The following is a 55,306-nucleotide window of genomic DNA, read 5'->3' on the forward strand; positions in this document are numbered from 1 at the left end:
TTCTGTCCTGCATAGGACAAGGTTACAAACTGGGTACGTTCCTGTTCTGTTTTTCCAATCACCAGATTTTCCGGTGCTTTCTGTTCTACAACCTTATATTTTCCAAGATACAATTCTTTGGAAACAGCACTTCCATCTTCCCCGGTTGTCAGACTTTCTACCAGATCCCCTGCTTTATGCACCTTCGTCACTTTATCCTGGCTGTAAATATCCTCTGCCGCATAAATGTTATATTCTGCCCCTGCAAAGTCCGCATTTCCATATACAAAAGTCAGGTTCCCCTCTTCTCCGGTTACTCCAGTCAGAACCTCACCTTTTTTACGGATTGTGATTTTTCCTTTCTGTTCCTCATTCGTCACTGCAACAGAAGTTGTTTTTCCTGTTTCCAGCTTCACATTAAAAGACTCTGTATTCAGCTTATATCCTTCTGGAACAGAAATTTCTTTTAAATATACCGTATCCTGGGTTTTCGGAAGCTCCACCTCAGAAGTACCGTTGCTGTCTGTGGCCGGCATCTGCACAAGAAGATTTTTACATGCACTGTCTGAATAAATACCAAAAACAGCGCCGGACAGATTTACTTTACTGTTCTTATCTTTTTTTGTTACCTTTACCCTTGCCAGGTCCAGCCACTTCACCGTAAATTCCACAGAAGCACTTTCTTCTTCAAAAAATGCCCCATACCCAATGTCCTGGGAACCAGAACCCGTAGACAATACTAAGGTCTTCCACTGGGTTCCCATTTGTCCTTTCAGCTTACCGCTGTTCCATGTACCCGTTACAGTTTTGGGAGCGCTGAAATAGAATGTGGTATTCCCATTGATCTTTACGGTTCCTGTCTGTTTTGTACTTCCACTGTGATAAGTCACATTCTCTGGCATTTTTAAAGTAATATAGTTTCTATGGTCACCTTTTAAAGTAAATTCTCCGGTACGCTGTTCCTTTCCACTTTCATAAGCCTTTGCCTCCTTTGGGGACAATGTGATTGCTGCTGTCGGAGGTGCTTCCAGGCTGTAAATATGCTGGATATATCCCCACACACCGCTTGCCTTAATATCTTCAATGGTACAGCCATAAAAACCGTCCATGCCACAATAAGAATAAGCGGCAGCTAAATGCGTAAAAATATACTTTGTCTTCCAGTCAAAAGAGGGCATATACTCCCCAGTAATGTCCCCAGGACCGCCATATCCATAATAAAGGACTTTCTGTAATTCCGGGTTGCTTTCAAATTCATTGGCTACATAATCCGAGGTCGGCGGGGAAGCCTTCATAGACTCCAGACAATATGCCACATGGCCATTTACGGTGAAATAGGAAGTAGAATAGTTCCCCACGTTAGAAGGGTATGGGATTTTCTCTCCCTGTACCAGATGTACATTGCTTCCTTTTTGCTGCTCCATTGCTGCCGGAACAACCGATAAGAACATTCCCTTATCCTCTTTTGGTGTCAGATCAATCAACTCTGCCCCTGCATCTGGCATTTCCGGTTCTTCCGTCAGTACCTCCGGTATCTCCGGGTCAGGGTCCGCCTCACCGTCCTCACCGGAGCCATCTTCGGTATGCTGGCTTACTTCTCCCTGGGGTTCCTGTGTACTGTTTTCCCTTGCTTCTACCACAATTCTTCTCATAATCTGATAGGAAGGGTTTCCGCTTAACGGATCAACATGATAAAATGCCTGGTAAGAACCTGGGGTATTGAAATCAAAAGAATTGCCGGAGTCCCCTTCTGCTTTCAGAAACGTCACCTTTACTTTTTCATCATTTTTCTGAAACCCCCTGTAATCTGTTTCCAAGTCAAAGGACTCTCCTGCTTTTATGGTAAGGTCCTCTGCATACACCAGTTCTTCTTCTGTTAGTTGCTCCTTTACCTCTTCCAACTCCGGTAATGTTTCTGAAGCAGCCTCCTCCTGTTTTACTTCCTGTATCTGTGCATGTTCCTCAGACTGTTCAGAAGCCAGTGCGGTGATCCCTGTATTGAGTAACGTAGAACAACTAAGAAGAAGTGCCAGCGTCCCAGCCAGTAGCCTTTTCTTTTTTCCTTTCATCATAGCTTTGCTCCTTTTCATTTTTTCGTCAAAAAAAGCAGGCCACACAAGCCTGCTTTCCATTTTCTATCTTCTTTTTTCTATCATTTGTATACGGTCTGTCCCGTATCCAATGCACCTGTCAATCCCCTTTCTATTCCCTGCTCCCTGCATGGAACACTGCCAAAACAAGCTGCAGAACCAGCAGAAACAAACATATTACCAGTTTCCCTGTCAGATACAGCAGTTTCCCCACTGCAATGAAAATCCCTTTTACAACTTCCCATACACTTCTTCCTACTGCCATATCTTTTTCCTCCTTATTCTTCAAATGCCCCATAAAATTCCGCAAACCGTAAATCTTTTTCCATACAGGCTTCTTCCTTTTCCCTGTCCTCTGCTATCGCTCCACCGTCAGAAAGTTCTCCCTGAACTGCCTTTTCCAGCACACCTAGCTTCTCAAAGGCTTCTTCCTGTGCCATTGAAACCGCTTCTTTTACGATTTTACAAAATTGTTCTTTCTGGTTCTCCAGAAGGGTATTTAATAGTTTCATCTGCTGTACTTCTTCTTCCTGCTGTAGATACTTGGCAAAATAAACGATTGCTTCTGCTATAAAGTCGTCTTTTGTCTTGAAAATATCTTTGTTATACTCCTTCAGATACCGATAAGCCTGATGATGTACCGGTCTGCTTTTATACAGCCGCAGTGAAGTTGTATATACTTTTTCCGTATCCATAAGTTTTCACTTCCTATCATGCTGTCCGCATTTTCCTCTGTTTTGCCCGGATAATACTTTTCACTGCTTCTTCACAGCCCCTTGCATTGGCATGTATATCTGTTACAAACTGTACATCTTTTCCCTCATTGGCTCCAAAATGCTCCACAATGGAAGAACCGCCGCCCATAAACACCATTTTGGTCAGATCCAGATTATAATGGTTTGCCTGTATGATACCATAAATTTCCTCTGCGTAGGACTTCAAACAGTTTTTTATGACGTCCTGATACTGCTTCGGGCAGTCATAGCTTCCTGTCCTCATAAATGCTTCTGTAATATATGCCGGTACCCCTGCCCCTGTTTTGGCAATGGCTTCCTCATTGACTTTTCCGATACAGTACAAAGCTGCCTTATCTGAAATCGAATACTTCCCGTCCGGCATTCCGTCAACAAACTCTACCAGGTCGGTAGTTCCTCCACCAATATCTACTAAAAGGCAGTAACCGGGAACCGCTTCTAAAAGCGTATGGATCACCACATGCCCCTGCATAAAAACAAACACATTTTCCAACGACACATGATAATGTACCCCTTCATAACGGAAATGCAGTTCCTTTGTCTTTAACAGATATTTCTTGAAACTTTCTTTCTGCTGCTGAAATCTTCTGGGCGGCAGGGCAGCTCCCATTTTTACGGAAGCGTCTGTCAATCCCCGGAAACGCATTTCCTGCGCCAGTGCTGCAAGGGTAAGAAGATAATAATTTTCATTCTCTGTCTTATCCACACACTCCTTTTCCGGCACTTTCCCTCCCACATAATAAAACTGGTTCTGGTATTCCAGAATGTGCTCCAGGCTGTCCGGCCTTGCCTGCAAAGGCTGGATTGCTGCTGAAAATACCGTATTTGCAGTTTTCATGTTACGATTTCCATGATCAATTCCAATAATCATTTTAGTTTCCACGTTCTTATCCTCCCGAAAATTATAATTTGTATTTTATCTTGTCCTCTTTGGTTCTTGACCTGTTTCTTTCTTTTCTTTGTCTATCACAGGAAGTTTTTCAAACAGTTCCCCCATCACAGCTTCCATTTCCTGAAACTTCATTTCATCTGGCATACACAGAAAAACAATCACTGCGTCAGTCAGACGTTCCCCATTCTCTTTCCGGTAAAGTTCCGTATAAGAACCCCAACAATCGTCCTCACCTGCATAAAACTTTTTTGTCTTCTCATTTACTTTTATGAGGTATTCTTCGGTATCAACAAAAATTTTCCGAATGGATACTTTTTGTAAATCGTATTTCATGCTGTCCATATAAACCGGAAGGTGTTCCTCCGGGGCAAAATAGACATACATTGTGCAATAGGTATCTCCCTCCGTCCCCATCTCCTGTAAGACAATCCCAGCTTCAAACATTTCCGGTGGAGCATAATCTACTACAAAATCCTTATCCTGTGAAGATTTTTCAAAACGCCCTGAATCTCCAACCTGAAAATGTTCGGGGCACTGAATACGAAACCTCTCTTCCCTCATTCTGTATATTCCTCCATAATCTCACTAATATCTTTTTGAAATAACCGCTGAAGCCGGACAACTACATATACATTGGGCTTTTGCTGTCCGTATTCAATCCTCTGATACGTCCGAAGACTGATACCCAAGACAGCCGCAAGTTCTATCTGTGTATATCCATGAGCTGTCCTGAATTTTCTTAATTTTGTTACTTTCTATCACACTCCTTACGTCTGAGGGATAGCTTCCTGATAAGCAAACAGATTGGATATATAGCTGTTTGCTGTCAATGTGGCATTGTATAAAGCGGTAAGCAGCACTGCCCGGATATTATTGGCTTTCCTTGTACACTGCTTAATTGAGTCTATCACATACTCTACGGTAAACTTATCCAGCTTTTTATACATTCCCTGTACAATGCCAAGAGGACGTTCTTCCTGATTTACCCTTATGGCCTTTGCATTAGACGTCAAAACATCTACTACAAGCCCTACAATCTCATTGAGTAGTTTTCTGTCAAAAGGTCTGTCTATCCATATCGCATCATAATCAATCTGATCTTTGAACTGTTCTTCTGCTGCCTGATAGGATAAGATAGGATTATCTCTATACCCATTCATCATTTCTGTTGTATTCTTTTGGGTACTTTCTGCTGTAGTCTTTGTAGTAATCTCTGTATTTGTCTGCCCGCTATCAGTCTGAGGTACCTCTTTGGGTATCCAGGGCTCTGTTTCCCTGTCGGGGTATGCTCCCTCTTTGAATGGTGACACCCTCTCCCTTTGGAAAGGGACAGCCCTCTCTTCTACAAAATGTATCTCTTCCTCTATGGCCGTATGGGAACTGATTTTCTCTGTTTTGGATTTCTCTCTTCTTTTTTCAAAGGAAACCGGATCTGCTCCTGTTTCTTCTGGATAAGTCAATTCTTTTAACCGGTCTACAATCAATTCCAGATACAGAACATTATTTACAACAATCCCATTCATGGAAATGGTTCTAAATACCCGTTTTACCACGCCCAGCTTCTCTAAAAATACCACTGCATTTGTCGCTTCTTTTTTGGAAATCCCAAACTGTTCGCTGATCTGCTGGTAACTTCTCTGAAGAAGGTCTGACTTAAATTTCTTTCTTACCCCAATGACCTGTCCGGTTCCTTCATCTCTGATTTCTGTAGGCTTATACCAATACACAATATCTGCCAGTATAATAATGGCTGTCAGATTTGGCTTTCCGCTTTCTCTGATGATTGTCCGATACCACACCTGCGGAATGATATTTCCAGATATATTCAGTTTTGCATTTTCATCTACAATTTCATTTCCAGTGCTATAAATACCTCCATTCATACGTTTATTCCTCACTCCCCTGCTTCTTTTCTTTTTCAAATAAAGCACTTATTTCTTCATCTGCTCTTTTGCCTGCCACCAGACACGCATACAACGAAACGAGGAAAAAAATTATTCCAACAATCATAATCACCTTTATCATTGCTCTGTCCTCCCAAGAAAAAAAGGACTAAGCCAGCTAACAGAATCTTTTAACTAACCTAGTCCTTAACATATTTTTTTCAATATATTGTAACCGAATGGTTTTTCACAAACTTGACCGCCTGTGAGAATGGATATAATTTTGACAGGACCAGTAGCAATAGGTTTCTATCTTTAAGAGCCCCTGCCATTTGATTTTTACTATGAAAAATTCATTCCCGGTCTATGAATTTTCTACCTTTTATGGTATAATAGAAAAAAGACTAAATTGGCGTGAGCCCTTATTTTATAAGGAATCTGCTAACTTAGTCTTATTTTAACATAATCACCACTGCCAGAAGTTCCCACCACAGCTGCAAATTCGCCTTCTTCCACGGATAAATTCACCCCGTCCAGGGCCTTTACCCGACCGGTATCTTTTCCATAATATTTTTTCAGATTCTCTGTCTTTAAAATTTCCATAGAGCAAACTCCTCTCCTGTTGTCTTTCTATCTTTGATTCTACAGAGAAAATCTGACATTCCTCTGACAGTTTCCAAAAAAGTTCTGACAAAACTGTCAGAACTCCTTCCGCCTTTGTCACCCCAGAAACAGAAAAACCGAGAAACATGTCCCGCCTCTCCTGCCTTTGGCGACTGTAATATATCCTTTTTCACTTTGTAAAATCACCTGTGCCAGATACAGTCCAAGGCCGCTTCCCTCCTGCTCTTCCGCCTGTTTTCCACGGTAAAACCGACGGAAAATCCGGTTATATTCTGCCTCGCAGATACCGGGGCCCTCATCCGTAATTTTCACCTGCACATACAACTCCATCATCGTTGTTTCTATGAAAATACGGCTGCCTTTTGGACTGTACTTCACCGCATTTTCCAGAATATTTCCTATGGCCTCTGCCGTCCATTTGGGATTGTGGACAGGCATACATTCCTCTACTTTTTCCGTTTCTATGGAAATCTGTTTTTCCTTTGCCAGGGCATAAACCGCGCTGATACTTCTGGCCAGAGTTTCTGTAAGCGGCGCCAAAAACGTATCAAATACCAGAATTCCCTGCTCAATCCGGGAGGCTTTTACTAATGTTTTCATGAGCCACTGCATTTTTTCCGCCTGCTCCTGATTCCGCATCAGAAACTGCCGCTGGTCCCTGCTGCTTAACTTCCCCTCTTTTAAAAGTTCCGTATTCAGCAGAATATTGGCCAGAGGTGTTTTTAGCTGATGAGAAATATCAGAAAGCAATTCTGCGATTTCCTGTTTCTCTTTTCCCGCCTGTTCTTCCTTCTGTCTGCTGCGCTTTAATACCCGGCACAGGCGGCTGATGAGCTTGGATTCCATGGTCTCCCGGCTCTCTTTTTCCACCAGTTCTCCCGTCTTTTCAAAGGTATTTAAAACATCTGAAAACACTCGAAGCTGACGCCGGTAATATAGAAAACTTCCCAACCCCAAAGCAATTCCCACTGCTGCAGCCCCCAGACAGATACCTGCAAATACTTCTGCTGTCATCCTTCCTCCTCCCACAGATAGCCAATACCGTGAATGGTTTTCACCGAAGAAGTGCAGCCTGCACTCTCCAGTTTTTTCCGCAGTCTTCCTATATTTACCTGCAGCGTATTGGCATTGACATACCGTCCTCTGCAGTCCCAGACAGCCTCTAAAATCTGATTTTGTGTCAGCACCTGTCCCCGGTTTTCCAGGAAGTATTTCAGCAGTTTATACTCCGTCATACTACATTCTATTTCTTCTTTTCCCACCCATATTTTCATAAAATCGGTGTCCATACACAAGTTTCCGGACTTCACCCGGCTGTCTTTTTTCGGCTTTTTTTCTTCTCTTTCCACCAGTTTTTTCAGGCGCAGTTTCAGTACGGCTATGGAAAAAGGCTTGGTAATATAATCATCCGCCCCGCTTTCCAGCCCCAGAAGTTCGTCTGTCTCCATGTCTCTGGCGGTCACCATAAGCACCGGCACACGGGAGTTTTCCCGTATCTTTCTGCACAGCAAAATTCCGTCCATATCCGGCAGATTTAAGTCCATTAAAACAGCTTTTGGCTGCTCTCTTTTAAAAAGAGCATAACCTTCTCTGGCTGTTCCAGCCTCCCATACCTCATAGCCTTCCTGGGAAAGCACAAAGGAAATTCCCGTGCGCAGTCCCTTGTCGTCCTCAATAAGTAAAATTTTCATTTCGTCCACCTCTCCCAAAGCATACCATGGCTTTTACAGGGATACAAGCCTGTTTTCTCCTTTGTCAAGGACTAAAACTTTATGAAATTTTCCCCGCTTTGGTATATTGTCTCATTCTTGGGAGAATCTTTTTAGTAGATGCTGAAACTACATGATTGGAGGATTCTTGCTATGGCACTCAACAAAGTGGAAATCTGCGGCGTCAATACGGCACGCCTTCCCGTTCTTACCAATGAGGAAAAGGAACAGTTGTTTACACGTATCAAAACAGGTGACATGGAAGCGAGAGAACGGTACATTAAGGGAAATCTGCGGCTGGTATTAAGCGTAATCAAACGTTTTTCCAACAGCAGCGAGAATGTGGATGATTTATTTCAAATTGGCTGTGTAGGTCTCATCAAGGCCATTGACAACTTTGATACCACACTGAACGTAAAGTTTTCTACCTACGCAGTTCCCATGATTATAGGAGAAATCCGCCGCTATCTGCGGGATAACAATTCTATCCGTGTCAGCCGCTCCCTGCGGGACACGGCCTACAAAGCCATTTACGCCAGAGAAAACTATGTAAAGCAGCACCAGAAAGAGCCCACGATTACAGAAATTGCCGAAGAAATCGGCATGGAGAAGGAGGATATCGTCTATGCCCTGGATGCCATCCAAAGCCCGGTAAGCCTGTATGAACCAGTGTATACCGAAGGCGGTGACACTCTGTATGTCATGGATCAAATCAGCGACAAAAAGAACAAAGAAGATAACTGGATTGAAGACTTATCTTTAAAGGAAGCTTTAAAGCGGCTGGATGACCGGGAAAAAAATATCATTGAAATGCGTTTTTATGAGGGACGCACGCAAATGGAGGTTGCACAGGAAATCGGCATTTCCCAGGCACAGGTCAGCCGTCTGGAAAAACATGCTTTAAAGGCCATGCGCACCTACCTGCGTTCCTAAGCTTCACGCTTCCCCCTTGTTTCCTTTTGCCAAAACCGCTATAATAGCTTTATAAAAAACAAAAGGAACTTCTATTGATTATGAGCAACCAACGTTATTCTCTGGATTTTCACAATCTGGACCGCCCCAAGGCCCAGCTTTTATATGTCACCTGCGCTACTTCGGACAGGGACTGGCACAGTATGGAACACGCCCACTCTTTTTCAGAACTGTTTTTTGTCACAAAGGGCAGCGGTTTTTTCCAGATTGGCAGTAAGAAAATTCCGGTTCAGAAAAATGATTTGATTTTTATTAACCCTAACACGCCGCACACGGAACTGGGAAACCGGGAAAAACCCTGGGAGTATGTTGCCCTGGGAATTGAGGGGGTACAGTTTGGCTACGCCCAAAAAGGAACGCCTTACGACTACAGCCTGTTTTCCCTTCCCCCCGGTCAACAGGAAATCCGCCGGTATCTGGACACGCTGTTAAAAGAGGTGCAGAGCCAGCCTTTAAACTATACAGCGGTGTGCCAGAACCTCCTGGAACTGATACTGCTCTTTATAGCCCGCAGCACCAGGCAGGAACTTCTGACTGCTCCCCAACAGAAAACCACACGGGAATGTAAGCTGGTGGAGCAGTATATCAATGAGCACTATGCAGAGGACATTACTTTGGAGTTTTTAAGTTCTCTGGTACATATTAATAAGTATTACCTGGTGCATGCGTTTAAAAGCTACAAAGGGATTTCTCCCATTAATTACCTGATTGGACGCAGAGTGGAAGAAGCCAGGTATCTGTTGGAATCCACCAATTATCCGGTTACAAAAATAGGCGAAATCACGGGATTTTCCTCTCAGTCTTATTTTTCACAGACGTTTAAGAAATTTGCGGGGATTTCACCTAATGAATACAGGAAGAAAATGGCCCGGCATGTGCCGGATGGGAAAAGGGCGACTGCTTCCTATTCATAAAAAACAGGGCTGCGCACAAAACAGCCCCGTTTTTCTATAGAATTTTCATATCCTCTGAAACTCAGATTTCATACCACTTAATCTCATTCGCTTCCAAATGCAGTGCAAAGCTGCTTCCGTCGCCTTTGTAAACTGTGGTATCCTGTGGTTCATAAGTATTGTTTACCACGCAGTATTTTCCATTCTTCACATACGCATGTACTTCTACATTGTAGTTGTCAGAGAACCATTTATGCAGGTTTTCTTCGTCATGGGAAGCCCAGATAATGGCGCGGTAAAGCACACGGCTGTTTTCAAAGCTGTATGGAAGTCCGCTGATGTATACGCTTCTTCCTTTTCCGAATTCATGGACAGCCATCTGTACTTCTTTATCGGTCTGCTTGATAATCGTGGTTTCCGGCAGAGCGTAAATCGCTTTCTGTCCTTCTCCGAAGTCCACGTCACCTTTGCAGTCTTCTGTTATAAAGTGCTCATGCTCATCCCAGTTGTACTTGTCTGTGTTTAAAGTAAAGCCTGTCTCTTTTTCCACACCCATAACGCCTGCAAGCTGGAAGAAACGTCCTTCGTGCTGGTAAGCGGTAGGTTCCCCTACACCGATGAAACCGCCGCCGTTGTAAATGAATCTCTTCACAGCCGTTACAATGGTTTCGTCTGCCCAGTTTTCGCCGCCTGTATAAGCCGTATAAGCGCCGCCTACGTTTAATACCACATCGATATCGTCCAGAATTGCCGGATTTTCCCGGATGTCGTCAAAGCTGATAAACTGTACGTCAAATGGTGCGCCGCTTAACGCTTCGATAATGCCTGCATAAGAATAATTCTGTTTGTAATAAATGGCATGATGCACCATGTGATTTCCCCATGCACGCATTTTGCCCCAACTGTTTAATACAGCCACTTTCTTGATGCAGTATGGAGTGGTTCCCTTGATGTTTTCATATAAAGTACGGAATTCGTTGCATACGCTTTCCACATAGTCGATAAATTCCGGGAACTCCATCGCCAGTTTCAGATAGCCGCCGTAGCCGATACGGTCGATAGGGCTTCTTAAAATTGCGCGTCTTGCTGTTACCCAGTTTACTTTTGCCTCTTTTACAGGGTCTCCGCCTTCGTGGAATGTATCCGGGAAAAAGTATGGAAGGAAACGGCCTTCTGTGTATTTTACGCCTTTGATATCACTGATAAGACGAAGAGTCGAACCATTTCCCACACTTCCTACCACTGCGTCCAAACCGATGTTTTTAAACTCATCCATGAAGGGCTCCATGCCAATCCAGTGGTCTCCTAAGAACATCATGGCTTCTTTGCCGCACTCGTGGGTGATGTCCACCATTTCTTTTGCCAGTTTGGCAACTTCTCTTCTCTGGAATGCCTGAAAATCCTGGAATTCTTTGGAAGGAATACGGTAGGTATTGTTCATATAGCCCTGGTCAATGATAAATTCCGGGCGGAATTTATAGCCCACTTCTTTTTCAAACTGTTCCAGAATGTAGGGACTTACAGAAGCGGAATATCCGTACCAGTCTACATATTTTTCTCTGGCCAGTTCATCGAAAATCAGGGTAAACTGGTGGAAGAAGGTGGTGTAACGGATAACGTCTACATGTGGATTGTCTGCAATAAATTTGCGCAGACGTTTCATGGAATATTCTTTTGTCTTCGGTTGACGCACATCAAAAGTAATCTGTTTTTCAAAGTTTGTCCAGCCATTTGTCACAGCATTGTACATATGTACCGGGTCCCACATAATGTAAGCCAGGAAACTGACGGTGTAGTCATGAAATTCCTTTGCATTGTGAATGGTCACGTCTCCGGTTTCTTCGCTGTACTCCCACTGGGATGACTCAAGCGGTTCTCCTGTGGTACGGTCCATGACTTCCCACCAGCGTGTGATATCATCGTGGGAATTTACCTTCAGCATATCCGGGTATAAATGGTTCATCAGATGAATGGACAATTCGCTTTCCACAGCTGTGTAGAAAGGCGTCATAATGTACATCTGCTGGATTTCCTCCGGGTTGGCTTTTGCCCAGGCATTGTCCTTTCTTGTCGTGTAATAGGTGGAATATACCTTTGCGTCAACGTTTTTCAGTTCCTCCGGGTAGTCTGTGCCGTCACAGTCACGGATAGCGTCTGCGCCCCATCTTTTTACCAGTTCCAGTGTCTCCGGTACCACATCCACATCTGTAGGAATGGTAACACGTCCTTTAAAATTTGTGTCGCTCATGTTTTTTCTCCTTTCGCAAGTTCGCCTTACTCTATATTCCTAGAATATACAAATTTTTCAAAAATTGCTAGGGCCATGTTGCTGGAAACTTTATATATCTTGCTGTTTTTCTTTTCAGAAAAACAAAAAGATGAAGCTGTCCAAAAAAACAACTCCATCTTTTCCTTTAAAAATCTTTTTCTATGCTGTCTTTCTGCCGTATTTTTTCTTAATGACCAGCAGAGTTCCCAACATCAGCAGAATCCCTGCCGGAAGGGCAATCCACGCCGTTTTTACGAAACCGGCAATGATATACGTTACAAAGGAAACTGCTGCTGCGGTCAGCGCATAAGGCAGCTGGGTAGTCACATGATTGACATGATTACACTGCGCTCCCGCAGACGCCATAATGGTGGTATCGGAAATGGGAGAACAGTGGTCTCCGCACACAGCGCCGGCCATGCAGGCAGAAATGGAAATAATCATCATCTGCGGGTCTTTGCCTTCAAAAACAGCCACTACAATGGGGATTAAAATACCAAAGGTTCCCCAGGAGGTTCCTGTGGCAAACGCCAGGGCGCAGCCCACCAGAAAAATAATTGCCGGCAGGAAATTCAACAGTCCTCCGGCTACCGATTTCATGGCTGTTGCCACAAAAACGTCTGCGCCCAGACTGTCCGTCATAGCTTTCAGTGTCCATGCAAAAGTCAGGATAAGAATCGCCGGCACCATGGCCTTAAATCCCTCCGGAATGCAGTCCATGCAGTCACGGAAAGACAGCACTCTCTTTGCCGCATAGAAAATCACGGTGAAAACAAAGGCAAAAAAGCTTCCGATAGACAGAGCCAGAGATGCTTCACTCTGTGAAAAAGCAGTCACAAAATCCGTTCCGCTAAAGAAGCCGCCCGTGTAAATCATCCCCGTAATACAACAGATAATCAGCAAAACAATGGGAACTACCAGGTCTGTAACTTTTCCTCTCGGATTTGGTTTTACCGTCTTTTCTTCCTCGTCCGCACGCTTCCCGCAAGTGTAAATATCTCCTTTTAAAGCATTGGCTTCATGCAGGGCCATAGGGCCGAAATCTACCCGCATGAGCACCACGGCAAACATCATAAAAATAGTAAGCAGTGCATAAAAGTTATAGGGAATAGCCTGCATGAAAATGGCCAGTCCGTCCTCTCCCTCTACAAAGCCGCTGACAGCCGCCGCCCAGGAAGAAATCGGGGCGATGATACAGATAGGCGCCGCAGTTGCATCAATCAGATAAGCAAATTTGGCCTTGGAAACATTGTGCCTGTCTGTTACGGGGCGCATTACACTTCCCACAGTCAAACAGTTGAAATAATCGTCTACAAAAATCAGGATTCCCAGAATAATGGTGGCAATCTGGGCACCGATTCTGGTTTTGATGTGCTTTCCGGCCCATTTTCCAAAGGCTGCAGAGCCTCCGGCCCGGTTCATCATACAGACCATAGTTCCCAGAATCACCAGGAAAATCAGAATTCCCACATTGGAGGAATCAGAAAGTACCTGGATAAAACCTTCATCTATGATTTTCAACACCGTTCCTTCAAACTGGAAGTCTGTGGAAAACAAAGCCCCTACTAAAATTCCTACAAACAGGGAACTATACACTTCCTTTGTAATCAACGCAAGGGCAATAGCCACCACTGGGGGAATCAGGGACCAGAATGTAGCATACATATGGGGTTTCGGCGCCTCTTCGGCAGCTGCAAACACGGTCATACTCATCAAAAGCAGCAAGGCTGCAAATATGACAAGGGCCGTCATCATTTTTTTTCTTTTTTGTGTCATCGTTTTGTTCTCCTTTTCTTATCAAACCCTGTTGCATAAGAAAAACCATGAACGATACTCCCTTTTGGGGAACGCGCTCATGGTTTGCCAATAAACGTATGACTGTGACCAATGATGATAGCGCTCCACATATTGTGACAGTACGCTGCATATTCTGCAGCGTCCCAGGGGGAAAATCCCGGGCGGATTTCCCTCCTTCGGCAGTTTCCCCTTTCTCCTTCTGCGGCCGCCCAGCCCTTGCAGAAGAATACTCTTGAAACCTGCACCTCTATCATATATCGTCCCTGGCTTCTGCCAGAAATGTCTTTCTTATTCTGTTCTATACTATAGCATGAATTTTCCAGTGTGCCAAGACCGGTTTTTCCGGATTTTACTGGAAACTTCCAGAAATATTTATTCCGGAAGCTGTCCTCCGTCTTTCACAGTCTGCATCAGCGCTTTGATGTTGTCTACAGACGTCTGGTCCGGCTGCATAACGTACAATGCAGTTCCCGGCATGGAGTAACAATACTGGCTGTCTCCCGTACCTTCCGCTGCCACAGATTTCATGGTCCAAGTTCCACCGCTGTTTAACTGGCTTTGAATCAGCTTCTGAATCTGGTCCATGCTCATGTTGGTTTCCACGCTGTCGCTGACTTCTGAAATCAGACTCGGGGCTTTCACCAGCATTTCCGGTGTAATCATCTTCTTAAACATAGCCTGGATAACTGCCATCTGATCTTTTCCTCTCTGATTGTCTCCGCCTGGAACGTTGTAACGCTCTCTTGCAAAAGCCAGAGCCTGTTTTCCGTTGAAATGATTGGTGCCCTGCTGTACGTTGATGACCGCACCGCCGTCTCCGTTTGTGGTAAATGCGTACTCGGATTCCACATCAATGCCGCCCATGGAGTCTACCATGGTAATCAGAGACGTAAAGTTGACTCTGGCGTAGAACGGAATTTCAATACCGTAAAGGTTTTCCAAAGTTGCCATGGACTTATCCACACCATAAATACCTGCATGAGTTAATTTGTCCTTGCTGTCTCCGCTGACGCCCGGGATAGTTACATAGTAATCTCTCGGTGTATTGGTCAGAAGAATCTGTTTCGTGGTAGGATTTACTGTAGCAATAATATTCACATCACTTCTGCTCTTGGAAGATACCGGGCCATATACATCAATACCACTAATGTACATATTGAAGGTTTCGTCTTTGACATCCACCTCTGCAGCCTTGCCCTGTACCAGCTGACTATCATCACTTTCTGTCTCAATGCTGTACTGCGCAATAATTTTCACCTGGCTGCTGTATCCCTCATATACCTCTTCCAGAATACCGCCGTAGCCTTCATTGTAAACAATGGCCTGTACACTTCCATCCAACAAAGCGGCCGCCTGCTCATTTAAAGTCTTGTACTCTGCCGTCATGACATCCGTCCCGGCGTCTTTATCTACGTGCTCCATAGCTGCGTCAATGTCCTCTGCATCTTCCGCGTGCTGAATACCGTAAATATAATCTTTGGTGTCCTTTACCTTCTCGGCAGGATCATCGCTTCTGACAACTACCAGCATACTGTTGACCTGCCTGCCCAGGCTGTCTCCACTGATGTCTTCTACTGCATTATGAGTCTGATACATATAGACTGAACCAAAAAGCAGCACCGCTGACATCAGAACACTGACCAGCTTACTGACAATAGCTTTTCCGCGGGTAACCACCTGCATGGTAAACAGCAGGGCTGCAAATACCAGAAGGATCCCTGCCATACCGGCCAGATACTTCGCAGGAACCATCCCCAGTCTCCAGGTAAATCCTATAAAAACAAGTGTCGCAAGAATCTGAATTCCAACCAGTACCTCTCCGGCAATCCGAAACGCTTTCTGGATACGCTTCTTTCTTCGCTTCGCCGGACTCATCTTTTTTCTGCGATTTGTATTTTCCATATGCAATTCTCCTCTTTTTCTATTGCCCCCGGCTTGCCTTCCGGCGGCATCACAGTTCCTAATATAATATAAATCCTGCGAAAAATCAACCTTCCCGTGGAATTTTCGGCATATTTGTGCTATAATATTTACAGAAACAGAGATTGAATTTTATACAGCAAGGAGGTATTTCTATGGCTCACCGTGTAATTACTATTAACCGTATGTATGGAAGTGGGGGAAGGCTTCTCGGCCGGGCGCTGGCCGAAAAACTGGGGATTCATTTTTATGATAAGGAATTAATCCGCCTTGCCAGTGAGGAAAACGACATTCCTTACGAAGAACTCTTAAAGGTAGATGAAAAGAAAGCAAACCAGTGGCGGCTGCCCATCAGTGAACAAATGCAGATGCAGCCCCAGTATCATTTTCACCCTATGAATGACGTGCTCTTTGAAACACAGTCTAAGATTATCAAAGACCTTGCAGCAAAAGAAGACTGTATCCTTGTAGGACGTTGTGCAGACTATATTCTGGGAGAAGACTGTCTGAGTCTTTTTGTTTACGCCCCCTATGAAGAGCGTGTCAAAAATGTAATGGAGCGCCTTGGACGTGAAGAAAAGAGCGCCCGCTCCCTGGTAAAAAAAATGGATAAAACCAGAAAAGCCTACTACGAGTTCTTCACAGACCGGAAGTGGAACGATTTGGGAAACTACCAGCTCTGCATTGACACCAGCCGCTTTTCCCAGAATTTTCTGCTGAATATGCTGGCTGACGTGTATAAACATATGTAACATTCGAAAAGAGGCTGCCTCATGAAACAGCCTCTTTTCTTTCTATCAGGATAATCTTCCATTTTCCATTTTATATACTTTATCTGCAATATTCATGGTGGACTGCCGGTGGGACACCAACACTACTGTCTTTTCCCTGCATTCCTCCTGCAGCGCTTTCAGGATAATCCCTTCATTTAGGGAATCCAGATTGCTGGTGGGTTCGTCCAACATCAAAAACGGCGCATTATGCAGGAAAGCTCTGGCGATTCCGATACGCTGCCGTTCTCCTCCTGAAAGGGTATCTCCCAATTCGCCTACCGGGGTGTCATATCCCTTTGGCAGACTTTCAATAAAACTGTGCAAAGAAGCCTTTTTTGCTGCTTTTATCACTTCTTCTCTGGTGGCGTCAGGTTTTGCCACCTTGATATTGTTTTCCACGGAATCGTGAAACAGGTAGGTTTCCTGAGTCACATAGGACTCCATTTCTCTCAGGTTTGCCGTATTGATTTCCTTTACATTTTTCCCGGAAATCAGCACCTGCCCCTGCTGCACATCCCAAAAACGCATAAACAGCTTCAAAAGCGTGGATTTTCCGGAGCCGCTTTTTCCGTGGATTCCGGTAATTCGGCCTTTCTCCAGTGCGATGCTGTAATCCTTTAATATGACCTCCTCCTCATAGGCAAAAGTCACATGTTCACACTGCGCCCGCCCAAAGGCCACCTCTTTTCTCCCTGTCACCTCTTCTACCTGCGGGGTTTCTTCTAAAATAGAAAGCACCCGCTCTCCGCTTGCCAGAGTCTGATTCAGATTGTTGGACAGATTGGCCAGAGCCACTACAGGCCCAAAGGAACCCATCATGGAAATCGTGCAGAGAATCACCGCTTCTTTATCCATGCTTCCCTGCGTGTATAAAAATACGGTGAAAAACAGCATGCCAAAGGAGCTTAAAAGAATCAGCAGATTGGTAAGCGCCCGTGTATTGCCCTCCATACGGCTGAGTTTTTTCTGCAGAGTTCCCAGTTCTATGGACTTTTCTGCCATGCCTTTTCGCCGCTCTTCTTCCTGTCCATACTGTATGGTTTCCTCCAATCCCCGCAGAGAATCCAGCACATAGCTGTTTAAATCCCCCAGCTTTGTCCGAAACTCCATTCCGGTCTGCGCTCCTTTTCTTCCATTCCAGAGGGGGACTCCCACTCCTACCAGAAGATAGGAAACCAGCGCCCAGATTCCCGCATACACATGGTAATGTCCAATGAACAGCACCATAATCAGAGAAGTCAGAAAGCCGATGGCAATGGGGGAAATGGTATGGGCATAAAAGACTTCCAGAAGTTCAATATCATTTGTGATAATGGAAATCAGATTGCCCTTGTCTTTTCCTTCCAGTTTTGCAGGACACAGCTTTCTAAGGGCCGCAAAAACCTTATGGCGGATAATAGCCAGCAATTTAAAAGCAATATAATGATTGCAGGCCTGCTCTGCATAGTGCAGAATTCCTCTTAAGACTGCGAATACGGCCATAAGTCCAAACAGTTTTCCCACAGAAAGACCTGCCAGGCTTTTTTCCATAATTCCGTATACCAGTCCGCTGCCCGCTAAAATGCTGAGGAAAATGGCGCACAGAAACCCTGCCACGCCCAGTAAAATGGCTGCTGTCATCACATGGAGCAGAGGAACTACCAGTCCAATCAACTGTCCCATGACCTTAATTCCGCTTCTTCTTTTCATGCTGTTTTCCCCCTTTCTTCTTTCGGCAGTCCGTATTTTTCCAGATTTCTCTGGGTCTGATACATGTTTTCGTAAACACCCTGTTTTTCCATCAGTTCTGAGTGCTTTCCTTTTTCTGCAATTTTCCCGTCTTTTAAGACATAAATCCTATCTGATTTTTTTACATTGGCCAGTCTGTGGGAAATCAGCAGTACCGTCCTTGTCTCTGCCAGTTCCCGGATGACTTCCATAATAATTTCTTCGCTCTCCACATCAATGTTGGAGGCCGCCTCATCAAAGATATACACCGGGGTCTCATGAAGCAGCGCTCTGGCTATGCACAGACGCTGGCACTGTCCTCCGGAAAAATTGCTGCCCTTTTCCAACAGCAAAGTTTCAAGCCCTTCCTGCTGCTGCAGGAAATCCCACAGATTCACTTTTCGCAGCACCTCTTCCATCTGCGCTTTGCCGGCTTTCGGATTCCCCATACGAAGGTTTTCTTCCACGGTTCCTTTAAACAGATAACTGTTGTGCCGTACCATGGTGATGTGTTCCATCAGGCTTTTTTCACTGATATCAGCCAGCGCCTTTCCTCCCAGATAAATGTTCCCCCGGTAGTTTCTGTTTCTGCCCATTACCAAAGAGGCAATGGTACTTTTCCCGGAACCGGATTCTCCTACCAGGGATACAAAACTGCCTCCGGAAATCTGCAGACTGATGCCATCCAGAATTTTCCTCTCCTTTTCATACGCAAATTCCACATTTTCAAAGGAAATATCCAGGGAGCCTTCCGGCAGTTCTTCCCTGCCTGCTTCTCCCTCCGTCATATCTAACAGACGGAAAATTTTGTCGCTGGCTGCCATTCCGTTCATAGCAATGTGGAAAAAAGAGCCCAGCAGACGAAGAGGAATAAAAAATTCCGAAGCCAGAAGGATGATAGTAAAGGCTCCTGCAAATCCCAGATTTCCCGCCAGATATTCCCTCACAGTTACAATCATCCCCACCGCTGCACCGCCGTAGGCCACCAAATCCATAACGCTGATGGAATTCAACTGCATCGTCAGCACCTTCATGGTAATCCGGCGGAACTGCTCTGCCTCTTTATCCATTTCCTCTGCCTTTTTTTCATCAGACTGATAGATTTTCAGAGTGGTTAAGCCCTGGAGATTTTCTAAAAAGCTGTCTCCCAGTTCTGTATAGCTTCCCCAGTATTTATTCAGCAGTTTTTTGGCAAATTTCTGCACTGCCACAATAGAAACCGGAATCAGGGGAACGCAGACAAGCAGGATAACACTGGCCTTCAGATTTATAAAGGACAGCACGGCAAATAAGGTTAAGGGAGCCAGAAGGCTGTAGAAAAACTGGGGAAGATACCTTCCGAAATACGTTTCCAGCTGCTCCACACCCTCAGCGGAAAGCTGCACCACCTCTGAAGTAGAAATTTTTTCCCTGTAAGAGCTTCCCAGCCGTGTCAGTTTATCGTATATCTTTTCTCTTAAAATCCTCTTTACATCCACGCTTGCCATAAAGGATGCTTCCGCAGACTTCTTTTCGCAGAAAAAGCGCACCAGAATGGAACAGACACAGACCAGAGCTGTTCCTGCCAAAAGCCGGGTGCTGACCTCTCCTTGTACCAGATTTTCCAGTAAAATGCCCATGGCTGAAACTGCCAGAATCTGAAACAGCAGTCCGCACCACTGCCAGAAGACATTCTGGAAAATATACTTTCTGGAATCTTCCAGCAAATGAACCAGTCGTTTTTTAATCATTTTTCATTTTCCTCTTTTCTCTCAATGTACAAATCACATGCCAGATAGCCGCCTTAGGCGCATACAAAAGCATCCGTGGGCCGGAAAAGACCATCACCTGGCGAATACGCTCACGCATTTCTTTTTTATAGCAATGCACTCTGCAGTTGCTGCAAAAGGTCTTTTCCTCCATAAAGGGGCATTTTCTGATTTTCCATTCCGCATAATCCAGCAATTCCCTGCACTGGGGGCAAAGCCCCCGCTCCTTAAATGCTTTCCTGCCATGTTTGCTTTTGCAGTAAAGAACCATCATTTTTCCAACCATTTCCTGCTCCTTCTGCCTTTTGGATTCTATCTGTGCGCTGTCTTTCCTCTCCATTTATACCTCCCCGGCCGCGGCTGTACGGATTCCCTTGGTGAAATAAATCATATGAAACAGCCAGACAAGGGCCAGAATGACACGTCCCACAGGCACACTGTCCATAAACCAGAAACCAATTCCCATAAACAGGGTCATGGACAGCATAACTGTAATTTTTGCCCTTCTGGTCATGGTTTTCTTCTCCATCAAGGGCTCCAAATGCTTCCGGTAAAGCCCGGTGGAACGGAACCAGTTTTCCATTTTGGCAGAGCTTTTGGCAAAACCAAACAATGCCAGAAGCAGGAAGGGAAACGTAGGCAGGATAGGCAGCACTACGCCAACTGCACCGATTCCCATACTGATACACCCCAAAAGCAGCCAGAAAATTCTCTTTATGTTCTTCATAAAACCTCCGTACACGTTTTTTTATCCTCTGCGTGGTTAGCTTTGTCTTACCGTCTTCAAAAGAAAGGGCCGCCACATCAAAATTGCGGCAGCCTTTTTTAACAGACGGCGCTTCCCGCCATAAATCCCTGCAGAAGTTAGTTTTCATTAACTTTTATATCATACCAGACTATTTTTGTCAACGAATTTTACATAGGAATTTCTGTCTCTCTCTTTACGCTGTCACTTCTGTGTGGTAGACTGAATTTATTTATCCGGCAATTTTTTCTGAAATATCCGGACATATAAGGAGGATTTGAACGTATGAATACGATTCTGGAAAGTTTACACAGCCGCAAATCAGTCCGCGTCTTTACCGACCGGGAAATTTCCCCAAAAGAGAAGCAGCAGATTCTCACTGCTGCCACCCAGGCCCCCACAGCGGGGAACCAACAAATGTACACCATTCTGGATATCACAGACCAGCGGCTGAAAGAGATTCTTGCCGAAACCTGCGACCACCAGCCTTTTATTGCCAAAGCCAAAATGGTGCTGATTTTCTGCGCAGATTATCAAAAATGGTATGATGCCTTTTCGTTCTTTGGCTGTTCTCCCAGAAAGCCTGCTGCAGGAGAATTTCTGCTGGCCGTTCAGGATGCCGCCATTGCGGCACAAAATGCAGTGACTGCTGCCGAAAGTCTGGGAATTGGCTCCTGTTACATCGGAGATATTATGGAACACTACGAAAAGCACCGGGAACTTCTAAATCTGCCGCCTTATGTTTTTCCTGCAATTATGGTGGTCTTCGGTTACCCCACACAGCAGCAGGCAGACCGCCAAAAGCCCAAAAGAGCGCCGCTGGATTTCATTGTACAGGAAAACCGTTATCACAGAGCAGACGAAACAACACTGAAAGCCTGTCTGAATACAGCCACCGGCACACTTTCCTTTGAAGAATGGATACAGCGTTTCTGCAAACGAAAATACCATTCTGACTTTTCAAATGAAATGAGCCGTTCTATTGAAGAAGCGCTGAAAAATTTCAGATAATCAGAAAAGAAGGGATTTTCAGCGCACCCCGAACCTGGATAAAAACCGCTTTCCCAATATACGGAGCAGTTTATCCGCAGCCAATCCCATGAGCCCCAGGGTGAAAATCCCCGTAAAAATCCAATCTGTGCGGTAATACAAACGGGATGTATAAATCAAATAGCCCACCCCTTCCGAAGCTGCCAGCATTTCTGCTGCTGCAATACAGATAATAGCGCTTCCCAGTCCCAGACGGATACCGGTAAAAATATGGGGCACTGCCGAAGGGAGAATGACGGTAAAAAAGGTTTTGGCCCGTCTTGCTCCCAGGGACTCGGCAGCTTCCAGCAATGCGGTATCCACGGACCGTACCCCGGCTATGGTGTTGACCATTACAGGAAAAATAACCGCATAAAATATCAGCGCTACCTTAGAAGTCTCTCCCACTCCGAACCACAGCAGAAACAGGGTGATAAAACCAATGGCAGGAACAAACCGGAAGAAATTTAAAAAAGGTTCAAAAATTCTGCCTGCCCAGGGAAAGCAGCCCACGCACAATCCCACAGGAACAGCAAATACCACGCCTAAAACCCAGCCCTTCAGTACACGTCCCAGACTCACCCAGACATCCCCGGCCAGTGTACCGTCTGAAATCAGAGAAAAAGCTCCTTTCCAGGTCTCCAGGGGACCTGGCAGAAATTCCGGGGGATAAAAAAGCGAACCTGCTTTCCAAATGGCAAGAAGCAGCACCCATGTCAGCACACCGCTTCCCAGTATCTTCGCAGCCACTCCTTTTGCTGCATTTTTTTTCTTCTGCATACAGATTCCTCCTTAAATTCCTTAAATATAGTACATATCTCTGCTGTCCAGAGCAGCGTTTACCAGCGTATAGGCTGTCTGTTGGTCAAATACATAAAGACGGGATACCATGACCTGAACCAAATCTCCCTTTTTGATGATTCCTTCGTCTATGGGCTTTCTTGCCTTTAATGTCAGATTGCCCACGCGAATGGAGAGTTCCACAGAGGTTCCTCCAAAGGCTGCGTCTTCCACCCTTCCTTCCTGGTATACACTGGGATAAGGCGGATTTTCGCCTCTTGGAATGACCTTTACAAATTCCGGCCGAATGGCCGCATTGGGAGCATTTTCGTAAGGGGAAAAGCCTTTCAGCCTTGCATACTGAAACTCCGTTAAAAGCACGGATTCTCCGATAAACTGTGCTACAAACGGCGTCTGCGGGTTTCTGTAAATCTCCATGGGAGTCCCCATCTGCTCCACTCTTCCCGCATTGGTGACAAGGATTTCATCTGCCACCTCCACAGCCTCGTCCTGGTCATGGGTTACAAAAATACTGGTAATGCCTACCTTTTCCACCATTTCTTTCAACCAGCGGCGCAGCTCCTTGCGTACCTTGGCGTCAATGGCTGCAAAGGGTTCGTCCAAAAGCAGCACCTGTGGGTCTACGGCCAGAGCCCTGGCAAAAGCCACCCTCTGTCTTTGACCGCCGGAAAGCTGATTGGGATAGCGGTCTTCCAGTCCCGGCAGTCCTACAAGCTCCAACAGTTCCTTTACTTTCGTTTTGATTTCCTTTTTCCCTTTTTTGCGAATCTTCATGCCGTAAGCAATGTTATCGTATACTGTATAATAAGGAAACAATGCATAATTTTGAAACACAAAGCCGATTTCTCTTTCCTGTACGGAAAGGTCATTGACAACCCTCCCGTTAATAGAAATGTTGCCGCTATCCTGCCTCTCCAATCCGGCAAGCATACGCAGAAGCGTTGTTTTTCCGCTTCCGCTGGGTCCCAGAAGGGCCACCAGCTTTCCTTTTTCGATTCCAAAGGACACGTCATCAGAGGCTTTGAAATCTCCAAAGTTTTTATGAACATGCTCAAATGTAATATACATACCTGTTTCCTCCCATTGCTTTTCTTATTCTTCCGCTGCTTCGGCGTCAGGCAGCGCTGCCCGAAGGGGCTCTAAATCTGTAAAATCTGACAGTTCATAGTCGTCAAAATCCCCCTTTGCAACTGCCCAGGCTTTTATGTCCTCCAAATGTTTTTTGGTTTCTTCAGAATAGTCTATGGTCAGATTGGTATCCTGAAGTTCTGACAGAAACTGTTCCTTTGATGTTCCCAGCTTGTCCGAAACCACTTCCGCCGCTTCCTCCTCATGGGAATATATCCAGTCAACCGTTTCTTTAGAAGCCTTCAGATAGTTTTCCGCCACATCCTCATGCTCTTTGATAAAAGAAGCCGTGGTAATATAATAGGAATCCACTGTAAGGCCCAAATCCTTCAGCGTCAGAAGTTTTTCAAGTCCGCCTTCCTCCAGCTTTGCCGCATTCGCGCCGCTTGCCCAGAAGGCCGCTGCCTTTCCTGTTGTCATCAAAGCCACCGCCGAAGCTGCACTGTCCACTTTGACCAGTTTTTGTTCTGTTTCCCCTATGCCTGCTTTTTCATAAGTTTTCGCATTCCAGAAGTCCCATACCGTTCCCGGCTGTGTGGCAAAGGGCTGTCCTGCCAGGTCTTCCAGGCTTTTTACCTTACTGCCGTCTACGTAAAGGGCGCCCCCGGTTCCGGAACTGATGCGGCTGAGAATAAGAAGATTTTTATCCTGTGTACTTCCCATGCGGTTTACCAGCGCGTAGTCTGCCAGATTTCCCACATCTGCCTGTCCGGTTACAACGGCATCCACCGTATTAATACCTGCTGCAAATTCTGATGTTTCCAGTTTTATCCCATACTTTTGAAAAATACCTTCTTCCTCTCCCACAGCTGCAATCCAGTGCTGCGCACCGTTTGTCATCACAGCGGCGCGGACTGTGGTCAGTCCGCTTCCGGAAACCTTTTGCTCTGTGCCACCGCAGCCTGAAAGAGACAGTACTGCTGCTCCTGTCAAAATAAAAACCAATGCTTTCTTCTTCATACCCTACTCCTTCTTTTTCGTCAAATCACTCTTTTTAATAGAAGCTACGCAAAAATCAATTCTCTCATCCTCGTCTTCCTCATCCTTACTGCCTGTTTTCGGATTTTTATTAGGGTCTACGCCTTCCACAATGGTTACTTTCCCATTATCTTTTCCCACAGGTGAACCCGGCACCCGGAAAGTCTCCACATCCAGAGGCAGAATAGACGTTTCCTCCGGTTTTTCCAACTGGGGAATCCACTCATAAGGCACTCGGTAAGCACGGTAAACCATATTGTTGGTAAAATTTCCTGCCAGCTTATTGAAATAAGGATTGATATATTCCCATACAATTTCATGTTCCGGAGTAACTTCCAGGATTCGTCCGTCCGAGCCTTCTGTAATCAATGTATTTCCGTTTGGCAGTCTCTGTGCGGAGCTGATATAGGAGCTGTAAAACTTGGAAGCATCGGTAAACAGCAGAAATCCCGCTTCCAAAGGCGTATACTGCCAGGTAATCTCCAGTGTGACCGGATTGAACTGCAACACACGGGAATAATCTCTTCTGGCATGATTCACACCGGTTACCGCACCGGGATTTGGATTTCCGTAACCGCCTTCCCCGCCGTTGTCAAACACCAGCAAGTCTCCTTCTCCCGGAAGACCTTTTGGTATCATGTGCAGATGGTGCTGCCCGATAATCCAGCCCAGTTTTCTGGTTGCTTCGCTTTCGTTAAAATCCGGTCCCAGTCTCCAGACAACCTCTCCTGTCGCCTTGCTGATAATTCCAAGAATATTGGCATTTCTGGCATCAAAAATAATATTGTCCGGATGAAAGCGTTCATCTCCCGCGTCGTACCATTTATTTTCTCCCAGCGTTGACATACTGTTAATGTGCAGCCAGTCACCTCCTGCTTCTTCATGAAGCCCCGGATTGCGGAACAAAACGTTTTTGGCGGCTTCGTCAAAGCCCATTTCTTCAAAATGGTCGCTGGCTCTCCAGCTCCACAGAATATTCCCTTCCCAGTCCACTTCAATAATCTTGTCGTCAATGAGTCTTTTATCTGAAATCTCGTGGTTGTATACGTTTTCATGGGTCAAAATAAGGGTGTTCCCGCCGTCTGTCCTGGGCTCTCCACCAGGATAATAATAGCCCACAGAGGAACCTTCTCTCTGATAGTCGTGATGCTGTCTTGCCTGATATTCCGGTTCTTCCATGCCTGGGTCTGCAATCAGCTCCGTGTTGCGGAATTTCCACACAATTTTGCCCTCCCAGTCCACCTGTACCAAATCTATCTGGTCCTGATAAGCATATTTTCCGGAACGTGTTCCTGTGGTTCCCATAACATATCCTCCGGGAAGAATCTTATTTGGGAAGCCCCCAAGACCTGCCCAGCGTTGTACTTCATTGCCGTTCATATCAAGCAGCAAAGCGCCTCTTCCGGAAGGGAAGATTGTATACCCGTTCCATGCTTTTTCTTTATCGTATAAAATTGTCCCTGTAGGGAACACACTTGGATAACCCATCTTTATCTACCTCCGTTTACTCACTCAATTTTTTGATTGCTTCATTTATGATTAATTTATGTGTAAAACCTGTTTTTTTGTCTTTCACCGCTCCATTCCGGAAAAACAAAAGGGTTGGCAGTACCTGTATATCCCACCGGGAGGCCAGTTCCGGCTCCGCCGTAATGTCCACTTTTCCGAAAAATGTCTGTACTCCTTCCGTCTCCAGTTCTTCTATCCCTGTCTCTGTCCTTTTACAATGAGCGCAGGTAGGGGAGTAAAAAAGAACCACGGTTTCTTCCCCGGATTGGATTTTCTCTTCAAATGTCTTCAGATTTAATTCCTGCATGTTTATACCTCTTTCTCTGTTGTTCGTCTCAAATCTTCTGCCGCCAGAACGGCTGCATTGGCTCCGTCTGCCGCTGCCGTAATCACCTGGCGCAGGCTTTTTGTCCGCACATCTCCGGCTCCGTAAAATCCTTTCAAAGCTGTTCTCCCTGTTTCGTCTGCCTGTATGTACCCGTTCTCGTCTGTCACGGCAAGCTCCCTCAGAATCTCTGTGCGTGGTATCTGGCCGATTTCTACAAAAATACCGTCCACCGGAAGCCGTCTGTTATCCTGCGTCCATATGGCCTCTGCCTTGTGGGTTCCCTCTATTTTGCTGACCACGGTATTTCTGAGAATTTCTATGTTTTCTTCTGCTTCTGCCTGAAGGAGGGAGGACTTAGCAGCCCGGAAGTCTTCTCTTCGGTGAATGAGCAGCACCTTTTTACAGATTCCCGCCAGATACAGAGCTGCGTCTACGGCACTGTCTCCGCCGCCAATGACTGCTGCCACCCGGTCTTTATAAAAAGCTCCGTCACACCATGCACAGACGTGAACTCCTTTTCCGAAAAACTGCTGTTCTCCCGGTATGCGCAGCTGCCTGTGTACCGTACCGGCTGCATAGATTATGGCTCTGGCTTCCAGAACTCTTCCATCCTCCAGGCGGCATTTCCACTTACCTTCCTCACGCCAAAGCTTTCCGGCTTCTCCTTCTGTAAAAGAAACCCCACACTTTTCGGCGTGGCCCCGAAACTGCTCTCCCAGTTCGTATCCCCCAATTCCCGGAAGTCCCGGGTAATTGTCCACCCGGCCACTGTCTGCAATCTGTCCGGTTCCTCTGTATTCCTTCTCCACTATCTGCACGGTCAGATTGGCTCTTCTGGCATAAATTCCTGCCGTCAGTCCTGCCGGTCCGCTGCCGATAATAAGCAAATCCGGTGTTTTTTCTCCCATCTGCTGTCCACCTTTCTTTATCCTAGTTTTCATAGTAAATTGCTAGGAAATATGATATTTGAAAGGATACCACAGAAAAACCCATTCGTCAAATAGAAAATATACATTATGCGTAATAGTTTCTATTTATAGGCAAAAAAAGACAGTTCCACCTCTGTCCTGAGGTTTGGAACTGTCCTTTTTTGTAGGACTCCTTTTTTGTATGTATTCTGTATTATTCTATATTCAAATATTTCTTAATGGCTTCTATATACGTTTCCCCCATTTCACTGAGCACCATGTTTTTTCTTGTAATATAGCCGATTTCCATAACACTGTCCTGGTCTTCTTCGTCCCCTTCAAAGGGAACAGCCACATAATCACTGCCGTTTAATTCTTCGCAGATAATCCCGGAGCAGAGGGTGTAACCGTTGAGCCCCACCATGAGATTCAGCATGGTAGCCCGGTCATTGGCTTTGATAATTTGGGCATATTCATTGGTAGAAAGAATTTCTTCCGCAAAATAGAAGGAACTGTTTTCTCCCTGTTCAAAAGACAGACAGGGATAGCCGCTGAGCTGCTCAAACCTTATGGAGGTTTCCTTTGCCAGAGGATGCTGTTTCCACAGGTATACATAAGCCCCGCAGGAAATCAGAGGATGAAATTCCAGGCTTGCGGTTTTCATCATTTTTTCCATAGCTTTCCGGTTAAAGTCAGAAAGATAGAGGACGCCGATTTCGCTTCGCAAGGTGCTGACGTCACTGAGCACCTTTCTGGTCTCAGTTTCCCGGATTGCAAACTCGTATTTCGACATATCAAATTCTTTTGCCATATCCACAAATGCTTTCACCGCAAAGGAATAATGTTGGGTAGAAACTCCGAATTTTTTTCGGTAGCTTCCGTTTTTGCTATATTTCTGTACCACCGCTTCATATTGATCATAAATTTCTTTTGCGTGAAGCAAAAATTCCGCACCGTCATTGGTCAGCGCCACGCCTTTGCCGCCCCGGTAGAGAAGCACCAGTCCCAGTTCCTTTTCCAGTTCCTTCATGGCATTGGTCAGCGAAGGCTGTGAAACGTATAAAAGCTCTGCCGCTTTGTTCAATGATTTTGTTTCCGCTATGGTAATCAGATAATGCAACTGTGTCAGTGTCATTTTCTGCACTCCTTTAAAAATAGTTCATGAATCCTGTTATCTGTATCCAGTTCGGGATGAAAGGCCAGCCCATACTGTCTGCCGTACCGGACCGCCACGATTTTTCCCTCTGCCCGGGCGAGAATCTCTACAGCCGGGTCTGCTTTTTCCACATAGGGAGCACGAATGAAGGTCATAGGCACTGTGCCGATTCCTTTCATTTCCTGTATTGTGTGAAAGCTGCCAAGCTGTCTGCCATATGCATTTCGCTTTACCGTTACGGGAAGGGTACCGAAATATACATGAGGGTCGTTTACACACGCTTCGGCCAGCAGAATCAGCCCCGCGCAGGTGGCAAGCACAGGTATTCCCCGGATAATCCGCTCTTTCAGGCCCTCAAAGATATCCAGTTCCCGCAGAAGTTTTCCCTGTACTGTGCTTTCCCCGCCCGGCAGAACCAGACCGTCAAAGGCTTCCTGCAAGTCACCTTTCTGACGAATTTCCACGCATTGTGCGCCAAGGGCTTCCAGCTTTTTTCGGTGTTCCAGAAACGCGCCCTGCACTGCAAGTATTCCGATTTTCATCCTATTTTCCCCTCTCTGCCATAAGAAGCTGTATTTCCTGCTCATTGATTCCCACCATGGCTTCCCCTAAATCCTCTGACAGTTCTGCCAGCAGTTTGCTGTCCTGATAATTGGTCACTGCTTTTACAATGGCTGCCGCGCGTTTCTTCGGATTCCCGGATTTAAAAATACCGGAGCCTACAAAGACTCCCTCTGCACCCAGCTGCATCATCAGAGCCGCGTCCGCCGGAGTGGCTACGCCGCCTGCAGCAAAGTTTACGACCGGAAGACGTCTGTGCTCATGTACATAAGCGACCAGTTCGTAGGGTACCCGCAGATTCTTGGCCTCTTCAAAGAGTTCCGCTTCCTTCATAGCCCCAATTTTTGCAATCTCCTGGTTCATTTTCCGCATATGGCGCACGGCCTGCACTACATCTCCCGTTCCCGGTTCTCCTTTTGTTCGAATCATAGAAGCGCCCTCCTGAATTCTCCGAAGGGCTTCGCCCAAATCTTTTGCACCGCAGACAAAGGGTACCTGAAATTTCCGTTTGTCAATGTGGTAGACATCGTCTGCCGGAGAGAGGACTTCACTCTCATCTATGTAATCAATTTCAATGGCTTCCAGTATCTGTGCTTCCGCGAAATGACCGATTCTGCATTTCGCCATAACCGGAATGGACACCGCTTCCTGAATACCCTTTATCATTTTCGGGTCACTCATTCTGGCCACGCCGCCTGCAGCCCGTATATCAGCCGGAATCCTCTCCAGGGCCATAACAGCGCAGGCTCCCGCTTCTTCTGCAATCTTTGCCTGTTCCGGAGTGGTGACGTCCATAATTACTCCGCCTTTTAACATCTGTGCCAACTGCTTATTTAATGCATATCTCTCATTTACCATTTCCAATCTCTCCCTTTCTTTTGTGATTGATATGCATCTTAAACCAAAACTGTCCTTGTTAAAATAACCAGTTTATTTATTTTTAAGCAGTCCAGTTTTCTTTTTCTCCTGTTTTCTATGCTTTCAGGTATCCAAAAGCTTCTCCTACTTTTCCCCCGTCCAAAAGATAGGCTTTCATTTTTCTCTGCAAAGAAGTATCTTCCGGCAGTTCCTCCAGGGAATTCCCCCTTTTCTGGAAAACCCATTCCAGCACTGCATCTGATTCCCAATGCACTTTATCCACTTCAAAAAGCGCCTGAAAGTTTAAAATTCGGGAATTCGGAGGCAGTAAATCCTTTAAAGCAGGACTTAAAAGCCAGGATTCACAGGTATACGGCGCCTGTCTGTAATTTGGATAGTACCTTTCAAAAAATTCCCGGGTCTGGTGTAAAGATTCCTGTACTTTCTCACTGCTGATGTCCGCATCCGAGGGAATATGTACCGCAATGGTCTTTTTTTCCTTCTGTGTGCACATCTCATACTCCAGTTCTCCCAAGCGGAACAACTGCAGAGAAAGCTGTCTGCCTGTCCAGAAATCCCGGTCAAATCCATAACAGCCATAGCTGACCTGATGTTCCTGTACAAAGCGCCAAAAGCACTTCATAGTTTCTGCAAAAATTTCTTCTGAAATTCCCAGATTTTCATATTTTTCATAGGTATACCCACAGGCTGTCAGCATGCAGAGCAACATGTTCATGCCTTTCTTATCTGTCTGCAGCAAGTTCTTCAAACCTTTTCTTGCATCCTCCCAGCAAAAGGGGTCTGTGAGATTTTTCAATATCTGCTGCAGGTTTCCGTCCTTTGACAGGTTTCCCCTTGCCTGCTTTTCTGTTTCTTCTAATTCCTGTAAGGCTTCCCCGGAAAAGCCTGTAAGTTCTGCGATTTCTCTCCATGTTTTCATGTTGTTTTTCCCCCTTTTTACTGGTATTTTCTGCATTATACCATGTAAAAAATACTTTGCAAAGACAGAAAAGAGGCCTTCTCAGCCTCTCTCCTTCTCTATCTTTCTTAAATTTTCCTCTGCCGCACAGACAGTCTCTTCATAATGCTGAATTTTTTTATCCAACAGATGCAAAGATTCCTGCATCTCTTCCAGACGCATACGCAACTGCTCTCTCTGCTCCTCTAAAATGGCTTTTCTGGCACGGGCCGTTTCTTCGCCCTGCTGGTAAAGCGCCACATACTCAATCAGTGCTTCGATTTGCACTCCGGCCTTCCGCATACACTTCATAAGCTGTATCCAGCCGCAGGAGGCTTCGTCATAGTCGCGAATTCCGCTTTTGGTTCTGGGAACCGGAGGAATCAGACCGATTCTCTCATAATACCGCAGGGTATCCGCTGAAATATCGTATTTTTTACTGGCTTCCGCAATGGTCATACACTTCCATCCTTTCTTAAAGTCCTGCAGGCTGCTTCAGTTTCTCGGCAAAATCTTTCATGGCATGAGAAATCTGCAGCATCTGAGGACAAACTGCCTCACAGCTTTTACAGCCGATACAGGCCGCCGGACGCTTCTCTTCTTCCAGGGCATCCGCCGCCATCTGGACAATGATGTTATTGGCAAAACGCATTTCATTATACATGGAAAGCAAGGTAGGAATGTCCAGTCCTTTGGGGCAGTGCGTTACACAATAACGACAGGCTGTACAGGGGAGCGTGTCCAGCATACTGTCTGTCACCTCTGCCAGCACCTTCTGTTCCCCTTCACTTAAAGGTTTATCCTCCTCATAAGTGTAGATATTTTTCTCCATCTGCTCCATGTTCGACATTCCGGATAAAACCACAGTCACACCAGGTACGCTCTGAAGGAAGCGGAAAGCCCATGCCGGAATTTCTTCCTCCGGACGAAGCGTTTTCAGCTTTTCTGTATTTTCCTCTGAAAGCTGTGCCAGACGTCCTCCTCTTAAAGGTTCCATGACCCAGACAGGCATATGATACGCATTTAAAAGCTCTACCTTGGCTTTTGCGTCCTGCAGTTTCCAGTCCAGATAGTTTAACTGAATCTGGCAGAATTCCATATGCTCTCCGCAGGCTTTCAGAAAGTGCTCCAGTGTCTCATATCTGGCATGTGCCGAAAAGCCCAGATGACGGATTCTGCCTGCTTTCTTCTGCTGCAGCAGATATTCCAGAATCCCATATTCAGGATTCAGATAGGCATCTATGTTTTTCTCATACACATTGTGCAAAAGGTAAAAATCAAAATACTCCACGCCGCATTTTTTCAGCTGCTCTTCAAAAATTTCCTCCACCTTGTTCATATTGGACAAATCATAGCCCGGAAATTTACTGGCCAGACAGTAGCTGTCTCTTGGATATTTGCGCAGCAGTTTTCCCATAACCACTTCTGACTGTCCATTGTGATAACCGTAAGCCGTATCAAAATAATTCACACCGTTCTCTATAGCGCGGGCAATCATTCCCGCAGTTCTTTCTTCGTCAATGGCTGCATCCGGCTGGTCTCCCAGTGTGGGCAGGCGCATAGCGCCAAACCCCAGGGAAGAAAGTTTTAAGTCCTGAAATTCTTTATATATCATCTCTTTTGTCCTCCTGTCTGCTCTTCTTAGGACAGCATACTCCTTGAAGTTCACTCTAAGTCAAGCAGTTTTTTCAGAAAAACAAATTTTATGTTTCCAACAAGGTTATCAGTCTGCTGGTACCCAGACGGTCTGCACCCAAATCCAGAAATTTCTCCGCATCTTCCACAGAAGAAATTCCTCCGGCTGCTTTCACCTTCACCTGCTCTCCCACATGTTTTCGCATCAGCTCTACATCTGCAAAAGTAGCGCCGCCTGTGGAAAAACCCGTGGATGTCTTAATGTATTCTGCACCGGACCGGGTGACTACACGGCACATTTCCAGCTTTTCGTCTTCTGTGAGCAGACAGGTTTCTATAATCACCTTTAAAACTTTCCCGCCGCAGGCCTGCTTCACAGCCTGGATTTCCTCCAGCACCCGGTCATAATCCCGTTCCTTTACCATGCCCAGATTGATCACCATATCTATTTCATCTGCACCGTTCTCCACGGCATCTCTGGTTTCCAAAACCTTTACAGCCGTTGTGGTATTTCCATTGGGAAATCCAATAACCGTGCAGATGTTTACTTTGTCCTGCACGTACTCCTTTGCCCTTTTTACATAGCAGGGCGGAATACACACCGACGCGGTCTGATATTTCATTCCTTCTTCACAAATCCTGCGAATTTCTTCCCAGGTGGCTGTCTGTTTTAACAATGTATGGTCCAGTCTGCTTAATAGTTCTCTTTTTTCCATGTAAGCTTCTCCTTTTGTCCTTTTACAGAAGTTCTTTTAACAGGGAAGTACCAATGGTTCCTTCCGGCATTGCTACGCAGAAATTGTCTGCAATGGTAGCGCCAATTACGGCAAACGTATCACTGACCCCCAGATTTTTCCCCTCCTTCATAGAAGGAGAATAGGCCAGAAACGGCACCTGTTCTCTGGTGTGGTCTGTTCCTGTATACGTCGGGTCATTGCCATGGTCAGCAGTGAGAATCAGCAAATCATCTTCCCGCAGCACAGAAAGCAGCACACCCAGCTTTTCATCAAAACGCTCCAGTTCCTCTGCATATCCCTGGACATTTCTTCTGTGTCCCCACAGAGCATCAAAATCCACCAAATTGGTAAAACACAGCCCTGTAAAGTCTCTTTTCGCAAGGTCTGTGGTCTGTTCCATGCCGTGTACCGAGCTTTGAGATTTATTGGATTCTGTCAGCCCCTGTCCGTCAAAAATATCGTAAATCTTTCCCACGGAAATCACGGAAAGTCCGGCTTCTTTTAAGCTGTCCAGCGCCGTTTTTCCATAGGGTTTTAAAGCATAGTCATGGCGGTTTGCCGTCCGCTTAAACGCTCCTTTTTTCTTTCCGGTATAGGGTCTTGCAATGACGCGTCCCACCTTCCACTCATCCCGCATGGTCAGTTCTCTGGCGATTTCACAGTAATGGTACAGGGTTTCCAGTCCCATGGTTTCTTCATTGCCGCAGATTTGGAGAACCGAATCTGCAGAAGTGTACACAATCAGTTTTCCTTCCCGGATTTCCTGCTCTGCCAGTTCTTCTAAGATTTCTGTTCCGCTGGCGCTTTTGTTTCCAATAATGGTTCTGCCTGTACGCTGTTCCAGTTCCCGGATGAGCTCCGGTGGAAAGCCGTTTTCCGTAAAAGTTTTGAATGGTTTTGTCACATGCAGCCCCATCATTTCCCAGTGTCCCGTCATGGTATCCTTGCCGCAGCTTCTCTCCTGCAGTTTCATATAGCAGGCCATTGGACGTTCCGCTTCCGGAATATTCTTCAGTTTATGAAGATTGGCAATGCCCAGTTTCTGCAGATTTGGAATCCGAAAATTCTCTTTTTTCTCTGCAATATGCCCTAAAGTGTCCACCCTGATATCTCCGTATTTTTCAGAATCCGGCATAGCCCCGATTCCCAGGGAATCCAGTACAATGGTAAAAATTCTCCGATACTTCATATGCAACCTTCCTTTCTGTATGGTTCCAAGTTTATGCGTGATTTCTGTCCCTTTCCTCTTCCGGCATTTCCAGATTTTTTCCCGAAAATCCCAGGGGAAGCAACTCCTCTAAAGTATATTCTTCCCATGTTTTGTCGCCTTTTCCCAAAAGAATCCGAAACTCTTTTGGCTCGCAAAATTCCATAAACACCTGTCTGCATACACCGCAGGGCGCTGTCAAGTCTGTTGGTTCTCTCCCTTCCATACCGCCCACAATGGCAATGGCAGCAAACGCTCTGACTCCCTCAGAAACCGCCTTAAAAACTGCAGTCCGTTCCGCACAGTTGGTAGGACTGTAAGCAGCATTTTCAATATTGCAGCCGGTAAAAATCTGTCCCTCCTTTGTCAGCAGCGCCGCCCCTACCTGAAAATGAGAATAAGGGGCATACGCAAAGGTTCTGGCCTCCAAAGCCCGATTCACTAAGGTTCTTTTTTCCTGTTCTGTCATACACTTTCCCTGTCTTTCTGAATCAGCAGACGAATTCCCTCTACTGCTACGCGAATCGCGGTTTCCGTGTCATGTACAATGGGGTTCTCAAGCCCCTGCTTTTCTCTCTCCTGGTTTCCTATCACCAGCAGGTCTGTTCCCACTCGCACTTTCAGATAATTTCCCACAATAAACAGTGCAGCGGATTCCATTTCTGAGGCTTTACAGCCCATGCGCAGCCAGGCTTCCCACTTGTTCAGCAGTTCATAACTCACCGGCTTTGTCTCCGGCTCGTGCTGTCCGTAAAACGCATCTTTGCACTCCACCACACCTGTGTGGTAAGTACAGCCGCAGCGTCCGGCCGCCTCCACCAGTGCGTTTGTTACCTGCAGATTAGGTACTGCCGGATATTCAATGGGCGCATATTCCTTGCTGGTTCCCTCCATACGGATAGCGCCTGTGGCAATCACAAGGTCGCCGCCCTTTACTTCTGTATCCATACCTCCGCAGGTTCCCACACGGACAAAGGTGTCCGCGCCGCATTGCACCAGTTCCTCCAGAGCAATAGACGCCGAAGGCCCGCCGATTCCCGTGGAAGTCACACTGACTTTTTCTCCGTCCAGATATCCGGTATACGTCTTGTATTCCCGGCTGTCTGCAATGAGTACAGGATTGTCCAGATATTTTGCGATTTTCTCACATCGCTTGGGATCACCGGGCAAAATTACATACCGTCCTACGTCCCCTCTGCGAATCTGTAAATGATACTGAAGTCCTGCTTCCCCTGAATAGTTTTGCATAATACCGTCTCCTCTCATGAAAAATTTTTTCTATTTGCTGTTACATGGGCGTCCCCACCTCAATCAAATTACCGTCCAAATCGTAAAACCGAACCATTTTCTGTCCCCAGCTATGGGTCATAAGCCGGTTGACATATTCGATATCGGGATAACGTTCCTCAAGTTTTTCCACAAACGCCTCTATATCCCGCTCTTCAAAATAAAGTTCACAAGAATTGCTCTTTTGCACAATTTCTTTTCCCACAAAGTCTCTCCAGATTTTTTCGTCCTGAAGCACCAGACCTTCTGTTAAAATCATATTTCCCCCATGATCTAATATCGTATCCAGTCCAAATAAATCATGGTAAAACTCCCTGGATTTTTCAATATCCTTCACAACCACCAACACATTTTTCAATTTCATCAGACGTCATCTCCTACTCATACAAAAACAGCAGTTTTTCCTCTTTCAAATACAGCCTTTCCGGTATCTTTCCCGCATTCTCCCACAAATATTTGGAAACCTTCCAGTCAATCCTCTGTTTTCCTTTTGGACTTGCCAGAAAAGAAATATTATACTCAAACATATCCTCCGTCACAATGGGCTTTTGCAAAGGAAAGCACAGACAATTTTCCTCTTCTTTTATCAGAAATTCATGGGCGCGGACCGCCACGGATTGTATGCCTTCCGTGCTGCGGTTTTGAATCGGAAAGGCTATGCCCCAGTCCGGTACCACAATCTCATTCTGTTCTTTTGTCTGCACATCGGCGATATTCTTGCATCCGGTAAGGCGTGCTGTCACCTTTGTCCGTGGATTTTGAAACAGCGCTTTCGTTTCCCCCTGCCCCACAATCCGGCCATGGTCCATGACCAGCATTTCCTCACTCATTCGATAAATCTCATCTCTACTATGAGAAACCAGAATCACCGTTCCGGAATACTCTTTCAAAAATTCCATCATCTCTCTTTGAAGCTGATCCCGCAGATATACGTCCAACGCAGAAAAAGGCTCATCCAGAAGAATCACCTCCGGCTCGCATATCATCATTCTGGCCAGTGCGGCTCTCTGCTGCTGTCCTCCTGAGAGTTCGTGGGGAAGGCGTTTTTCCAGACCTTTTAATTGAAATTTTTCCATATACTGTGCGGCCTTTTGCCTCTTTTCCCTGGGGCTTACCAAAAGACCTGCCATAATATTTTCTTCCACCGTCATGGTTGGAAAAAGGGCATAATTCTGAAACAGATATCCTACCTTCCTTTTCTGGGGTTTTTCACAGATTTTTTGTTCCGTATCCAGTAACGTTCTGCCGCAAATCACAATTTTCCCTTCATCTGCGCTTTCCACTCCTGCCAGACTTCGCAACAGCAGACTTTTTCCGCTTCCTGACGCCCCCAGAATCCCAATGCGGCGGCAGTCGCTGGAAAACTCTACAGCAAGCTGAAACCTTTCCAACTTTTTCTTTATTTTCACTTCCATAAACATACACCTCTTGGCCCCATCCGAAATCTGCCCCTTTCGGTAAACTTTTACCAGCGTTTTCTCCGCTTTCCTTTGCTGCCTGCCACCAGGTTCATAACCAGCAGGATTCCAAACGCTGCCACAAGCACAATAGCGACCCAGAAGCCTGCCGTGGCATAATCTCCGTCCTGAATTACCATAGCGATTTTCTGGGATATGGTTCCTGTTTTTCCCGGAATATTTCCCGCCAGCATAGAAGTGGCACCATATTCTCCCAGCGCCCTGGCAAAGGTCAGCACGGTTCCCGCAGCCACACCCGGTCCGGCAGTGGGAAGCACCACCTTCCAGAAAATTTTTGTCTCAGACATGCCCAAAGTGCGGGCCGCATAAATCAGATTGGAATCTATCTGTTCAAAAGCCCCCCTGGCATTGCGGTACATCAGGGGAAAGGCAATCACCACTGCCGCCAGCACACACCCGGCCCAGGACTGTATGATTTTAATATGAAAGGAATCATACAAAAATGCCCCCACCGGCCTTCTGGTGCTAAAGGTCAGAAGAAGAAAAAATCCCGCTGCCGTAGGGGGCAGCACCATGGGCAGCGTGAGTATACCGTCCAGTACGGCCCTTGTTTTCCCTCCGGCCTTCATAGCCTTTGCCGCCGCAAAAATCCCCAGAAAAAAAGAGAAAAATGTGGCGGCAATTCCTGTTTTTAAGGAAATCCAAAGGGGACTCCAGTCCAGATTTTCCAGTATCTGCTTCAACGCTTCCATGGCCTCTCCTTTACTCTACATTCGTGTCAAAATAATAGTTTTCAAAAACTTCTTTTGCCTCATCGGAAAGCACATATTCCAGAAAATCCTGAGCCGCTTCTTCCTGTGCCTTATCTGCTTCCTGGTTTTTCACCCGGCAGATAGGATAAATCACATCTCCGGTCAAATCGTATCCCACAGTTTCCAGAATTTTCACCTTGTCCTCATATCCGTAGGTATCCGAATAATAAGTGGTTCCCACCTCACAGGCCCCTTCTGTCACAGCAGTAAGCGCCTTGCTTACGTTATCCTGCTCACTGATTTCCACACCGCCTAAGCCTTCGGACACTTCCTGCGTCGTAATTTTGGACACGTCCTCTGCCTGCGGCAAAATCCCCATATTCACCAGAGCCTGCCGGGTATACTTGCCCACCGGTACACTGCCCCCTGCAAGAGCAATACTTTTGGCTTCCTGCAAATTGTTAAGTCCGGTTACTTTTGTTTCACTGTCTTTTAAAGTCAGAAGCACTACCTGATTGTTTACCACATTGCGGCGGGTTCCCTCCACAATCAGTCCGTCCTGCTCCAACTGGTCCATTTGTTTCTGGGATGCGGAAAAGAAAATATCACAGGCATATCCCTCTTCAATCTGGGTCAGCAGGGTACCGGAGCTGTCTGCATTGTATACAATTTTCACCTCCGGGTGCTCCTCCTTATATTTCTCTGCCAGTTCGGTCATCACGGTATTTAAACTCGCTGCAATAAACACCTGAATTTCTTCAGGTTCTGTATTCGTTTCTTCCGTTCCGCCGCAGGCACCCAGTCCTGCTGTCATACACAATACCAAAGCTGCTGCTAAAAATCGTTTCTTCATTCTGCTTCTCCTATTCTCTTTTGTTCTGTTTTCTTCTAATTTCTTCCACATTCTCCTTCGGTTCCCCGCAGGATTCCCAGACCGTGTTCCAAGACCGACAGAACAAATTCCAGAGATTCCTTTACTGCCTTAGGGCTTCCCGGAAGATTTACAATCAGCGTGCCCTTTCGGATTCCGGATTCTGCCCGGCTTAACATAGCGCGCTTTGTAATGGTCATGGAATATCCCCGGATGGCCTCCGCAATGCCTCTGGCCATGCGGTCACACACGGCAATGGTTGCTTCCGGGGTCACATCCCTTTTAGAAAATCCGGTACCGCCGGTGGTGAGAATCAGGCTCATCTGCCTCTGGTCAGCCAGACGCATCAGCTGCTGTTCCAACGGTTTCTGTTCATCTGGTAAAAGCAGCGTTTCTTCCACCTGGTATCCGGCTTCTTCCAGCATTTTTACAATCAACGGACCGCTTTTGTCCTCTCGTTCGCCCTTAGACCCTTTATCGCTGAGGGTAATCACTGCCGCTGTATAAGGCCGGTTTGCGTCAGGCAGTACCAATTGGATTTCGTCTCCCCTTTTGATTCTTCCCCCCTGCAAAACTCTGGCAAATACCCCTTCCTTGGGCATAATACATTCTCCCATGCGCTGATAAATCTGACAGTGGTTATGACACTCCTTTCCAATCTGGGTCATTTCCAGCACCACATCTCCTATCCGGAAACGGCTGCCCACAGGCAGAGCGGCAAAGTCAAATCCCTCTACCACCAGATTTTCTCCAAAAGCGCCGAAGTCCACTTCTGCTCCTCTTGCCTGAAAATCCTGAATTTTCTCTACAGAGAGCATGCTCACCTGACGATGCCACGGGCCTCCGTGAGCATCTCCCAGAATCCCCCATTGTGGGGTCAGTTCTGCTTCTACTACTTCCGTTTTTGCAGTTCCTCTCTGTTTACTGATACAGATTGCTCTGATATTTCCCATTTCTATCCTCCTATTTTCCACATATCCCGCTGCTCTGTTATCTGTTCCGTATGTGCAAAACAATGCCTCTGGGGCTTCTTTTCAACAGCACTTCTAAGCAGTTCTCTGATTTCCTCACGATTTCCTGCTCTTACTGCCTCTTTCAGAGAAAAATTTTCCTCATAGCAAAGGCAGGGCTTTACCTTTCCCTCCGCCGTCATGCGCAGGCGGTTACAGCCTGCACAGAAATTATCATGTATGGCGCTGATAAAGCCCACACTTCCCTGAAAACCGGGAAAACGGTAATACACTGCCGGGCCGTTTCCGTGAGAACGGCCGTCCGGTTCTGCCTTTCCGAAAGATGCCTGCATCTCTTCCAACAGCAAAATATTGGAAACTCCCTCTGTTTCCTTATCTTTTCCCAGAGGCATTTTTTCAATAAATCGCACATCTATTCTGCGGTTTTTAGCCAATAGCGCCAGTTCTTTCCAATCCTTTCCGTTCTCCCAGGGCAGCAGTACCGTGTTGGTTTTTAAAGGCACCGGGAATCGGCTCATCGTATCCAGTCCTTCAAGGACCTGTGCAAGCTTGTCAAAGCCCGTGATTTTCCTGTATGTTTCCTCATTCAAGGTATCCAGACTCACATTCACTCCATCAATCCCAGCCTGATAAAGCGCCTCGGCGAAAGGAGCCAGAAGTACACCGTTGGTTGTCAGGGTCACCTTTTCCATTCCGGGAATTTCTTTCAGTTTCCGGATAAGTTCCACACAGCCGGGACGCAGAAGAGGTTCTCCTCCGGTAATCTTTATTTTTCGGATACCCATCCGGGCGCCGCAGACACAGATGTCCAGAATTTCCTCCAGACTTAAAAGTTCTTTCCGGGGCAGAAAGCAGGGCATTTCCGGCATACAGTACCTGCACCTTAAATTGCAGCGGTCTGTAATGGAAATCCGCATATAATCCACTGTTCTTCCGTAGCTGTCCTTCACTTACTGCTCCCCGCTTTCCATCTGCCTCTGGTATATCCCGCTTTTTCCCCCGGTTTTCTTTTCCAGACAGATATTTCCGATTTCCATACTTTTATCCACCGCCTTACACATATCGTAAATGGTAAGCAGCGCAGTGCTCACTCCGGTCAAAGCTTCCATCTCCACTCCAGTCTTTCCCACAGTACGCACGGTACACACCGCTTTTACTGCGCATTCCTGCTCCAAAAGGAAAAACTCCAATTCTACCTTGGAAAGATTCAGCACATGGCAGAGAGGAATCAGTTCTGAAGTCTTCTTCGCCCCCATGATTCCGGCAATTCTGGCCACACCCAGCACGTCTCCTTTTCCCATTCCACCTTCTGCAAGTTTCAAAAAGCATGCTCTGCTCATAGTAATGGTTCCCGCGGCAATGGCTTCTCTGACCGTTTGCTTTTTCTCGCTGACGTCTACCATAACCGCCTCGCCCCGGTTGTTAAAATGCGTAAACTCTCCCATTTAAACTCCTTTCCCAAATCCGCAGTTCGGATAGGTACACTGGGGACAGGACAGACACAGACCGCCTTCCCCTGCCCGGATAAAATCTTCCTCTGTGAGCATTTCTCCTGCCAGAAGCCGCGGCAGGACCAAATCGAAAATTGTTCTTTTCGCATACATGACACAGCCAGGCAGTCCCAGAACGGGAATCTTCCTATCCCCATGCTCATAATAAGCCAGCAGGAACATAGCGCCCGGCAGCATGGGTGCTCCGTAAGTCACAATCCTGGCCCCTGTATTTTTAATAGCCAGAGGCGTCCGGTCGTCCGGGTCCACACTCATGCCTCCTGTGCAGATAACCATTTCCACGCCTTTTTCTATCATTTCTTCAATGGCTTTTGTAATCACAACATGGTCGTCTCCGCTTAATACATGCTCTGTCATCTGCACCTGATACTCTGCCAGTTTTTCCTCAATGACCGGGGTAAAGGTATCGGAAATTCTGTTTTTCAGCACCTCGCTTCCCGTAGTAACCACTCCTGCGGTTTTATACCGGTAAGGCAAAATCTGAAAAATCGGTTCTTCCCCTGCAGCCTGCCTGGCTGCCTCCATTTTTTCTTTTTCGATTACCAGGGGAATAATTCTGGTACCTGCAATTTTATCCCCTTTTTTCACCGGAAAATTGCCGTGGCGGCTGGCAATCATCATCTGGCCCATCCCATTGATTTTGTGCAGGGTTTCTCTTTGTATCTTCAGAACGCCGTCCATGTCGGCAATGAGTTCTATTTTTCCTTCCTTAACTTCACTTCCGTGCATATGCTCGCCCTTGCAAATGCGGTACAGGATTTCTGCCGCTTCGTTCTCATGCAGCATATGCTCATTATTTTCCCATATATAAATATGCTCTTTTCCCACACTTAAAAGAACGGGAATGTCCTCCTTCTGAATCACATGGCCTTTGCGAAACACAGCGTCTTTGGTAACGCCTTTGATAATCTGCGTAATATCATGGCATAAAATCTGTCCTACTGCGTCTTCTGTACGCATTAATTTCATAATAATATGCTCTCCCTTCTATCTGAACAAAAATAGTTTGTTTTCTCTATCTTTCTATTTTAATGCATCTTGCCCGTTCTGTCTATCTCCCTTCCCATTTTCTGTTGACAAACCCTTTCCCCCATTCTATAATGATTTATAACTTTTACGCTGTAATATCGTAAAATACAGGGAGGGATTGCATTATGAAGCAAATTTCAGGAAACCGACTGTTGGTAAAAGCCCTGAAAGAAGAAGGGGTGGACGTTTTATTCGGCTATCCCGGGGCGTGTACCATTGACATCAGCGACGAGCTTTACAAACAGAACAATCTGGACATCATACTTCCCCGGCATGAGCAGGCTCTGGTTCACGAAGCAGACGCCTATGCCAGAACCACAGGAAAGGTTGGGGTCTGTCTGGTGACCAGCGGTCCCGGCGCTACCAATCTGGTGACAGGTCTTGCCACAGCCAACTATGACAGCGTACCTCTCGTATGCTTTACCGGACAGGTGGCACGTCATCTCATTGGAAACGACGCTTTTCAGGAGGTAGATATTGTGGGTATTACCCGCAGCATTACCAAATACGGCGTCACCGTACGCAGGCGGGAAGACCTGGGACGAATTATCAAAGAAGCCTTCTATATTGCACGCACAGGAAGACCCGGCCCTGTGCTCATTGACTTACCAAAAGACGTGATGGCTGAGCTTGGCAGCCCCGAATATCCCAAAACTGTCAACATTCGGGGATACAAACCCAATTCCGGTATCCATGTGGGGCAGCTGAAAAAAGCGCTGAAGCTTCTCCAAAAAGCCAAAAAACCTCTGTTTCTGGCAGGGGGCGGTGTCAACATTGCAGGAGCCGGAGAAGTTTTCACCAAAGTGGCTGAGAAAACCCAGGTTCCTGTGGTAACGACCATTATGGGCAGAGGTGCTATTTCCACCAACCATCCGCTGTTTATTGGAAATCTGGGCATGCACGGCGCTTATGCTGCCAATATGGCTGTCAATAACTGCGATTTGCTGTTTTCCATTGGTACTCGCTTTAACGACCGTATCACCGGAAAACTCCACGAATTTGCTCCCCATGCGCAGATTGTCCACATTGATATTGATACGGCTTCTATTTCCAGAAATATCCATGTAGATATCCCTATTGTGGCAGATGCCAAAGAAGCCCTGCTTAAGATGGATGCTTATGTAGAGCCCTGCAGCACGGGCAAATGGCTGAAGGAAATCCATGCATGGCAGGAAGAACACCCGCTTACCATGAAGAAGCGGGCGCTGATGGGGCCTCTGGATATTCTTCAGGAAATCAACCGCCAGTTTGACAAAGCCATTCTGGTCACAGACGTGGGCCAGCACCAGATGCTGGTAACCCAGTACGCAGAGATTACAGAAAAGAAAAAACTGATTATGTCCGGAGGCCTTGGCACTATGGGCTATGGACTTCCCGGTGCCATTGGGGCAAAAATCGGCAATCCCGATACGCCTGTCATTGCCGTTTCCGGCGACGGCGGCATGCAGATGAATATTCAGGAACTGGCTACCGCAGTTCTGGAAGAACTTCCGGTTATTCTCTGTATTTTCAATAACGAATATCTGGGCATGGTACGCCAGTGGCAGAAGCTGTTCTACGGCAAACGGTATTCTATGACAAACCTGCGGGCCGGCGCTCTCTCCCGCCGCACAGACGGAGAAGAACTGCCGCCTTATACCCCGGATTTTGTCAAACTGGCTCAAAGCTATGGGGCTGACGGCATTCGTGTTACAAAAAAAGAAGAAATCGCCCCTGCCTTTGAACGGGCTAAGACCCACGCCAAGACGCCTACGGTGATTGAATTTATCCTCGACCCGGAGGAAATGGTTTACCCGATGATTAAACCCGGCGGCACTCTGGCCGATATGATTATGGATTGTTAGGAGGCGGGACTATGGAAAAAGGAATGAAAAAAAGATGGATTTCCCTCTATGTGGAAAATCAGGTAGGGGTACTTTCCAAAATTTCCGGACTGTTCTCCGGAAAATGCTACAATCTGGACAGTCTCACGGTAGGAACCACGGAAGACCCTACGGTTTCCCGTATGACCATTGCAACCGTCAGTGATGACGAAACCTTTGAGCAGATAAAAAAGCAGTTAAACCGCATGGTGGAGGTTATCAAAGTCATTGATTTTACGGATATTTTTATCCGCATAAAGGAAATTCTCTATGTGAAAGTCAGAGATTGCTCTCTGGAGGAAAAAATCGAGTTGTTTCAGATTGCGGAAACCTTTAAAGGACGTGTCATTGACCGTGGAAAAGACAGCCTGCTTCTGGAATTTGTCCAGACCGCTGCCAAAAATGATGCGGTTGTCAAGCTGTTTAAAGAAGAATTTAAAAATATCGAAGTGGTACGGGGCGGAAGCGTGGGAATTGAATCCATCAGCATGATGGAACACTGATTCTCCCCCCTATTCCAAAAAGCCCGCGAAGCTGCAGTCTTTCCTGTTTCTTCGCGAGCTTTTCTTTTTTATGCATCTTAGTATCTTCCGTAAAGTCTTCCTGTCCATGCAGCGTCAATGGCTGCGAAAGCTTTTCCGTTTTTCTCAATGTATCTTTCCAGGCGCTGTCCAAATGTCATTTTTTTTGTATCTATATTGTTCTGATTTAATTTCTTCATAATAATTTCTCCTCTTTTTGAAATAAGTGTTTTCCTTGTTTACAACCATATGTTATCATAGACTATAGAATTATTTTAGATAATATATTGACTGTTTTTAGGTCAATATTGACATTTAGGAGGTTTTTTATGAAGACTGCGTTTTACAGACATCTGGATGACCTGGAGGGAAAAAATATCTCCATCCGCTATCAGACCAACCGTGGTTCTTATTTCCCAGCCCACTGGCATCCTGCCGTTGAACTGCTCTATATCCTAAACGGCACTGCGGAAATCACCATAAGCGGCAAAAAATACACCCTGGTAGCAGGGGAATTTATTGTTACGGATTCCAACCAGATACATGAATCCCGCTGCGCTCTTGCTTATACGGAAATCTGTGTGCACGTTTCCAGGGCATTTCTGGAATCCTATATGGAGCAGGGTATCCTTCCCCATCTGGTGTGCAGCAGAGAAACCCTTACCCACAAAGACCTTCCCTGGTTTCTGGAAATCTGTGACCTTTTCAAGCAGCTGGTTCCCCTTTACATCACCCAGCCCCCTGCCATGAACCTGGCCTGTGAAGCCATTGTCATGCAGATTCTGTTTAAACTGGTAAACCATTTCTCTGTTTCCATTCCTGCAGAGGAAGTACCTGCCGCCGGAAATCAGGAACGACTAAAGGAGATTCTGCTCTATGTGGAAGAACACTACAGCCACAGCATTTCTCTGGAGGAAATTTCTGCTCATTTTGGTCTCAACCGGGAATATTTCTGCCGTTTTTTCAAAAAGAATGTGGGGCTCAACTTTTCCCGGCATGTAAATCTGGTCCGGCTTTCTCACATTCATTTTGAACTGCTTACCACCAATGACCCCATTATGGAAATCATTGACCGGAACGGATTTACCAATTATAAGCTGTTTCATAAGCTCTTTCGTGAGATTTATGGCTGTACGCCCCGTGATTTGCGGACGTCGAAATCTGCAGGGGCGGAAAATTAAAACTGCTACAAAAACAGCCTCTTTCTGGCTGTCCGCACAGACAACAGGCAGATTCCGCTAAACAGCACCAAAACAATACCTGCACTCCACAGATTTACCAGCAGCAACTCTTCCTTCATGACATTTCCCAGCGCATGTATGGAAAACCAGGAGGTGACAACCATGAGCACGAAGGGACAGTAGTAGGTAAAACAGATTTCATTCCGTACAGACTTTTTCAATACCTTTGTCTGAATTCCCATTTTTTCCAATACCCTGTACCGCTCTTTGTCCTCGTAAACTTCATTGCCCGTCTTTAAGAAAATAATACTTCCTGCTGCCAGTACCAGCGTCACAAACATAAACTGGCACAGAGAATACATAATCCGAATCCAACCGTCCTGCTTAGACTGTGCCTGGGAATAGTTGACACCGGTTGTATACTGGCCGTTTTCATCCTGCGTAACCAGGGATTGAAGATAAGCCTTTGACGCTTCTATGTTTTCGGGGTTTTTCAACCTGTAATTATACAGATAGCTTTTCACCCCAAGTCCCTCCAATTCTTCAAACGTCTTATCACTGACCACATAGATATCTGCTGAGCTTTGCAGAGCTCCCAGATAAGGGGTCTTGTCCACGGCAAGAACCTCATACATTTTCTCTCCTATCTGCTGTTTTTCATCTCCAACCGAACTGCCCGCAAGGCTCATAAGAATTTCGTGGTCCAGGTTAATCACCTGGGTGTCCTTCAGTTCTTTGTATGGAAAGGAAAGCCCTGCCGCTTTGACCGCGGACTTTACCTGGGAATAAGATACCACACCGTACATCGTTTGATTGTATTTTGAATGCATGGTTTTGGAATCCAGAATTACCAGTTCATAAGTATTCCAGCATTCCAGTTCATTTTCCTGTTGGATACCCCTGGCAATTTCTTTCCCGTCTTTTGGCTGTGTGCTTACCACCTGACAGGTATAAACCCGGTCAAAGGCATGTATTTTCTCATACCGCTGCTTCATGGCAATGGAAAAGGCCAGCACAGTCACAGAACAGATCATCAGTACAGTCACCATGGCATACGTTCTGTAATTCTTTTTCATGCGGAAAGCCAGACTGTTCACCCAGAGATTTCTCTCTTTTTTATACAGATACTTTTTATTGCCTGTCAGCTTTCTCAAAAGTGCAGGGATAAGACCGGAAAACAGCAAATACACGCCTGCAATCACCAGAATTACCGCTGCCAGAGCATTATTCAGAGCCTGCATACCATTGGTATCCCAGGCCAGATAATAGCCTGCTCCCAGAATACCCAGACCTGCCAGAATGCGCAGAAAGGTCAGAATCCCCTTTTCCGGACGGATTTCTTTCTGCTTCGCACCGGAAAGCAGATTCAGCACACTGCTGGTTGCCAGGGTGTGATAACTCTTTAACGTCATCAGTCCGTATACACCGCCAAACATAGCTGCTGTCACCAGTACCGGCGAAAGACTGAAGGAAAATTTTACATCCACACTGATATCCGACAGCTTCAAAAGCAGCATCTGAAACAGCTTGGAAAACAACACTCCGGTTACAATTCCCGAAACCAGGGAAACCAACCCGATAAATACAGCTTCCAGCACATACATTTTTCCGATACGCTGATTATCTAACCCCATAAAGATGTAAATACCGATTTCTTTTTTCCTCTGATTTAAAAACACATTGGACGCATACCAGATAAAGAAGAATAAAAATACGGCAAATACAACAGACGCGGCCTTTACAATCATATCAATGTAATCCTTTTTATAATCCATGAGTACGTCCATGGAATCCGAATACAGCACATTTTGAAAATTAAAAAAGATAAACACAGAAAAGGCCAGGGAAACAATGAGCATACCATAATTTCTTACACTTCGCTTAAAGTTCGAAAAAGAAAGCTTGAAAAGACTCATTCCTGCTCACCTCCCATGGCAGCCAGCATGGACATGATTTCTTCGTAAAACGCCTTTCTGCTTTCCCCGTGGTTTAAGCGGCTGTGAATTTTTCCGTCTTTGAGAAAATACACCTGTCTTGCATAGCTGGCTGTGTAGCCGTCATGGGTAACCATTAAAATCGTAGCCTTCTCCTCTTCATTAGCCGCCTTCAGGCAGCACAGCAAATCCCGGCTGGATTTGGAATCCAAGGCTCCGGTGGGCTCATCCGCAAACAAAATCCGGGGTTCCGTAATCAAAGCTCTGGCGCTGGCCGCCCTCTGCTTCTGTCCCCCGGAAAGCTGATAGGGATATTTCCGCAGATGGCTTTCCAATCCAAAGGCGCACGCTCTCTGCTGTACCTTCCGGATAATCTCTCCGCTTTTCGCCCCGTTTAAAGATAAAGGCAGCGCAATATTATCCTGCAAAGTCATATTATCCAGCAGATTATACTCCTGAAAGATAAACCCGATTTTATCTCTTCGGATAAGAGAAAGCTGCTTGTTGGACAATTTTGTAATGTCCTTTCCTTCCAGAAGAATTTCTCCCTTTGTGGGCTTATCCAGTGTGGACAAAAGATTTAAAAGCGTGGTTTTCCCTGCGCCGCTGGGACCCATAATGGCAATGAAATCACCTTCAAAAATATCCATACTGATATCCTGCAGTACAGGTGTTTCATATCCCTTTCGTCCATAATTCTTATACAGATTTCTGATTTCCAATATTTTATTCATGTTCTATTACCTCCCTGTCTGCTTTTATCTTAGCAGACAGGATTCTAAAAATCCTTTCATTCCGGCAACACTTTCCCTTCCAGGCTTTCATTTTTGTTAGAAATCCGCTTTTTGCTGCTTAAGGCAGCAGCAAATGGTCGGAGGTATCCTGAAAATACAGCGAAAAACAGGTTCCCTCCCCTTCCCTGGACGAAACCTCTATGGAAATGCAAAGCAGCTGTGCAATGCTTTTCGCAAAAGCAAGCCCCATTCCGGTAGAATGATAGTCGCCCTTTCTGAGTATTTTTCCCACATACCCTTTTTCAAAAATATAGGGCAAATCTTCCGAAGAAATACCGATTCCCTTATCTTCCACCGTAAAAATCACACCTTTTTCTTCCCTTTTTGCACGAAAGGAAAGTTTGGGCTCGTCTTTCCTGTATTTCACTGCGTTTCCAACGAGCTGGTTCAATAAATACACCAGCCACCGTCTGTCGCTGTATACCGAAATCCCCTGCAAATCCAATTCCAGTTCAAACTGATACTGAATCAGGAAATACGACTGATTTTTCACAGCCTCCTTTACCACGCTTTCCAGTGTAAGCTTTTCCATGCGCACATCGTGCTGGGGCTGCTGCAGCTTGCTTCCTGTAAGTACGGTGTGAATCAGCCCTTCCAGCCGCATAATACAGTCCTGCATATCTCTTTTCAGGCCTGTATCCTGATTTCTCTGATTCATGAGTTTTAAGGAGGTCAAAGGCAGCTTGGCCTCATGGGACCAGCGTGCAATATAATCCGAAAGCTCGCCCAGACGCCTGGTGTATTCCGCCGCCTCTTTTTGCTGCTCCTCCTGTATTTTGCAGACATACCCATACAGTTCCTCTCCCAGAATTTTCTTTTCCTCCTCTGCCAAAAAGGCCTCCGGATTCTGAAAATAATTTTTCAGCTGCCTCCATTTCTGATAATCCCGGATAAGCCAGCACACTCCGAAAAAGCAAAGCAACAGATTCAGATACAGGATATCCTCTCCCTGCAGCGCAGGAACACACAAGAAAATAAGATAGCCGTTTACAAATCCCCAGAGTCCTCCAATCATCAGAAAGACCTCTGCTCTGTGGCAAAAATATGCTTTCATTCCAGATAATACCCCTTTCCCTTTCTGGTATGGATACAGGAAACTCCGTCTGCGCACTCAGCAATCTTCGCCCTGAGCCTGGATACCAAAACAGTCAAAGAAGCGTCTGTTACATACTCATCTGTACTCCACAAATGCTGCATCAGTTCTTCCCGTTCCACCACACGCCCTTTGTTTTCTGCCAGAATCCCCAGAATCCGGTTTTCCGATTTCGTCATCTCAATAGTCCTGCCCTTGTAAAGCAAAACTCCCTGGTTCCTGTCATACACCAGATGTTCTCCCAGATATTCCCGGTCTGCCTGCGTATATTCATACGCTCTCCGAAGAAGCGCACGGATTTTCACCAGCAGAAGTTCCGTATCAAAAGGCTTTTCCACATAATCATCTCCCCCGGAAACCATAGCCATGACCTTGTCTGCATTCTGATCCCGGCTGGACAAAAACAAAATGGGAACTCTGGAAAAGCTGCGAATTTTGCTGCACCAGTAAAATCCGTCATAATACGGAAGGTTAATATCCATGAGCACCAGGTCACAGCCGCTTTTTTCGCACTGCTTATCCACTTCCTGAAATTCTTCCAGGTACACGGCCTCAAATCCCCATTTCTCACAAAGTCTGCAGATTTCTCCGGCCAGTGTGAAATCATCTTCTACAATCAAAATCTTCATACGGAAAATCTCCTGTTCTATATTCTGTCTCCTATCTTACACGTTTTTCTCTCTTCTTCCTACCCTTTGGAGCAATCTTGCAAAAATGTTAGAATTCATGATTCTTTTTCGGGAAGAAGGGGCAGGAAAATTTCTGCCCGAAATCCTCCCTGGGGTGCATGGGAAAGTTCTACCCTTCCTCCGTGTGCCTGGGCAATCTGCCGGACAATCAAAAGCCCCAGGCCGTGGCTCTGCTCTTTCACCTGACTGTCACACACCATATAATGAGGCTTCTTCTGAATCGCAGACAAAGCTTCCTCTGTGACACCCACTCCGTCATCCGAGACTGCAAGACAGCACATTTCCTGGATTTGCTTCACTTCCAGAGTAATGGTACAGCCCTTTGGATTGTGCACCTGGGCATTGCATATCAGGTTGGAAACTGCCCGCTTTAGAAGTTCCTCATCTCCCCGGATAAAAACTGCCGACACTTGCTCTTTTGTGGCCCACTCCACAGGATATTTGTCCTCTCCATCCAGATTCAGAAAATCCACTGCCATTTTTCTTAAAAATGCCACTGCGTTGATTTTGCCGGAATGGAGAGGCTGTACCTGATATTCCAGTTTGGATGCCAGGTTTAAATCATTTATCAGATTTTTCATGCGCAGGCTCTGAAGCCGTATAACACGGGCTTTTCTTTTGTTTTCTTTTGAAAGTTCCTCATCTTCTTCCAACTGTCCCGCATACCCCATAACCATAGACAGCGGGGTGCGGATATCATGGGAAACTCCTGCAATCCAGTTGGCCCTGGCGGTTTCCTTCTTCTTTAGCACATATTCCTGGGAACGAAGCTGCCCTGCCGCCTGGTTAATAGACACGGCTATCTGGGAAAGCAGCCCGGTTTCCTTTACATAGACCTGATGATTTTTCGGCAGCTGACGGATTCCCTCTATAATAGGCTTAACTGCCTTTAAAACACCGGAGACGGAAACTGCATATACCAAAATAATAAACAACAGATTTCCTGCACAAAACAGGAAAAGAAATGTGGGAAATCTGGCGATTATCTGGTAATCAAACATGGGGGACATATGTTTCCAATATGCATTCTTTGGATACCCTATCAGCAGTACATCGGCTCCCTTCCCTACACTGACTGTAGGATAATCTTTTACATATCCCCGTACCGCCGAAGCCATTTCCGCGTAAGTGTATGCATCGGGAATCTCTTGCGGAAGGTTTGCACTGCTCCAGACAACCTTTCCGCTGCCATTTTCTATAAGCTGTGCCCAGGCTCCCGCTTCCTTTAGAAGCTGAAGGCCGTTTTCAGAAAGAACATAGTTCTCCCCTTCCTGCTGCAATTCTGCAGATATCATTTCCGCCCTGCTCCACGGTCCTTTTTCTCCATTCAAAATGCTGTTCTGGTTTTTCGAAATGTAAGCAATCCAAAGCCCCACATTCAGCACAATTCCAAATACCAGGGAAAGAACCAGGATTCCGAAAAATCTCCGGATAAGTTTCAGTACACTGTTCATCTCCTACTCCTTTACTTTCAGCTTATATCCCAGCCCTTTTATCGTAATCAAAGAAACGGGTTTTGAGGGGTTTTCCTCTATTTTCTCCCGAATCCGGCGAATGTGGGCCATCAGGGAATTTTCATAGCCAAAAGGATTGTCTCCCCATACGGCTTCACAAAGCATATCAATGGTTACGATTCTTCCCGCATTGCGGGCCAGCACCTGCAAAAGCGCGTATTCCTTTGCAGTAAGAGCAATCCGATGCTCGCCTTTCACCACTTCCGCCCGCTGAAAATCAAGAGCACAGGCAGCAAGACGAAGTAAATCCTCTTTTTCTTCTTCCTTATAACATCTCCGCAAAATACCGGTCATGCGAAGAAGCAATTCTTTTGGAAGAAAGGGTTTGACCAGATAATCATCTGCCCCCAGCCCCAGTCCCCGAAACCTGTCCTCATCTTCTCCTCTGGCACTCAGAAACAGCACCGGAATGTCTGAAAACGCCCTGGCTGCTTCCAAAAGTTCAAATCCATCTCCGTCCGGCAGCATAACATCTAAAAGCACCAGTTCCGGTTTCCATTCCTTCCATGCCGCCATAGCTTCCCTTACCGTCCCGGCCGTTCTTGTATTCAAATATCCTTCATGGGCCAAAATCCCCTGTACCATATACAAAATTTCCTGTTCATCATCCACCAGCAATATTTTTTTCTTCTTTAGATAATCCTGTTTCATGGCTTTCTCCTTTTCTTATTTCTTTCTAAAATTATAGCACGGCTTTGCTTTTGCAACAGACCATATTTAAAAATGTAAGGTAATTGTAAGGTTGCGGGAAGGTTCCCGTAAGACGGCGGGTTTATAGTAAAGACCAGAAACAGGAAAGGAGTTTTCACAATATGAATACCATAATCGAAACACACAATCTCACCAAACGATACAAAGATTTTACAGCTGTAAACAAGATAAACCTGCACATTCAGAAAGGAAGAATCTATGGCTTTCTGGGGCCAAACGGCGCCGGAAAATCCACGACCATGAAAATGTTTCTGGGACTGACCGCCCCTACCAGCGGCAGTTTTTCCGTAAACGGAAAGACGTATCCCAAAGACCGGAGGGAAATCTTGCGGGAAACCGGTTCCTTTATTGAATCCCCCGCCTACTATGGAAATCTTACAGGCGAAGAAAATCTGCAGATTATACAGCAGATTTTAAAGCTGCCCAAAAGCAGTGTCAAAGAGGTTCTGGAATTAACCGGACTTTACGAACACCGCAGACGCCCGGTATCCAAATATTCTCTGGGCATGAAACAGCGTCTGGGACTTGCGGGAGCGCTGATGGGACATCCTCCTGTGCTGATTCTGGATGAGCCAACCAATGGTCTGGATCCGGCGGGGATTCACGAAATCCGCACCCTGATTCGTTCCCTCCCGGAAAAATACAACTGCACTGTGTTGGTATCTTCTCATCTGCTTTCGGAAATAGAGCTAATGGCTGATGACATCGGTATTTTAAACCACGGCAGACTGCTCTTTGAGGGAACACTGACGGAACTGAAAACCCATGCCCACGAGCTTGGCTATCCTTCGGAAAATCTGGAAGAGGTCTTCCTGTCCATGATTGGAGAAGACAATCTGAAAAGAGGTGGACGAAAATGATACTGACTCTGGAAATGAAAAAACTGAAGCGCACAGGCTTTCTCCCCGCCATTTTTCTGGGCAGTCTGTTTGCCTGCGCCTTTCCCCTGGCAAATACGGCTCTCCGGCCAGAACTCTTTGTGCAGCAGAAGCTGCCTGCCACGGAAATTCTCCTAAATGCCAACGGACAGATGCTTTCCATGGTGAATCTGCTGTTGACGGTGCTTGGCGCCTGTATTCTTTACCACACAGAATTTTCCGGCAGCGGCATTAAAAAAATGAACACCCTGCCAGTAAGCCAGCATCTGCTGTTTTTTCACAAAACCCTGCTGCTCCTTTTGGGGCTGGCCGCTGCTGTCCTACTGGAAAGCTGCTGTCTGGGATTTTGCGCCGTACACTGGTTTCCCAGCGAAGAAATGCTGCCTCTTCATCTGGCGCAGCATACAGGCTATGCTTTTTTCCTGCTGGTGCCTGCTGCTCTCCTGATGATGCTGATTGCTCTTTCTTTTGAGAATATGTGGGTCACACTGGGTGTGGGTGTTATCTGTATCTTTGTATCCACCATGATTCCCACAGATACCGCCATCCTCGGGTATTTTCCCTTTGTCCTGCCCTTTTGGCGTTTCTTTGATATACAGGACAAAGAAACGCTGCTTCTTTCCCTGTGTATCTGTCTGGCAGAAATTTTGGTACTGATGTTCGTAGAAATTTTATTGCAAAAACTTCGGAGGAAATTATCATGACTTATATTCAGCTTGTTAAAACAGAACTAACCAAACTGCGCCGTTCTCATATTTTCTGGATTCTCCTGGCGCCTGTTATCCTTTTATGGATACCCAGCTTCTTAAACGCAGATATAAACTTTGAAGCAACCGGAATTTCCCCGGAAAACAACTTCTTCATCCAAAGCTACCTGGGCTTTACCTGGTTTATGTTCCCGGCTTCCCTTGTCGTCTGCACCGTACTGCTTACCCAGTCTGAGCGCACCAACAAAGGACTTCAAAAAATGCTGTCTCTTCCGGTAAACCCGCAGCTTTTCTGTCTGGCTAAGTTTACCATCCTGCTGCTTCTGGCTGCTTTTCAGCTTCTGCTCATGGGGGCTGCCTATTTTCCCACAGCCATGATTGTTTCCCATATGCAGAATTATTCCATGGTTCTGCCGGTATCTCTGGTACTGAAAGAAAGCTGTCTTTTGTACCTTTCTGCCATTCCCATGGCTGCCCTTTACTGGATGCTTGCGGTATGTATCCATACCCCGGTGTTTTCTATTGGTGCAGGACTGGCCTCCATTGTGCCTTCCATGCTGCTCATCAACACCAAAGTCTGGTTTGCTTATCCGGTATCTTATCCCATCTATACCCTGATGATACTCCGTGGTACTATGGAAAACAGTTTCCGCAGCTTTGTTATGGACCCCATCCCCTGGATTCCTGTATCCATCGGTATGACACTTGTTTTTCTCGCCGTTTCCTGTATAACTTTCGGCAAATATGAAAGGAGATAAGACCTATGAAAAGAACATGTATTTCCGTTTACCTTGTTCTTATGATAGGCGGGGCTGTATTTTCTCTTGTAGGGTATACAAAAGGAAAGGTAAGAACCGTATATATGCAGATTTGCATGGTGATAAACATGATATATGGAATTGCAGGAATTGCGCTGGCAGGGCTTATGCTGTGTACCGCTTTAGGATAAGGCAAATTCCTTACCCTGCCGCACTGCTCTGCCTAAGTCAGCAACCACCAGTTCAACTGGTGGTTTGATATTAGCCCTCAAAAGG

58 protein-coding genes, 2 pseudogenes and 1 riboswitch (1 of these 61 running past the window's edge) are annotated in these 55,306 nt (G+C 46.0%); of the genes and pseudogenes, 11 read left to right on the forward strand and 49 right to left on the reverse strand.

All coding sequences use genetic code 11. The features are described 5' to 3' along the window. From WKT17_RS04645 to WKT17_RS04695, 11 genes and pseudogenes are all read right to left on the reverse strand, one after another. Nucleotides 1-2,051 carry the beginning of a SpaA isopeptide-forming pilin-related protein gene (locus WKT17_RS04645; protein ID WP_340271879.1) on the reverse strand. It extends 3,388 nt beyond the left edge of the window, so only the first 2,051 of its 5,439 coding nucleotides appear in the window; the start codon lies at nt 2,049-2,051; the stop codon falls past the left edge of the window. A gap of 130 nt (nt 2,052-2,181) precedes the next feature. Then, complete coding sequence (locus tag WKT17_RS04650; RefSeq protein ID WP_155512673.1) at nt 2,182-2,334, reverse strand: hypothetical protein; 153 nt, start codon at nt 2,332-2,334, stop codon at nt 2,182-2,184. Nucleotides 2,335-2,347: 13 nt separating this feature from the next. Next, entirely contained in the window at nt 2,348-2,764 is a 417-nt protein-coding gene (locus tag WKT17_RS04655; RefSeq protein WP_117688060.1) for a hypothetical protein, read from the reverse strand. Between the two features lie 16 nt (nt 2,765-2,780). After that, nucleotides 2,781-3,707: a ParM/StbA family protein gene (locus tag WKT17_RS04660; RefSeq protein WP_117688059.1), complete on the reverse strand. Its 927-nt coding sequence runs from the start codon at nt 3,705-3,707 to the stop codon at nt 2,781-2,783. A 33-nt stretch (nt 3,708-3,740) separates the two neighbouring features. Continuing rightward, the gene (locus WKT17_RS04665) at nt 3,741-4,277 is read right to left on the reverse strand and encodes a hypothetical protein (protein ID WP_117467706.1); all 537 of its coding nucleotides are present in this window, start codon (nt 4,275-4,277) and stop codon (nt 3,741-3,743) included. Next, nucleotides 4,274-4,450, reverse strand: a pseudogene (locus WKT17_RS04670) (helix-turn-helix transcriptional regulator); the annotation flags it as partial. The pseudogene WKT17_RS04670 and the gene WKT17_RS04665, both read right to left, overlap by 4 nt. 33 nt (nt 4,451-4,483) lie before the next feature. Further along, nucleotides 4,484-5,599 (reverse strand): DUF6017 domain-containing protein, encoded by a 1,116-nt coding sequence (locus WKT17_RS04675; protein ID WP_118591723.1) that lies wholly within the window; start codon nt 5,597-5,599, stop codon nt 4,484-4,486. A gap of 4 nt (nt 5,600-5,603) precedes the next feature. Further along, a complete protein-coding gene (locus tag WKT17_RS04680; RefSeq protein ID WP_155512674.1) occupies nt 5,604-5,741 on the reverse strand; it encodes a hypothetical protein in 138 nt (45 codons plus the stop codon). Between the two features lie 326 nt (nt 5,742-6,067). After that, nucleotides 6,068-6,202 (reverse strand): annotated as a pseudogene (locus WKT17_RS04685) (ABC transporter ATP-binding protein); the annotation flags it as partial. A gap of 117 nt (nt 6,203-6,319) precedes the next feature. Next, entirely contained in the window at nt 6,320-7,237 is a 918-nt protein-coding gene (locus WKT17_RS04690) for a sensor histidine kinase (RefSeq protein WP_173747164.1), read from the reverse strand. Further along, the gene (locus tag WKT17_RS04695; RefSeq protein ID WP_173747163.1) at nt 7,234-7,914 is read right to left on the reverse strand and encodes a response regulator transcription factor; all 681 of its coding nucleotides are present in this window, start codon (nt 7,912-7,914) and stop codon (nt 7,234-7,236) included. The genes WKT17_RS04690 and WKT17_RS04695 overlap by 4 nt, the downstream gene beginning before the upstream one ends. Before the next feature lie 171 nt (nt 7,915-8,085). Between WKT17_RS04695 and sigG the strand changes: the two genes are divergently transcribed. Together sigG and WKT17_RS04705 are read left to right on the forward strand one after the other, a co-directional pair. Further along, nucleotides 8,086-8,865, forward strand: a complete 780-nt coding sequence (sigG, locus tag WKT17_RS04700) for an RNA polymerase sporulation sigma factor SigG (protein ID WP_173747162.1) — start codon at nt 8,086-8,088, stop codon at nt 8,863-8,865. An 80-nt stretch (nt 8,866-8,945) separates the two neighbouring features. After that, nucleotides 8,946-9,818 (forward strand): AraC family transcriptional regulator, encoded by an 873-nt coding sequence (locus WKT17_RS04705; RefSeq protein ID WP_291683392.1) that lies wholly within the window; start codon nt 8,946-8,948, stop codon nt 9,816-9,818. A 61-nt stretch (nt 9,819-9,879) separates the two neighbouring features. On the opposite strand, the gene gnpA is transcribed toward WKT17_RS04705, so the two are convergent. From gnpA to WKT17_RS04720, 3 genes are all read right to left on the reverse strand, one after another. After that, entirely contained in the window at nt 9,880-12,045 is a 2,166-nt protein-coding gene (gene gnpA, locus WKT17_RS04710) for a 1,3-beta-galactosyl-N-acetylhexosamine phosphorylase (RefSeq protein WP_291683393.1), read from the reverse strand. A 180-nt stretch (nt 12,046-12,225) separates the two neighbouring features. Beyond that, nucleotides 12,226-13,842 (reverse strand): Na+/H+ antiporter NhaC family protein, encoded by a 1,617-nt coding sequence (locus WKT17_RS04715; RefSeq protein ID WP_330027353.1) that lies wholly within the window; start codon nt 13,840-13,842, stop codon nt 12,226-12,228. A gap of 110 nt (nt 13,843-13,952) precedes the next feature. Then, nucleotides 13,953-14,121, reverse strand: a riboswitch (Lysine riboswitch). A 114-nt stretch (nt 14,122-14,235) separates the two neighbouring features. Continuing rightward, nucleotides 14,236-15,765 (reverse strand): LCP family glycopolymer transferase, encoded by a 1,530-nt coding sequence (locus WKT17_RS04720; protein ID WP_173747157.1) that lies wholly within the window; start codon nt 15,763-15,765, stop codon nt 14,236-14,238. A 173-nt stretch (nt 15,766-15,938) separates the two neighbouring features. Between WKT17_RS04720 and WKT17_RS04725 the strand changes: the two genes are divergently transcribed. Then, the gene (locus WKT17_RS04725) at nt 15,939-16,535 is read left to right on the forward strand and encodes a cytidylate kinase-like family protein (RefSeq protein WP_173747156.1); all 597 of its coding nucleotides are present in this window, start codon (nt 15,939-15,941) and stop codon (nt 16,533-16,535) included. 45 nt (nt 16,536-16,580) lie between these two features. Here the strand turns inward: WKT17_RS04725 and WKT17_RS04730 are convergent, their stop codons facing one another. Genes WKT17_RS04730 through WKT17_RS04745 form a run of 4 tightly spaced genes read right to left on the reverse strand, consistent with a single transcriptional unit; the run spans nt 16,581 to nt 20,738 of the window. Further along, on the reverse strand, nt 16,581-18,245 hold the full coding sequence (locus tag WKT17_RS04730; RefSeq protein ID WP_173747155.1) for an amino acid ABC transporter ATP-binding/permease protein: 1,665 nt from the start codon (nt 18,243-18,245) through the stop codon (nt 16,581-16,583). Beyond that, entirely contained in the window at nt 18,242-19,993 is a 1,752-nt protein-coding gene (locus WKT17_RS04735; RefSeq protein ID WP_291683396.1) for an ABC transporter ATP-binding protein/permease, read from the reverse strand. The genes WKT17_RS04730 and WKT17_RS04735 overlap by 4 nt, the downstream gene beginning before the upstream one ends. Next, nucleotides 19,986-20,351, reverse strand: a complete 366-nt coding sequence (locus tag WKT17_RS04740) for a nitrous oxide-stimulated promoter family protein (RefSeq protein WP_291683397.1) — start codon at nt 20,349-20,351, stop codon at nt 19,986-19,988. Before WKT17_RS04740 ends, WKT17_RS04735 begins: the two co-directional genes overlap by 8 nt. Then, entirely contained in the window at nt 20,352-20,738 is a 387-nt protein-coding gene (locus WKT17_RS04745) for a YbaN family protein (RefSeq protein WP_173747152.1), read from the reverse strand. It lies immediately after the preceding gene. A gap of 303 nt (nt 20,739-21,041) precedes the next feature. Here WKT17_RS04745 and WKT17_RS04750 point away from each other — a divergent pair, with 303 nt between their 5' ends. After that, entirely contained in the window at nt 21,042-21,767 is a 726-nt protein-coding gene (locus tag WKT17_RS04750; RefSeq protein WP_291683398.1) for a nitroreductase family protein, read from the forward strand. Nucleotides 21,768-21,785: 18 nt separating this feature from the next. On the opposite strand, the gene WKT17_RS04755 is transcribed toward WKT17_RS04750, so the two are convergent. The 24 genes from WKT17_RS04755 to WKT17_RS04870 all read right to left on the reverse strand — a co-directional run bounded on the left by WKT17_RS04755 (nt 21,786) and on the right by WKT17_RS04870 (nt 42,328). Beyond that, a complete protein-coding gene (locus tag WKT17_RS04755; protein WP_173747150.1) occupies nt 21,786-22,565 on the reverse strand; it encodes an ABC transporter permease in 780 nt (259 codons plus the stop codon). A gap of 21 nt (nt 22,566-22,586) precedes the next feature. Further along, the gene (locus WKT17_RS04760) at nt 22,587-23,654 is read right to left on the reverse strand and encodes a sulfate/molybdate ABC transporter ATP-binding protein (RefSeq protein ID WP_294579038.1); all 1,068 of its coding nucleotides are present in this window, start codon (nt 23,652-23,654) and stop codon (nt 22,587-22,589) included. A gap of 24 nt (nt 23,655-23,678) precedes the next feature. Further along, entirely contained in the window at nt 23,679-24,674 is a 996-nt protein-coding gene (locus WKT17_RS04765; RefSeq protein WP_291683400.1) for an ABC transporter substrate-binding protein, read from the reverse strand. A 3-nt stretch (nt 24,675-24,677) separates the two neighbouring features. Further along, nucleotides 24,678-26,180: an aryl-sulfate sulfotransferase gene (locus WKT17_RS04770; protein ID WP_291683401.1), complete on the reverse strand. Its 1,503-nt coding sequence runs from the start codon at nt 26,178-26,180 to the stop codon at nt 24,678-24,680. A gap of 16 nt (nt 26,181-26,196) precedes the next feature. Further along, entirely contained in the window at nt 26,197-26,508 is a 312-nt protein-coding gene (locus WKT17_RS04775) for a thioredoxin family protein (RefSeq protein ID WP_173747146.1), read from the reverse strand. Nucleotides 26,509-26,510: 2 nt separating this feature from the next. Next, nucleotides 26,511-27,437 carry an NAD(P)/FAD-dependent oxidoreductase gene (locus WKT17_RS04780; RefSeq protein ID WP_173747145.1) on the reverse strand — a complete coding sequence of 309 codons (927 nt, stop codon included), beginning with the start codon at nt 27,435-27,437 and terminating at the stop codon, nt 26,511-26,513. A 214-nt stretch (nt 27,438-27,651) separates the two neighbouring features. Beyond that, a complete protein-coding gene (locus tag WKT17_RS04785; RefSeq protein WP_173747144.1) occupies nt 27,652-28,572 on the reverse strand; it encodes a LysR family transcriptional regulator in 921 nt (306 codons plus the stop codon). After that, complete coding sequence (gene pdxT, locus WKT17_RS04790; protein ID WP_173747143.1) at nt 28,569-29,135, reverse strand: pyridoxal 5'-phosphate synthase glutaminase subunit PdxT; 567 nt, start codon at nt 29,133-29,135, stop codon at nt 28,569-28,571. The genes WKT17_RS04785 and pdxT overlap by 4 nt, the downstream gene beginning before the upstream one ends. A gap of 1 nt (nt 29,136) precedes the next feature. Beyond that, nucleotides 29,137-30,012: a pyridoxal 5'-phosphate synthase lyase subunit PdxS gene (pdxS, locus tag WKT17_RS04795; RefSeq protein ID WP_173747142.1), complete on the reverse strand. Its 876-nt coding sequence runs from the start codon at nt 30,010-30,012 to the stop codon at nt 29,137-29,139. A 115-nt stretch (nt 30,013-30,127) separates the two neighbouring features. Further along, a complete protein-coding gene (locus WKT17_RS04800) occupies nt 30,128-30,952 on the reverse strand; it encodes an acyltransferase domain-containing protein (RefSeq protein WP_173747141.1) in 825 nt (274 codons plus the stop codon). Between the two features lie 81 nt (nt 30,953-31,033). Beyond that, nucleotides 31,034-31,429 carry a MerR family transcriptional regulator gene (locus tag WKT17_RS04805; RefSeq protein WP_173747140.1) on the reverse strand — a complete coding sequence of 132 codons (396 nt, stop codon included), beginning with the start codon at nt 31,427-31,429 and terminating at the stop codon, nt 31,034-31,036. A gap of 16 nt (nt 31,430-31,445) precedes the next feature. Then, nucleotides 31,446-32,585 carry an aldo/keto reductase gene (locus WKT17_RS04810; protein WP_173747139.1) on the reverse strand — a complete coding sequence of 380 codons (1,140 nt, stop codon included), beginning with the start codon at nt 32,583-32,585 and terminating at the stop codon, nt 31,446-31,448. Nucleotides 32,586-32,673: 88 nt separating this feature from the next. Then, a complete protein-coding gene (deoC, locus tag WKT17_RS04815; protein ID WP_173747138.1) occupies nt 32,674-33,321 on the reverse strand; it encodes a deoxyribose-phosphate aldolase in 648 nt (215 codons plus the stop codon). Nucleotides 33,322-33,343: 22 nt separating this feature from the next. Next, on the reverse strand, nt 33,344-34,531 hold the full coding sequence (locus WKT17_RS04820) for a phosphopentomutase (protein ID WP_173747137.1): 1,188 nt from the start codon (nt 34,529-34,531) through the stop codon (nt 33,344-33,346). A 31-nt stretch (nt 34,532-34,562) separates the two neighbouring features. Beyond that, on the reverse strand, nt 34,563-35,018 hold the full coding sequence (locus WKT17_RS04825; protein WP_173747136.1) for a cytidine deaminase: 456 nt from the start codon (nt 35,016-35,018) through the stop codon (nt 34,563-34,565). Further along, nucleotides 35,015-35,797 carry a uridine phosphorylase gene (udp, locus tag WKT17_RS04830; protein WP_173747135.1) on the reverse strand — a complete coding sequence of 261 codons (783 nt, stop codon included), beginning with the start codon at nt 35,795-35,797 and terminating at the stop codon, nt 35,015-35,017. Before udp ends, WKT17_RS04825 begins: the two co-directional genes overlap by 4 nt. 40 nt (nt 35,798-35,837) lie before the next feature. Further along, the gene (locus tag WKT17_RS04835; protein ID WP_173747134.1) at nt 35,838-36,200 is read right to left on the reverse strand and encodes a VOC family protein; all 363 of its coding nucleotides are present in this window, start codon (nt 36,198-36,200) and stop codon (nt 35,838-35,840) included. Between the two features lie 13 nt (nt 36,201-36,213). Further along, nucleotides 36,214-37,251 (reverse strand): sulfate/molybdate ABC transporter ATP-binding protein, encoded by a 1,038-nt coding sequence (locus tag WKT17_RS04840; protein ID WP_308781657.1) that lies wholly within the window; start codon nt 37,249-37,251, stop codon nt 36,214-36,216. Nucleotides 37,252-37,301: 50 nt separating this feature from the next. Then, the gene (gene modB / locus WKT17_RS04845) at nt 37,302-38,006 is read right to left on the reverse strand and encodes a molybdate ABC transporter permease subunit (RefSeq protein ID WP_173747132.1); all 705 of its coding nucleotides are present in this window, start codon (nt 38,004-38,006) and stop codon (nt 37,302-37,304) included. Between the two features lie 10 nt (nt 38,007-38,016). Beyond that, a complete protein-coding gene (gene modA, locus WKT17_RS04850; RefSeq protein ID WP_173747131.1) occupies nt 38,017-38,859 on the reverse strand; it encodes a molybdate ABC transporter substrate-binding protein in 843 nt (280 codons plus the stop codon). A gap of 35 nt (nt 38,860-38,894) precedes the next feature. Next, the gene (locus tag WKT17_RS04855) at nt 38,895-39,830 is read right to left on the reverse strand and encodes a molybdopterin-binding protein (RefSeq protein ID WP_340271880.1); all 936 of its coding nucleotides are present in this window, start codon (nt 39,828-39,830) and stop codon (nt 38,895-38,897) included. Nucleotides 39,831-39,832: 2 nt separating this feature from the next. Further along, nucleotides 39,833-40,798: a GTP 3',8-cyclase MoaA gene (gene moaA / locus WKT17_RS04860; protein ID WP_173747129.1), complete on the reverse strand. Its 966-nt coding sequence runs from the start codon at nt 40,796-40,798 to the stop codon at nt 39,833-39,835. Beyond that, nucleotides 40,799-41,293: a cyclic pyranopterin monophosphate synthase MoaC gene (moaC, locus tag WKT17_RS04865; RefSeq protein WP_173747128.1), complete on the reverse strand. Its 495-nt coding sequence runs from the start codon at nt 41,291-41,293 to the stop codon at nt 40,799-40,801. Further along, on the reverse strand, nt 41,294-42,328 hold the full coding sequence (locus WKT17_RS04870; protein ID WP_294579282.1) for a molybdopterin-binding protein: 1,035 nt from the start codon (nt 42,326-42,328) through the stop codon (nt 41,294-41,296). A 185-nt stretch (nt 42,329-42,513) separates the two neighbouring features. Here WKT17_RS04870 and ilvB point away from each other — a divergent pair, with 185 nt between their 5' ends. Both ilvB and ilvN read left to right on the forward strand, forming a co-directional pair. Then, the gene (gene ilvB / locus WKT17_RS04875) at nt 42,514-44,232 is read left to right on the forward strand and encodes a biosynthetic-type acetolactate synthase large subunit (RefSeq protein WP_294579283.1); all 1,719 of its coding nucleotides are present in this window, start codon (nt 42,514-42,516) and stop codon (nt 44,230-44,232) included. Nucleotides 44,233-44,243: 11 nt separating this feature from the next. Beyond that, a complete protein-coding gene (gene ilvN, locus WKT17_RS04880) occupies nt 44,244-44,753 on the forward strand; it encodes an acetolactate synthase small subunit (protein ID WP_294579286.1) in 510 nt (169 codons plus the stop codon). 77 nt (nt 44,754-44,830) lie between these two features. Here the strand turns inward: ilvN and WKT17_RS04885 are convergent, their stop codons facing one another. Continuing rightward, complete coding sequence (locus WKT17_RS04885; RefSeq protein ID WP_173747124.1) at nt 44,831-44,971, reverse strand: hypothetical protein; 141 nt, start codon at nt 44,969-44,971, stop codon at nt 44,831-44,833. 129 nt (nt 44,972-45,100) lie between these two features. On the opposite strand from WKT17_RS04885, the gene WKT17_RS04890 reads away from it, so the two are divergent. Continuing rightward, nucleotides 45,101-45,952 (forward strand): AraC family transcriptional regulator, encoded by an 852-nt coding sequence (locus WKT17_RS04890; protein WP_294579288.1) that lies wholly within the window; start codon nt 45,101-45,103, stop codon nt 45,950-45,952. 5 nt (nt 45,953-45,957) lie between these two features. Here WKT17_RS04890 and WKT17_RS04895 read toward each other — a convergent pair whose 3' ends face one another. From WKT17_RS04895 to WKT17_RS04920, 6 genes are all read right to left on the reverse strand, one after another. Then, complete coding sequence (locus tag WKT17_RS04895) at nt 45,958-47,868, reverse strand: FtsX-like permease family protein (RefSeq protein ID WP_294579291.1); 1,911 nt, start codon at nt 47,866-47,868, stop codon at nt 45,958-45,960. Beyond that, a complete protein-coding gene (locus tag WKT17_RS04900) occupies nt 47,865-48,620 on the reverse strand; it encodes an ABC transporter ATP-binding protein (protein WP_173747121.1) in 756 nt (251 codons plus the stop codon). Before WKT17_RS04900 ends, WKT17_RS04895 begins: the two co-directional genes overlap by 4 nt. Nucleotides 48,621-48,738: 118 nt before the next feature. Then, nucleotides 48,739-49,734 carry a sensor histidine kinase gene (locus WKT17_RS04905; protein ID WP_294579294.1) on the reverse strand — a complete coding sequence of 332 codons (996 nt, stop codon included), beginning with the start codon at nt 49,732-49,734 and terminating at the stop codon, nt 48,739-48,741. After that, a complete protein-coding gene (locus tag WKT17_RS04910; RefSeq protein WP_173747119.1) occupies nt 49,731-50,402 on the reverse strand; it encodes a response regulator transcription factor in 672 nt (223 codons plus the stop codon). The genes WKT17_RS04905 and WKT17_RS04910 overlap by 4 nt, the downstream gene beginning before the upstream one ends. Nucleotides 50,403-50,497: 95 nt before the next feature. Next, nucleotides 50,498-51,916 carry a sensor histidine kinase gene (locus tag WKT17_RS04915; protein WP_294579297.1) on the reverse strand — a complete coding sequence of 473 codons (1,419 nt, stop codon included), beginning with the start codon at nt 51,914-51,916 and terminating at the stop codon, nt 50,498-50,500. A gap of 3 nt (nt 51,917-51,919) precedes the next feature. After that, nucleotides 51,920-52,627 (reverse strand): response regulator transcription factor, encoded by a 708-nt coding sequence (locus WKT17_RS04920; RefSeq protein ID WP_294579300.1) that lies wholly within the window; start codon nt 52,625-52,627, stop codon nt 51,920-51,922. A 161-nt stretch (nt 52,628-52,788) separates the two neighbouring features. Between WKT17_RS04920 and WKT17_RS04925 the strand changes: the two genes are divergently transcribed. From WKT17_RS04925 to WKT17_RS04940, 4 genes are read left to right on the forward strand one after another with little or no spacing between them, the layout of a single operon-like run. Beyond that, entirely contained in the window at nt 52,789-53,547 is a 759-nt protein-coding gene (locus WKT17_RS04925) for an ABC transporter ATP-binding protein (RefSeq protein WP_173747116.1), read from the forward strand. Next, complete coding sequence (locus WKT17_RS04930) at nt 53,544-54,269, forward strand: ABC transporter permease (RefSeq protein WP_294579303.1); 726 nt, start codon at nt 53,544-53,546, stop codon at nt 54,267-54,269. The genes WKT17_RS04925 and WKT17_RS04930 overlap by 4 nt, the downstream gene beginning before the upstream one ends. Further along, nucleotides 54,266-55,030: an ABC transporter permease gene (locus tag WKT17_RS04935; RefSeq protein ID WP_294579304.1), complete on the forward strand. Its 765-nt coding sequence runs from the start codon at nt 54,266-54,268 to the stop codon at nt 55,028-55,030. Before WKT17_RS04930 ends, WKT17_RS04935 begins: the two co-directional genes overlap by 4 nt. A 5-nt stretch (nt 55,031-55,035) precedes the next feature. Then, entirely contained in the window at nt 55,036-55,221 is a 186-nt protein-coding gene (locus WKT17_RS04940) for a hypothetical protein (RefSeq protein ID WP_330027355.1), read from the forward strand. Nucleotides 55,222-55,306: the final 85 nt, after the last annotated feature.

The sequence above is a fragment of the Blautia sp. HCN-20427 genome (assembly GCF_037890365.1).
GTDB lineage: Bacteria > Bacillota > Clostridia > Lachnospirales > Lachnospiraceae > Blautia.

Coding starts and splice junctions, on each gene's coding strand:
- WKT17_RS04650 (WP_155512673.1), bottom strand. CDS start 2,334: ATGGCAGTAGGAAGAAGTGTATGGGAAGTTGTAAAAGGGATTTTCATT.
- WKT17_RS04655 (WP_117688060.1), bottom strand. CDS start 2,764: ATGGATACGGAAAAAGTATATACAACTTCACTGCGGCTGTATAAAAGC.
- WKT17_RS04665 (WP_117467706.1), bottom strand. CDS start 4,277: ATGAGGGAAGAGAGGTTTCGTATTCAGTGCCCCGAACATTTTCAGGTT.
- WKT17_RS04675 (WP_118591723.1), bottom strand. CDS start 5,599: ATGAATGGAGGTATTTATAGCACTGGAAATGAAATTGTAGATGAAAAT.
- WKT17_RS04680 (WP_155512674.1), bottom strand. CDS start 5,741: ATGATAAAGGTGATTATGATTGTTGGAATAATTTTTTTCCTCGTTTCG.
- WKT17_RS04690 (WP_173747164.1), bottom strand. CDS start 7,237: ATGACAGCAGAAGTATTTGCAGGTATCTGTCTGGGGGCTGCAGCAGTG.
- WKT17_RS04695 (WP_173747163.1), bottom strand. CDS start 7,914: ATGAAAATTTTACTTATTGAGGACGACAAGGGACTGCGCACGGGAATT.
- sigG (WP_173747162.1), top strand. CDS start 8,086: ATGGCACTCAACAAAGTGGAAATCTGCGGCGTCAATACGGCACGCCTT.
- WKT17_RS04705 (WP_291683392.1), top strand. CDS start 8,946: ATGAGCAACCAACGTTATTCTCTGGATTTTCACAATCTGGACCGCCCC.
- gnpA (WP_291683393.1), bottom strand. CDS start 12,045: ATGAGCGACACAAATTTTAAAGGACGTGTTACCATTCCTACAGATGTG.
- WKT17_RS04715 (WP_330027353.1), bottom strand. CDS start 13,842: ATGACACAAAAAAGAAAAAAAATGATGACGGCCCTTGTCATATTTGCA.
- WKT17_RS04720 (WP_173747157.1), bottom strand. CDS start 15,765: ATGGAAAATACAAATCGCAGAAAAAAGATGAGTCCGGCGAAGCGAAGA.
- WKT17_RS04725 (WP_173747156.1), top strand. CDS start 15,939: ATGGCTCACCGTGTAATTACTATTAACCGTATGTATGGAAGTGGGGGA.
- WKT17_RS04730 (WP_173747155.1), bottom strand. CDS start 18,245: ATGAAAAGAAGAAGCGGAATTAAGGTCATGGGACAGTTGATTGGACTG.
- WKT17_RS04735 (WP_291683396.1), bottom strand. CDS start 19,993: ATGATTAAAAAACGACTGGTTCATTTGCTGGAAGATTCCAGAAAGTAT.
- WKT17_RS04740 (WP_291683397.1), bottom strand. CDS start 20,351: ATGGAGAGGAAAGACAGCGCACAGATAGAATCCAAAAGGCAGAAGGAG.
- WKT17_RS04745 (WP_173747152.1), bottom strand. CDS start 20,738: ATGAAGAACATAAAGAGAATTTTCTGGCTGCTTTTGGGGTGTATCAGT.
- WKT17_RS04750 (WP_291683398.1), top strand. CDS start 21,042: ATGAATACGATTCTGGAAAGTTTACACAGCCGCAAATCAGTCCGCGTC.
- WKT17_RS04755 (WP_173747150.1), bottom strand. CDS start 22,565: ATGCAGAAGAAAAAAAATGCAGCAAAAGGAGTGGCTGCGAAGATACTG.
- WKT17_RS04760 (WP_294579038.1), bottom strand. CDS start 23,654: ATGTATATTACATTTGAGCATGTTCATAAAAACTTTGGAGATTTCAAA.
- WKT17_RS04765 (WP_291683400.1), bottom strand. CDS start 24,674: ATGAAGAAGAAAGCATTGGTTTTTATTTTGACAGGAGCAGCAGTACTG.
- WKT17_RS04770 (WP_291683401.1), bottom strand. CDS start 26,180: ATGGGTTATCCAAGTGTGTTCCCTACAGGGACAATTTTATACGATAAA.
- WKT17_RS04775 (WP_173747146.1), bottom strand. CDS start 26,508: ATGCAGGAATTAAATCTGAAGACATTTGAAGAGAAAATCCAATCCGGG.
- WKT17_RS04780 (WP_173747145.1), bottom strand. CDS start 27,437: ATGGGAGAAAAAACACCGGATTTGCTTATTATCGGCAGCGGACCGGCA.
- WKT17_RS04785 (WP_173747144.1), bottom strand. CDS start 28,572: ATGACACTGACACAGTTGCATTATCTGATTACCATAGCGGAAACAAAA.
- pdxT (WP_173747143.1), bottom strand. CDS start 29,135: ATGAAAATCGGAATACTTGCAGTGCAGGGCGCGTTTCTGGAACACCGA.
- pdxS (WP_173747142.1), bottom strand. CDS start 30,012: ATGGTAAATGAGAGATATGCATTAAATAAGCAGTTGGCACAGATGTTA.
- WKT17_RS04800 (WP_173747141.1), bottom strand. CDS start 30,952: ATGAAAACATGGAGAGAAATCGCAGAACTTACAGGCTTTTCCGGGGAA.
- WKT17_RS04805 (WP_173747140.1), bottom strand. CDS start 31,429: ATGACCATTGCGGAAGCCAGTAAAAAATACGATATTTCAGCGGATACC.
- WKT17_RS04810 (WP_173747139.1), bottom strand. CDS start 32,585: ATGATATATAAAGAATTTCAGGACTTAAAACTTTCTTCCCTGGGGTTT.
- deoC (WP_173747138.1), bottom strand. CDS start 33,321: ATGGAAAAAAGAGAACTATTAAGCAGACTGGACCATACATTGTTAAAA.
- WKT17_RS04820 (WP_173747137.1), bottom strand. CDS start 34,531: ATGAAGTATCGGAGAATTTTTACCATTGTACTGGATTCCCTGGGAATC.
- WKT17_RS04825 (WP_173747136.1), bottom strand. CDS start 35,018: ATGACAGAACAGGAAAAAAGAACCTTAGTGAATCGGGCTTTGGAGGCC.
- udp (WP_173747135.1), bottom strand. CDS start 35,797: ATGCAAAACTATTCAGGGGAAGCAGGACTTCAGTATCATTTACAGATT.
- WKT17_RS04835 (WP_173747134.1), bottom strand. CDS start 36,200: ATGAAATTGAAAAATGTGTTGGTGGTTGTGAAGGATATTGAAAAATCC.
- WKT17_RS04840 (WP_308781657.1), bottom strand. CDS start 37,251: ATGGAAGTGAAAATAAAGAAAAAGTTGGAAAGGTTTCAGCTTGCTGTA.
- modB (WP_173747132.1), bottom strand. CDS start 38,006: ATGGAAGCGTTGAAGCAGATACTGGAAAATCTGGACTGGAGTCCCCTT.
- modA (WP_173747131.1), bottom strand. CDS start 38,859: ATGAAGAAACGATTTTTAGCAGCAGCTTTGGTATTGTGTATGACAGCA.
- WKT17_RS04855 (WP_340271880.1), bottom strand. CDS start 39,830: ATGGGAAATATCAGAGCAATCTGTATCAGTAAACAGAGAGGAACTGCA.
- moaC (WP_173747128.1), bottom strand. CDS start 41,293: ATGGGAGAGTTTACGCATTTTAACAACCGGGGCGAGGCGGTTATGGTA.
- WKT17_RS04870 (WP_294579282.1), bottom strand. CDS start 42,328: ATGAAATTAATGCGTACAGAAGACGCAGTAGGACAGATTTTATGCCAT.
- ilvB (WP_294579283.1), top strand. CDS start 42,514: ATGAAGCAAATTTCAGGAAACCGACTGTTGGTAAAAGCCCTGAAAGAA.
- ilvN (WP_294579286.1), top strand. CDS start 44,244: ATGGAAAAAGGAATGAAAAAAAGATGGATTTCCCTCTATGTGGAAAAT.
- WKT17_RS04885 (WP_173747124.1), bottom strand. CDS start 44,971: ATGAAGAAATTAAATCAGAACAATATAGATACAAAAAAAATGACATTT.
- WKT17_RS04890 (WP_294579288.1), top strand. CDS start 45,101: ATGAAGACTGCGTTTTACAGACATCTGGATGACCTGGAGGGAAAAAAT.
- WKT17_RS04895 (WP_294579291.1), bottom strand. CDS start 47,868: ATGAGTCTTTTCAAGCTTTCTTTTTCGAACTTTAAGCGAAGTGTAAGA.
- WKT17_RS04900 (WP_173747121.1), bottom strand. CDS start 48,620: ATGAATAAAATATTGGAAATCAGAAATCTGTATAAGAATTATGGACGA.
- WKT17_RS04905 (WP_294579294.1), bottom strand. CDS start 49,734: ATGAAAGCATATTTTTGCCACAGAGCAGAGGTCTTTCTGATGATTGGA.
- WKT17_RS04910 (WP_173747119.1), bottom strand. CDS start 50,402: ATGAAGATTTTGATTGTAGAAGATGATTTCACACTGGCCGGAGAAATC.
- WKT17_RS04915 (WP_294579297.1), bottom strand. CDS start 51,916: ATGAACAGTGTACTGAAACTTATCCGGAGATTTTTCGGAATCCTGGTT.
- WKT17_RS04920 (WP_294579300.1), bottom strand. CDS start 52,627: ATGAAACAGGATTATCTAAAGAAGAAAAAAATATTGCTGGTGGATGAT.
- WKT17_RS04925 (WP_173747116.1), top strand. CDS start 52,789: ATGAATACCATAATCGAAACACACAATCTCACCAAACGATACAAAGAT.
- WKT17_RS04930 (WP_294579303.1), top strand. CDS start 53,544: ATGATACTGACTCTGGAAATGAAAAAACTGAAGCGCACAGGCTTTCTC.
- WKT17_RS04935 (WP_294579304.1), top strand. CDS start 54,266: ATGACTTATATTCAGCTTGTTAAAACAGAACTAACCAAACTGCGCCGT.
- WKT17_RS04940 (WP_330027355.1), top strand. CDS start 55,036: ATGAAAAGAACATGTATTTCCGTTTACCTTGTTCTTATGATAGGCGGG.